We start from the raw sequence: 57,671 nt of genomic DNA, 5'->3' as shown, positions 1-57,671 counted from the left end.
AGCTGATCCATACTGCCACGAGGGTTAATGTAATAAATGCTCATATTTCTCCTTATTATTGTTATTGGCGAGCCAAACGAAGATTGGCAGGAATGTGTTCAAAGTTAGAGCGGAACGGATTGATGTCTAAACCGCCACGACGAGTATAACGCGCATACACTGTCAATTTTTCCGGTTTGGCATAATGCATTAAATCGCAAAAAATACGCTCCACACACTGTTCGTGAAACTCGTTATGCTGGCGGAAAGAGATCAAATAGCGTAGCAGTTTTTCTTGATTAATCGCACGTCCAATATAGTGAATTTGAACGCTGCCCCAATCAGGCTGTTGTGTGATTAAACAGTTGGATTTCAGCAAATGGCTGACTAACGTTTGTTCTACTTTTTCGCTGTGATCATCAACGCAGTTTTGCAATAAATCGGCATTAAATTGGTAATTATCGATCACAATATCCTGCTGATCGATACAAATTCCCGTAAAATGGGCAATCTGTTGCTGTTGGTAATATTGCAAATCGTGCAGTGTCACTTTAACTTTACCGTTGGCACATTGCTGTAAATCCTGCTGAATTGTGGTTTCAACCTGTTGTTTTTCGGCAAAATGTGTCTGATTGAAGCTGTTGAGATAGAGTTTAAAACTTTTTGACTCAATCAAATTTTCGCTGTTGCAATCCAATACCACATCAGCAATCGCCACTTGCGGCACGCCATTTTTATTCAGCCACGAAATTTCATAAAGTGTCCAAATATCAGCACCTTGCGTAAAAGGTTGCTGTGACAAAATACCGAGCTGCTCACGGTTTAATTTACGTGGCACAGCTTGCAGCAGTGCTGGCTGGTAATGTGTAGCGTATGCTATTTTTTTCCCTAAAGTCAGTTGAGTCAGACTTTCGTCCTGATAATCTATCATATGTAATCCTTTGATTTTGTTATTATTGTATGTTCCAAGATAAATTGGAGACCAAGCGACAATGATCGCATTTGAATTGGAAAATGTTGATTGCCTCAGTTAACAACCATTCTCTGCCACAACAAGGGCAACGTCTTGCCAATTCTTGTTGTTTATTCTTTTCACCTACACGATAAAGATAGTAATAAACCGGGCGTTGCATATGATTTTCCAATTGTTGCCGTAAAGCATAACCTTGGCGCGAGAGCAGACTGTTAAAATCACTGATTTGATAAGTTGCCTCATTAACCAGAATATTGCCGTTCATTTGCAGTTGATCGCAAGCCTGCCAATCCTCTTGCCAACGAATACAATTCATACCGAGTTGCGCGTTATTGTAACAAAAATGATAAAGCGGAACAGGCAATAATTGTTGCAGCGTACAAATCGGTGAACTGCTTTTCAGATAATTGGTGTAAAGCACCAATTGATCATCGTCTGTTAACTGCGTACAGGTTTCATCTGAATTGAGATCAATCGCCTGTAATTCTTCATTTGCCGGGGAAATGCCGGCTTGTGCTAATTTATCTAACGCCATTGTAACAAACTCACTGTTATGACGAGCGTGCAGCGAATCTTGCTCCGGACAATTGGCATCAATTTCAAAGGTGAGCAAGTTTTCGTCAGAAAAATAATAGGTAAGCGGAATTTCGCGGCCAATAATTTGTCCGTTATAACGCCAAGCATCAATCAGTTGATTGCAGAGAATCACGCTTTCGTTGATGTGGTAGGCAGTATGATTTTTCGCGACAAGGTTAATTTTGGTTAAAAACATAAATTCACTCTTATACAAAATAACAAAATGGATATACTATGGCGTTTTAAAAAACGCTATTGTAATCAAAAAAAGAGAGCAGTGATGAAAAAAGAAAATTTATTAGCGGAATACTTATCTGAATTACAACACATTATGCAGCAACATCAATTGTGGCAACTACAACCACCACCAGCTTCAGCGTTTGAAAGTCAACAGCCGTTTGCGCTGGATACGATGGAGGCGACAGAATGGTTACAATGGATTTTTATTCCGCGGATGTCAGCGTTAATTGAAGCAGAAGCGCCTTTACCGACAGCCATTGCGATTTCGCCTTATCTGGAAGAGGCATTAAAAGAACATCCGCATTTGCCTCATTTGCTAGTGCCGATTCAAAAAATTGAGGTGTTGTTGACCAATGTCTGATCAGCAAGCATTACCAATTTTATATCAAGATCAAGCGTTAATTGCGGTTAATAAGCCAGCAGGAATGTTGGTACATCGCAGCTGGCTAGATAAACACGAAACGGAGTTTGTGATGCAGAAATTGCGCGATCAAATCGGGCAATATGTATTCCCGATTCATCGTTTAGATCGCCCGACTTCCGGGGTGCTGCTGTTTGCGTTAAACAGTGAAATCGCCAATGCGGTTTGTCGCCAGTTTGAACAAAAACAGGTGAAAAAACAGTATCTTGCCGTTGTACGAGGCTATCTTACAGGACAGGAAAGAATAGATTATCCGTTGAAACCGAAATGGGACAAAATTGCTGATAAATTTTCGCAGCAAGATAAAACGCCACAAGAAGCAGTTACTGATTATCAAGGTTTGGCACCGCTTGAAATTCCTGTTGCGGTTGGACGTTATGCCACATCACGTTATAGTCTGGTGCGTTTAACGCCGCAAACCGGACGCAAGCACCAGTTGCGTCGGCATTTAAAGCATATTTTTCATCCGATTATTGGTGATACGCAATATGGCGATTTGCATCAAAATCGAGCATTTAGTGCCTATTTTTCTGTAAATCGATTGATGTTACACGCAGAAAGCTTGGAATTATTGCATCCTACAACACAGCAAGTATTGCGTATTTGTGCACCGCTAGATCCATCTTTTGCAAAAATCAGACAACTTTTTGATACGGAATAACACTTTATAAGCAAATAAATCGTGAAAATTTTGTGATATTTCTTCAATTTTTCACAAAAAATTAATATTGATTATTGCAAATCGTTGAGATGTCTTGTATATCTTATGGGTCTTCGGTCAAAGACCTGAATGAGCAAACATAATATCTCGCCTTTTTACTAAAGAGGAACAACAATGAAAAAATTATTTAAATTAGGGATGGTTACCGGTTTAATGATGACTTCCGCATCCGTGATGGCGGAAGATAAGTTCGTTACTATCGGTACTGGTGGGCAAACCGGTGTTTATTACGTTGTCGGTCAATCTATTTGTCAATTAGTGAACCGTGATACTGCAAAAACCGGTTTAAAATGTAATGCACCATCAACCGGTGCTTCTGTTGCAAACCTCAATGGTATTGCCAATAAACAATTGGATATGGGAATTGCGCAGTCTGACTGGCAATATCACGCTTATAACGGCACAAGTTCATTTGAAGGCAAGAAGAATGAAAAATTAAGAGCCGTATTCTCAATTCATCCAGAACCGTTTACTGTAATGGCTCGTGATGATTCAGGTATCAAAAGTTTTGATGATTTGAAAGGTAAACGTGTCAATGTTGGTGATCCGGGTTCAGGTACGCGTGCCACAATGAACGTTATTCTTAAAGCAAAAGGTTGGGATGATTCTGTATTTAAAGTGGCATCTGAGTTAAAACCGGCAGAAATGGCTTCGGTAATGTGTGACAATAACTTAGATGCTATCACTTATAACGTCGGCCACCCGAACGGTGCATTAAAAGAAGCAGCTGCGTCTTGTGATGCACATTTGGTGCCGGTAACAGGTCCTGCGATTGATAAATTGGTTGCAGATAATCCATATTATGCGAAAGCGGTTATTCCGGGCGGACTTTATAAAGGTTCCGATCAGCCGGTCGATACTTTCGGGGTTTATGCAACTTTGGTTTCATCAACCGATGTGTCACCTGAAGTGGTTTATGATGTTGTGAAAGCGGTGTTTGATAATTTTGATCGTTTCAAACGTTTACATCCTGCATTCGCTAACTTGAAAGAACAGGATATGATCAAAAATGCATTATCCGCGCCGTTACACGAAGGTGCAGTGAAATATTATAAAGAGCGCGGTTGGATGTAAGCGCCTCTCATCAACTATTGGATTTTGAAGGCAGGAAGTTTTCCTGCCTTTTTTCGGTTTTGGGTTTTGATTTTAGGAGAGATTGAATGACCTCAACAATAAAAAAGCAAACTGTAGATATTGAAGATCTACAGGATATGGTCGCCTCAAATGATAGCGGTGGTCGCAATCCTTACGGTATCTCTAAATATGTGATTATCTGGACGGCAATCGCTTGGTCATTATTTCAAATTTATTACGCTTCACCGTTGCCGTATTGGTTACAGGAAGGCATTAAAAGTTTAGGCTGGGGATTGAATGTGGTGGTGGATGATACCAAAGCACGTTCAATTCATTTAGCATTTGCTATTTTCTTAGCTTATTTATCTTACCCGGCGTTTAAACGTTCGCCGAAGCAGCATATTCCGGTGCTTGACTGGATTTTTGCCGTTGTGGGCGCAGTGTTATGCCTTTATCCGATCATTTTTTACAATGAGTTGGTTAATCGTTTCGGCGCACCTAATCTACAAGATATTGTGGTGGGAATTATCGGTATCTTGTTATTGTTGGAAGGCACACGCCGCAGTTTAGGTTTGCCATTGGTGGTGATTGCCGTTGTATTTCTGCTTTATAACTATTTCGGTCAATTCTTCCCGAGCAGTTGGTTGGTAAGCCACAGAACCGGAACACTATCGCACATTATCAATCAACAATGGGTCACTACCGAAGGTGTATTCGGTGTAGCACTCGGAGTATCAACGAAATATGTGTTCCTGTTTGTTCTATTCGGCGCATTATTGGATAAAGCCGGAGCAGGTAACTATTTTATTAAAACCGCTTTTGCTTATTTAGGGCATTTACGTGGTGGTCCGGCGAAAGCCGCCGTTGTGGCTTCAGGGTTAACCGGCTTAATTTCCGGTTCATCAATTGCCAATGTGGTAACTACCGGAACATTTACCATTCCAATGATGAAACGTGTTGGCTTTTCGGCAGAGAAAGCCGGTGCGGTTGAAGTAGCATCTTCGGTAAATGGGCAGATTATGCCACCGGTAATGGGTGCTGCCGCATTTTTGATGATCGAATATATCAATATGCCATATAACGAGCTCATCACACACGCTTTCTTACCGGCGGTAATCTCTTATATCGCATTGGTTTATATCGTGCATTTGGAAGCGTGCAAATTGAATTTGCAAGGGTTGCCACGTCAAGATGTCGCAAAACCGTGGGTGGTTACCGTGTTAAGAGCATTGTCCACTTTCATTATTATCTGCCTACTCTATTTTGCCGTGAAATTCGGCTTAGGTTGGTTAAAAGTGGTAACGCCTGATTTTGCTTTTGCCATTGTTTGCTTGTTGTTGGCGGTTATCTATGTGTTGTTGCTATACCGTGTTTCTACCTTCCCGGATCTTGAAGTTGATGATCCGAATCAGGAAGTGGTGGTGTTACCAAAGGCGAAACCTACTGTTAATGCCGGGTTGCATTTCTTGTTACCTGTTGTGATTTTAATTTGGTGTTTGATGGTAGAACGTTTGTCACCGGGCTTATCCGCTTTCTGGGGCACAATGGCGTTAACTGTGATTTTATTAACACAGCGTCCATTATTGGCTTATTTCCGTAAACAGGGCGATTTAGCAAAAAGTTTCAAACAGGGCTGGCAAGAATTAATTAACGGTTTGGAAACCGGCGCAAGAAATATGATCGGTATCGGTATTGCTACTGCAACTGCCGGTATTATCGTTGGCGTAGTGGCATTAACCGGTTTCGGTGTGCAGTTATCCGGCATTATCGAGCTGTTATCAATGGGAAATATCCTATTGATGTTGATTTTGGTTGCCGGTTTCAGCTTGATTCTTGGAATGGGATTACCTACCACCGCCAACTATATTGTGGTTTCTTCCTTAATGGCTGGCGTTATTTTGGAAGTCGGTCGCCAAAATGGATTAATTGTGCCATTGATCGCTATCCACTTATTCGTGTTTTACTTTGGGATTATGGCGGATGTGACTCCACCGGTCGGGTTGGCATCATTTGCCGCAGCCGCAGTTTCCGGCGGTAATCCGATTAAAACCGGTATGGTGGCGTTCTTCTACAGTATGCGTACCGCATTGTTGCCGTTCCTGTTTATTTTCAATACTGATTTGTTATTGTTGAATGTCGACCTTTTCCACGGCGTGCTGATTTTCTTTGTGGCAACGATTGCAATGATGGTGTTTACTGCGGCAACAATGGGCTGGTTTATGACCAAAAATAAATGGTGGGAAACCATCGTGCTGTTGCTGATTGCCTTTATGTTGTTCAGACCGGGCTTCTTTATGGAATATGTATCACCAAGCCAACGTCATATTCAACCGGAACATTTAATTGAGGAAGTGGCACACGCACCGATTGGTGAGCCATTGACACTGAAAGTTTCCGGCGTAAATCCTTACGGTAAACCGATAGAATTCTTTGCTGAATTAAAAGTACCGGCAGGAGAGAGCGGTGAAGAACGGGTGCAGAAGATGGGTTTAACTTTATTGCCAACAGATGAACAAATTGAGGTGAACGGTGAGCAAATTAAGAAAATCTTAATTGATAACGTTGAGATCGACTCCCCGGCGGCGAAAGCTAACCTTAATTGGGATCAGGTGATTTTAGATGTATCGTTACCGTTGAAAGGTGCACTTAATAAAGAATGGATGTTTATTCCGGCGTTGTTGATTTTAACCTTGTTAGCGTGGAATCAGCGTCGTCGTAAATTTGCGGAGGGAAAATAGATGCAGTTATTTAATAAAATTTTAATCGCAGTAGATTTGAGTCATTTAGAGGGAGCAAAAAAGGCGGTGAAAACCGCCTTAGCGATGACCGAAGGCAATCCTGATGCCGTGTTGCGGATTGTCAGCATTGTGCCGCCGTTGGAAAACAGTTTTGTTTCTTCGCTGTTGCCTCGCAATTTTGACAAAGATGTGCTGGCAGAAGCCAACAAACGCTTGCACGATTTTACTCAAGAAAATTTCCCGGCGGATCGTAAAGTGCAGCATATCGTAGCGCACGGCACCGTTTACGAAGAAATAAACACGATCGCACAACAAAAAGAGATCGATTTGATTATTATGATGGCAACCAAACCGGGCAAACCGGGGTTAAGCTCTAATACGGTCAAAGTCGCACGTTTCAGTGAAAAACCGATTTTGATTTTGCGTTAGTTAATCGAAAAAAAATCTGCACCTCTGTGTGTTGGATAATAAGTTCAACTTTAGCGGTGCAGATCAATAATATTAGAGAATTTTTTAGTTCTATCAGGCATTCCGTTCATAGCGCAAACGTAATGACACCGAATCGGCATAACGCAACGCAAAAGGTTTTGCAATTTCCACTTCCGCCCATTCTACCGCTTACGGTTCAGCAATAATTTCCAACACTTCACGCACCATTCGTTCCAACAAGGAGAATTTATGCGTTTCGACATAATGAATCACTTTTTTGGTGATAGTACGATAATTCAACGCATCTTCCACATTGTCGCTTAAACTGGCTTTTTCGCAGTTATAACCGAGCTGAATTTGCAGCACAACATCCTGTTTATTGTTAATTTCTTCCTCTTTAATTCCAATAAATGTGCGTAAACGTAGATCGCGGATTGTAATCACGGCTGAATTAATAATTGGCATTATACCTCCTTATAGCATTGCTTTTTTGCTATTATAGCCCAGTTTGAAATTAAGATTGAACAGGAAATTCTATGGAAACCAATGTTGCCAAGAGCAATGTTAAAAATGTCATTATTATACTGGCTTGTCTGGTTATTATTTTAGCGGGAATTAAATCTGCCGTTGAAATTATTGTGCCGTTTTTGTTGGCACTTTTCTTAGCCATTGTCTGTACGCCGTTAATCAATTTTTTAGTCAAATTAAAAGTGCCGTTGTGGTTGGCGGTTATTGCTTTGTTAGGCTTAATCGTGATTGCGTTGACGTTTTTCGCCGGTTTGGTCGGTACTGCGGTAAATGAATTTTCCGCTTCCATTCCGACTTATAAACAACTGCTGGCACAACGTATTGCCGGTTTGGCAGCAATTATGGATCGTTTTGATTTATATCGTTTTTTACCTAAAACCATTGTTGAGGAACATCTTGATCCGAATATTATTATGGGACTGATCCGCCGTCTTTTAACCGGCATTTCCGGTGTGATTACCAATGGTTTTGTGTTGTTGTTAATTGTGGTGTTTATGCTGTTTGAAGCACCGAGTATGAAACAAAAACTGACAATTTTTTTCCAAAATAAGCAGGAGAGAAAAGAGCTGGAGAATATTCAACGAGTGTTAAGCAGCGTGATCAGTTATTTGGCAATTAAGACTTTTGTCAGTTTGCTAACCGGAGTCTTGGTATGGGCGGCGTTGGCAATATTGGACATACAGTATGCGGTGCTTTGGGGAACGGTTGCCTTTTTGTTTAACTATATTCCTAATATCGGTTCCGTTTTAGCGGCAATTCCGGTTGTGGTGCAGGCATTGATTTTAAACGGTTACAGTGATGGCTTATTGGTCGCAATCGCCTTTTTAGTGATCAATATGATTATAGGCAACATTATTGAGCCACGTTTGATGGGAAGAACGTTAGGCTTGTCTACTTTGGTGGTTTTTATCTCATTGATTTTTTGGGGTTGGCTTCTCGGTTCAGTGGGAATGTTACTCTCAGTGCCACTGACAATGGCAGTGAAAATTGCGTTGGAATCGAGCGAAAATACTAAAAAATATGCCTATTTATTAGGTGATGGACGAGAGTAAACTTGCTTTAAATTTAGAAAAAATCTGCCGTTAGTGGCAGATTTTTTGTTGGTGTAAAAAGTATGATGAACAGCATTAAAGCGGAATACTAATAAAAAAGACCAATAGCACCGGGACGACAAGATTAATAATAAATCCGAAACTGATGGCAAGCGGTACCGCTTCAATGCCGCCGGCACGTTGAATAATCGGTAGAGTGCAGTCCAGTGCAGTTGCACCGGCAAGCCCGACAGCAGTGGCGCGGAAATGGTGCATAAATAACGGAATCAAAAACAGACTTGCGATTTCTCGTGATAAATCGTTGAAGAAAGCGATACTTCCCCAAATCGGTCCCCAAGTATCATTTAATAAAACGCTTGATAATGAATACCAGCCCATTCCGGAAGAGACTGCCAAACCTTGTGACATAGGCAGTTGTAACAATAATGCCGATAAGATACCGCCACATAAAGAACTCAGTGTCAGTAAAATGGAAATCGCAATACCGTGTTTATTAAAGAACACTTGTCGCAAATTAATGCCACTGTTGCGTAGTTGAATGCCGACCAAGAAAATCAAAACGATGAGAACATAGGTGCTGGAACCGTGCGGCACAGTGAAATAGGCTTTGCCGAAAAAACCGACCACAAAACCGAAAACGACCATACTGCACATTTTTGCTGAGTCTAAAATCATCTTCAAACGGGAAGGCATTTGCTTTTGTGAGTTTAAAGTTGATACAGGATAGCGTTTATCGTATAGCATTAAACAGAGAATATTTAAACCGTGGATAACAAGGCTGAATACGGCGGCTTTGAACGCTATATTAGGCAAGGTTCTCGCTAAATCATCTAATTGACCTAACGAGCACCCCATCACAAACAGAATTAAAAACAGCAGCCACATAATGGCTTTATTCACCCAATGAATAAATGTGACGTTGTGACTTTTAATTAAATAGCCTAAGAACAGAGGCACTAATACAATGGATAAACTTTCTAACATAAAAATGATAATTCAGTCTTGATATTAAATAAAAGTCGATAATTATCAGGGATTAATGGGGAATGTCAAATAAAAGGCGATGGAATGTGCTAAGATACATTGCATATTTATCAGGATGTAGGATCAGTTATGTATCTTAAACAGATTGAAATTGTCGGCTTTCGCGGTATTCATCGGCTCTCTTTTCAGCTGCGTTCCAATATGGTGTTGATTGGCGAGAATGCGTGGGGGAAATCAAGTCTGTTGGATTTATTGAGTTTGGTTTTTAATAAAGAGGCTCAACCCTATCAATTTCAAGCAGAAGATTTTTTTCGATCAAGTCAGACTGAAATGAAATCTGCCACTTCCATCAATTTGCTCTTTACCTTCAGTGAATCACAGCCGCAAGAGTTAAAACAACAAATGCACCATTTTTTGCATCCGGTAGCGATATCGAACGATGACGGTTATTACCGAATTTATTTGCGCGTTTTTGCCGAAGCACAAGAAAATGGCGAAATTAGCACGAGCTACACCTTTATTGATGGGCAGGGCAATATTTTGCCGCTGGAAGCGGCGCAACAACAAAAATTGGTTTGTCGTTTAATTCAACGGCATACGATTTACCGTTTCCGCGATGCGCGTTTGCAACAACATCCATTGCAATTACAGGCGGTAAAAGTAAGCAAAAAATTAGCGCCGGAAATTTTGGATCAATTTGCGGCAGTGATGTCCTTGTTGCGTTATTACTTTATTCCCGAAAATGAACGGCTGGCAGTGGTTGGAGATACCAGCATTTTATGGCAAAAGGCAAAAAAATTGGCGGAACAGTTGCGAGTTGGCGATGAGAACTTAAAACGTTATTTTTTTGTCTATCTTGTGAAACATTTTTTGCCGGATGACAAAAGTCTGTTTTCGCAAGTGAGCAATCCGATCATTCTGTTTGAAGATCCGGAATCACGCTTGCATCCGCGCTTAATGTCAATTATGTGGGAGTTAGTCAACTATATTCCATTGCAACGTTTAATGACGACCAATTCAGTGGAATTATTGGCACACGTTCCTTTGCACTCTATTTGTCGATTAGAGCGAGGCGTTGAGCGTATTCAGGCGTATCAACTGGATCGGCACGATCTTGGTAAAGTGGATATTCGCCGCTTGACTTTTCATATTCACTATAATCGCTGTTTGGCGTTGTTTTCGCGTGTTTGGATTTTTGTTGAAGGCGAAACTGAAGTGTGGATCTTAAATGAGTTGGCACGAATTTTGGATCTTAATCTTGAAAATGAGGGTGTACGGATTGTTGAATTTGCGCAATGCGGCATTCGTCCGCTGATAAAATATGCCAATTTAATGGGGATTGAGTGGCATATGCTGACAGACGGTGACGATGCCGGGCATAAATATGCGGCGATTGCGACCGAGTTATTGCGCGAAAATGAGCATTATTTGGACAAAATAACGCTGTTGCCACGAAAAGATATTGAGCATTATTTTTTCGATAATGGCTTTGATAATGTTTTTAAGCGTTTGGCTCGGCTGCCGCGACATCATAAATTTAATAAATCACAGATTATTCAGCGTGCGATCCAAAATACTTCCAAACCGGATCTGGCACTGGCGATTGTAAGAGAAGTGGAAAAACACGGAACACAATTTATCCCGTTGTTATTCCGCCGTTTATTTTCAAAGGTGTTATTGATTGCAAAAGAACAGGGCGTGTAAAAAATTTCAATTTTTCTCAAAAACTGTCAGTCATTTTTTGCTAGAATTAAAAGGAAAAGCCTGTTACTCGCTTTTCCTTTCTTTTTTTGTTTATCATACAGGTATTTTTTTATGCAAAATCAATGCTTTTTAGCGAAGTTTTTCCATTTGGAACAGCATAATACAGATGTTAAAACTGAAATTATCGCTGGGATTACCACCTTTCTGACAATGGTCTATATTGTGTTCGTTAATCCGTCTATTCTCGGTGTGGCTGGGATGGATACGCAAGTCGTGTTTGTTACGACTTGTCTGATTGCGGCGTTCGGTAGTATTTTTATGGGATTATTTGCCAATTTACCGGTTGCTTTAGCACCGGCAATGGGGTTAAACGCCTTTTTTGCTTATGTTGTCGTGAGCAAAATCGGTTTATCTTGGCAGGTCGGAATGGGAACGATCTTTTGGGGTGCAGTCGGGTTATTGACTTTAACCTTGTTTCAAATCCGTTATTGGCTCATCGCTTCGATTCCACTCAGCTTACGTGTCGGAATTACTGCCGGAATCGGCTTATTCATTGCTTTAATGGGCTTCCATAACGCCGGCATTATCGTGCCGAATGAAGCGACGTTAATGTCTTTGGGCGATCTTCATTCATCGACTGTTTTGCTTGGCATTTTAGGCTTTTTCATTATTGTCATTCTCTCATCTAAGAATATTCACGCCTCGGTGTTGGTTTCAATTATTGTAACCACTGTGCTTTCATTGCTTTTGGGTAAAACTGAATTCCACGGTATTTTCTCTATGCCGCCAAGCATTACTTCCGTTGTCGGTCAGGTAGATATCGGCGGTGCATTACAAGGCGATTTATTGGGCATTATTTTCTCTTTTATGTTAGTGAATTTGTTTGACTCTTCAGGCACCTTGTTGGGGGTAACCGATAAAGCCGGCATCAGCAATGCTCAAGGCACTTTTCCGAAGATGAAACAGGCACTTTATGTTGATAGTATCAGTTCTGTAACCGGTGCCTATTTGGGAACCTCTTCCGTTACCGCTTATATCGAAAGCAGTGCCGGCGTGTCGGTTGGCGGCCGTACCGGTTTAACTGCGGTGGTTGTCGGTATTTTGTTCTTAATCGTAATGTTTATTTCGCCGTTGGCGTCTATTGTGCCGCCATATGCGACTGCCGGCGCATTGATTTATGTCGGTATTTTGATGTCATCCAGTTTAATCAAAGTCCGTTGGGATGATTTAACCGAAGCAACACCGGCGTTTATTACAGCGGCGATGATGCCATTTACCTACTCAATTACCGAAGGCATTTCACTTGGCTTTATCAGTTACTGCGTGATGAAGCTCTTTACTGGAAAGGCAAAAGAGGTTTCAATGCCGGTCTGGTTAATTGCGGTGTTATTTTTACTTAAAATTATCTTTTTAAATTAAGGATTTACTATGCAGAAACTACTTTATATTTTAAATGATTCACCTTATGGCGGTGAAAAAACTTTCAATGCGTTGCGTTTTGCATTGGCATTAAAAGAAGAACACAACCAAGATGTAGAAATGAAAATTTTCTGTTTTTCTGATGCCGTATTGTCCGGTTTAAAAGGACAAAATCCGAAAGAAGGCGCAAATGTTCAGGAAGTATTAGCCATTTTGACCGGTTTAGGGGTAGAGGTAAAATTGTGTACCACTTGCACAAATGCGCGAGCAATCTCTAAACAGCCGCTGATTGATGGGGTGTCATTAGGCACATTAGCTGATGTCGCTGAATGGACTTTATGGGCGGATAAAGTATTAACTTTCTAATATTATTAAGGTTGTCGCAGCAGCTGCTCGGCAACCTTGTCATTTAAACCAACCGATCTTTTAATTTCTACTAAAGTAAATTTGAACAGAATGAATACGCCACTGAATGTGATTACATTGCCTTTAGCACAAAATAATATTATTGAGGCTTCTGCCGGCACCGGCAAAACGTATACGATGGTGACGCTCTATTTGCGTTTATTGCTACAGGCAGGCGAGAATAATTTTCCTACGCCGTTGGATATTGAGCAGATTTTGGTGGTCACTTTCACGCGGGACGCGACACGGGAATTGCGTCAACGCATTCGTGAAAGAACCCAATCGTGGTTAAAGTTATTGGAGAGTTATCAGCAAAATCGTGATAAAAGTGAAATTAAGGATAATGAGCTGTTGGCATTATTACCTTATTTGGAAGATCACTTAGCGCTTGCGATTCAACGTTTATCTTTTGCTTGTGAATATATTGATAAAGCTGCGATTTTTACTATTCACGGCTTTTGCCAGCGTATTTTGCGCCAATATGCTTTTGATTCAGGTTTAGGCTTCAAATTTGAGTTGTCGGAACAGAATCAGGAGCAGTTACGACAGGTCAATTATCAGTTGTGGCGAGATAAATTTTATTCCATTTCGGCAGAACAGGCACAAATTGTGCGTCAGGTTTTTGTTTCTCCGGACAAACTATTTAAACAGAATGAACGCCTGCTGACAGGCGAGCTGCCTAAAGTCAAGCAAGCGTTGCCGTTTACTGATATCAGTGCCGGATTGGATTATTATCAACAGCAACTGCAACAGTTTCAACGGCTTGAGCAGCAATATTTAGCAGAATTTATCGATTGGTTTAAACAGTATGAAGCCAATTTGAACCAGCAACGCTCAAAATCAAAAAAATTTACCGATTATTTCGATGCGGTGATCTCGGCAACGACAACGATTGAACAGAGAATTGCCCTAGCGGAAAAATTGTTGCCGATCTATTTTAAGAAAAATAAAGAGGTTGAACTGCCGACTTTTGTGGTTGAGATGGAACATTTTTTGCAACAGTTTTTGCAAAATGATTTTTGCCAAAAAATGCACTATCTTTATGTGGCGGAATTACGGCAACGCATTTTTGACTATCAAGATAGCCATAATGAAAAGCAATTTGATGATTTGCTGCGGATGTTGCGCGATGTTCTGCAAAAACCGTCAGCCCATCAATTAATCGCCTTGATTCGTCAACAATATCCGTTTGCGATGATTGATGAGTTTCAGGATACCGACCCGGTGCAGTTAGCTATTTTTTCAAAAATTTATCTACAAGCCGCAACAAATGAAACCACCACCGGATTTACCGTAATCGGCGATCCTAAACAGGCGATTTATCGCTTCCGTGGTGCGGATATTTTCACCTACTTATCGATCAAAGACAGCAGTGAACAGCACCAAGCGATTGAACATATTTATACGTTACAACGTAATTATCGCTCAAGTGCCAAATTGATTGAAAGCATTAACAATTTGTTTTTAAACGCAAAAAATCCGTTTTATTTGGATGAAATTGAATTTATTCCTGTTGAAGCGGCGCAGCAAACGAGTGCTTTTTATATTCAGGGGCAGGCGCAAAAAGCGTGGCAACTGTTGCAATTAGCACAGGATGAAAACAAAAGTGTGACAATGGAGATAATGGCACAGGCGTTTGCTTCACATTTGCAGCAGCTATTGACCGCTTCGCAACAGGGCAACGCTTATTTTTGTGCTGACGGACAAGAGGAGCAAGCGGTTAGTGCAAAGGATATTGCGATTTTGGTGCGTAATGGTAAAGAGAGCGACATTATCAGACGCGCTTTGACACAAAAAGGCATTGCTTCGGTTTATTTATCGGAACGTTCCAATGTATTTACCAGTGTGGCGGCAAAAGATCTTTATCGTATTTTACGTGCCTGTTTAACACCGTTTAACGAAAGGGCAGTGTTGGCAGCTGTAGGTTGTACCTTATGGGGGCTGACAGCGGATCAAATTTATCAGTTAAAACAGAATGAAACAGAGTGGGCAGCGTTGATTGAGCGTTTGCTGCATTATCAAACGGTGTGGCAGACACAAGGCGTGTTACCAATGCTGTACCAACTTTTCCAAGCGGAACAGATTCCGTTACGGTTGCAACAATTTGATTTCAGTGAGCGTTATTTGGTTGATTTATTGCATTTAAGCGAATTATTGCAACAAGCGATGAACCAACAACAGAACGAAGAGGCGTTGCTTAACTGGTTTGAATTACAGTTAAGCGGCAACAGTGATAACGAAGAGAACCGCTTGCGTTTGGAGCGAGAGCAAAATGTTGTCAGCATTATTACGATTCATAAATCAAAAGGCTTGGAATATCCGCTTGTTTGTTTGCCGTTTATTCTCAATTCAGCGTCAAACCGCAAAGAGACTTTCGGTTTTTATCACGATGAACAGAAACAATTAGTTTGGGATTTGCATCATCAGCAGACGGAAAAGGTGGAGCAGGAAGCGAAAGCGGAAGAGATGCGTCTGCTTTATGTGGCGTTGACACGGGCGAAATATCAATTAATTGTGGGCGTGCCGGCAACCTTTAATGCGATCAATAATAAATCGAGAAAATGGGATAGCAAAAAGTTAACTGCGCTGGATTATCTGCTATTGGGCGGACAACAGCACGCCGCTGAGCAAAAAGAGGTGAGTTATACCACATTATTAACAAAAACATTGGCAGATAATTATGAAATACAAGTGATAACAGAAGCGGATGAGATCAACTGCCCAATGCAGTCAGCAACACCAAGTAAGTTATCGGCACAGCAATTTCATCAAAACATTGAAAAAAATTGGCGAGTAACCAGTTTTTCTGCTTTGCAGGCGAAATTGCAAGCATTGTATGGTGAACATTTAAGCGATAATGCGCAGGATTATAGCGATAATGCGATTGAAATAGATGACGAAGAAACAGCGCTTTCGGTAATGCCGCTTTCTATTTATCCGCCACATTTTACTCCGTTTGATCTGCCGAAAGGGGCAGGTGTCGGTTCGGTGTTGCACGCTTTTTTAGAAAAATTGGATTTTACACAACCGCTAAAAACGCCATCGTTACAAACCTTATGTCAATATCTCGGTTTGGATGAACAGTGGCTTGAGCCATTGCGTATTTGGTTTAGCAATATTTTGCAACAGCCATTGCCGGAAATGGGCTGTTTGGCAAATGTTGCTTCGGCAGATAAATTAACGGAAATGCAGTTCTATCTCAAATTGGGTAATTTATTTAATCAACAACAGTTCAACCAAATATTAAGACAATACCATCCTTTGTATGATCAACAACATCCGGTGCAGATTGAAGAGATTCAAGGTGTTATTCGAGGGTTTGTTGATCTGGTTGTCAGACAGAATGGAAAATATTATCTAATTGATTATAAAAGTAATTTTTTAGGAGATGGTATCGAATATTATCAGCCGGAGAAATTGGCAAAAGCGATCTCATCGCAACGTTACGATTTGCAATATCTGATCTACAGTTTGGCATTGCATCGTTATCTGAAGTGGCGTGATCCGAATTATCGCTATGAAACCGATTTCGGTGGCGTGTTTTATCTGTTTTTACGCGGAATGGCAGTGCAGAATAATGCGCAAACAGGGGTTTATTTTACAAAGCCGTCCGTTGAATTGATTGAAAAATTGGATCAATTATGGGGTGAATGATGTTGGCATTATTACAACAATTACGCGATCAAAAATTGATTGAAAATATTGATTACTATTTTGCCGATTACATCGCACGGCAAGGGCAGTTGCAAACAGAAGCGATTAACGATCTGGCAGCATTGTTTGCCGCATTATTGAGTTTTGCCAATCAGCAAGGGCATAGCTGCCTGTTTTTGACAAAAAACGTATTAGAAAATCCGTTCGAGTTGAAATATCAGCCGGAACAGCAGGCATTATTGCAACAAATTGAGGATCTGCTTGCGCCTTATGATGTGAAAGCATTATTGGCAAATTTAGTACAACATCCGGCATTTTCGATGGATGATCAACAAAATACACCGATTGTGTGCAAAAAAATAGGTGAAATTGATGCGCTCTATTTTCATCGGATTTGGCAAGATGAACATTATATTGCGGCGCGCCTAAGCGAAAGTCATTCAATTCATTATCAGCAGAATGAACTGACGGATTTGAAGCAAATTTTGCAAGCATTATTCCCACATTCTCAGCACTTACCGGATTGGCAGAAAATTGCGGTAGCGACAGCATTTTCATCGACAATCAGCTTTATTTCCGGTGGGCCGGGTACAGGGAAAACGACAACGGTTGCTAAATTATTGCTTGGCTTGCAATGGTTGCAACAGATACGTAAGCAACCTTGGCTCAATATTCGATTAGCCGCACCGACCGGAAAAGCAGCGACACGGTTGACGGAATCATTGCATCAAGCCATTCAAAACATTCATTTGCCGCTTGATTTATCATCAACGTTGCCACAGGAAGCCGCGACCATTCACCGTTTATTGGGGATGCGTCCCAACAGCCAACCACGTTATCATCAGCAACAGCCGCTCAATATTGATGTGTTGGTGATTGATGAAGCCTCAATGATTAATTTAGCGTTGATGGCAACACTGTTGCGTGGCATAAAACCGAGTACGAAATTGATCTTTTTAGGTGATAAAGATCAGTTGGCTTCGGTGGAAAGTGGTGCAATTATGGCGGAATTGGGGCAATTTTTATCGTTTGATTACAGCCGGCAGCAAGCGACTTTTTTAGCAACAGTTTGTGAACAGCAGGTTGCTTTTAGTAATGAACTGAACTTTATTCGTGATAGCCTTTGTCATCTGCAACACAGCTATCGTTTTAATCAAAATACCGGAATTGGGCAGTTGGCAAAAGCGGTTAATCAACGTCAAGCTGAAGAGAGCTGGCAACTTTTTGCTGAATATGACGATATTCGTGTGTTGCCGTTATTTCGACCAGGTGAAGCAAACAATCAACAGGTAGTGGATTTTGCGGTTGAACTTTATTCCGATTATTTTAAATTTGTACAAAGTGAAAAAAATTGGCAGCCGGCGGCGATTGCAAAAGCGTTTATGTTATTTAAACAAGCGCGTTTGTTAAGCGCATTGCGTAACGGACAATTCGGTGTAGAGCAGTTAAATCAACGTATTGCAGAACAGTTACGGCGTAAGAAATATATCCGTTTTCAACACGTACACGAATGGTATCTCGGCAAGCCGGTGATTATTTTGCAAAATGATAACAACAGCCGCTTGTTTAATGGTGATATAGGTTTAGTATTACCTGATAAAAACGGTGATTTAAAAGTTTGGTTTGAGGCGGAACAAGGTTTTCGTGAAGTGTTATCAAGCCGTGTGCCGAGTGTTGAACCGGCTTATGTGATGACTGTGCATAAATCGCAAGGTTCTGAATTTACCCGCACCGTGCTGGTATTGCCGGCGGAGTATAATCCACTGTTGAGCAAAGAGCTTATCTATACCGCCATTACCCGAGCAAAACAGACGTTTACGGTATTTAGTCGGGAAGCGATTTGGAAAGCGGCAGTGCGAACACAAACCCAGCGTTACAGCGGCTTGGCACAACAAATCAAACAGATTTTTAAGGAAAAGGAGTCAGAGGATGTTATTAAAGGCAATTCCGGCATTGAGTGATAACTATATTTGGTGTTACAGCAGAGATAATCAGCACGCATTAATTGTTGATCCGTCGGAAGCGGAGGTGGTTGAGGATTTTTTGCAGCAACATCAACTTAAAATCGAAGCCATTTTGATTACCCATAATCATAGTGATCATATCGGCGGTGTGGCAGAGTTGCGCAAATATTATCCGTTTGTCCCGATTTATGCGCCGGCGGAAGTCGGTCATTTAGCCACGCATATCGTCAGTGCCGGTATGCAACATACGCCTTATTATTCCATTCGTATTTTGGAAACCGGAGGACATACAGCAGGTCATTTAAGTTATCTGGTGGATAATCATCTCTTTTGTGGTGATACCTTATTTTCTTTGGGTTGTGGCAGGGTTTTTACAGGGGATTATCAGCAAATGTTTGCTTCCTTACAGAAAATTAAACAGCTGCCGGATGATACGATAATTTGTGCCGCCCACGAATACACGTTGAGTAATTTACGCTTCGCGCAAACGGTAGAACATAGCGATGCTCTTCAAGATTATGCACAACAGATAGAGAAATTACGCAGAGAACAAAAGCCGACACTACCGACAACATTAGCTTTAGAAAAAGCGTTAAATCCTTTTTTACGTTGTAAAAATGTCGAAGAATTTATTGCATTACGTGAAGCAAAAGATAAGTTTTAGCGGTATGGCGGAATTAAAATTCCGCCATTGTTTTTTGAATAAATAAATTGCATTGATTCTGATCGAGTAACTCTTATAATAACCAACGCAAACGTTTTCGTTTGCTTGTTTTGGTTTTCTTTTTTATTTAGGAGTAACTATGTCGGCTGATAATTTTAGCTTAAAACCTGTACCCGTTTCAGAGCGAAAAGGCATAATAGCCCTAACATTTGTAATGTTGGGGCTTACTTTTTTCTCCGCCAGTATGTGGACAGGCGGTACATTGGGAACATCGTTGACTTATGATGATTTTTTTCTTGCTGTATTGATCGGTAATTTAATGCTTGGAGTTTATACCTCCTTTTTAGGATACATTGGGGCAAAAACCGGATTAACCACGCACATTCTTGCTCGTTACTCTTTTGGGATAAAAGGTTCTTGGCTACCTTCAGCTTTATTAGGCGGCACACAAGTGGGGTGGTTTGGTGTCGGTGTGGCAATGTTCGCAATACCGGTTAATAAATTTACCGGTATCGATGTCAATATTTTGATTTTGGCTTCCGGAGCATTAATGACTGTTACCGTATTTTTCGGAATTTCTGCCTTAACCGCACTTTCTGTGATCGCCGTGCCGTCAATCGCACTGTTAGGTGGTTACTCCGTTTACTTGGCAATTAATGATGTTGGCGGGTTGGATACTTTAAGAGCATTAATGCCAAAAGAACCATTATCGCTTTCTGTTGCCATCACACTTGTTGTCGGTTCATTCATCAGTGCCGGGACATTAACTGCTGATTTTGTACGTTTCGGTAAGCACGCCAAATATACTGTTTTCGTTACGATGATCGCATTTTTCTTAGGTAATTCATTAATGTTTATTTTCGGTGCTGCCGGTGCTGCAGTAAAAGGAATGGCGGATATTTCTGACGTTATGGTAGCACAAGGCTTATTATTACCTGCCATTATCGTGCTTGGCTTGAATATTTGGACAACCAATGATAATGCACTTTATGCTTCAGGGTTAGGCTTTGCTAATATTACCGGCGTCAGCAGTCGCATTTTGTCAGTGATAAACGGTATTGTCGGTACATTATGTGCATTGTGGTTATATAACAATTTTGTTGGTTGGTTAACCTTCCTTTCCGCAGCTATCCCTCCGATTGGCGGTATCATTATTGCTGATTATTTGACACGTCGCCACGCTTACCAAAATTTTGATCAGGCACATTTTGTCAATATCAACTGGGCAGCCGTTGTTTCCGTTGGTATTGGCGTTGCTTGCGGTAAATTTTTGCCGGGCATTATTCCGGTCAATGCTGTGATTAGTGGTGCGATCGCCTACTTAATTTTAAATCCGTTATTACGAAAGAAATTTGCATAAAGGAGAACCGAAATGTTAATTAAAAATACGCATTTAGCGCAAAGAGAAGGGTTGTGGCAACTATTAATCGAGAATGGCAAAATTGCGAAAATTTTACCCAATGATGTTGAAATTAAAACCGATAAAAAAATATTAGATGCGGAACAAGGCATTGTTTATCCGCCGTTTATTGAACCACATATTCATTTGGATGCAACACAAACTGCAGGGCAGCCGAATTGGAATCGATCCGGAACGCTTTTTGAAGGCATTGAGCGTTGGGCAGAGCGTAAATCGCTATTAAGCCACGATGATGTTAAACAGCGTGCTTGGAAAACGCTAAAATGGCAAATTGCTAATGGCGTACAATTTGTGCGTACCCACGTAGATGTTTCCGATCCGACTTTAACCGCATTAAAAGCAATGTTGGAAGTCAAACAAGAAGTTGCTCCGTGGGTTGATTTGCAAATTGTTGCCTTTCCTCAGGAAGGCATTTTATCTTATCCGAATGGGGTAAACCTGTTAGAACAGGCAATGGAAATGGGTGCTGATGTTGTTGGCGGTATTCCTCATTTTGAATTTACACGTGAATATGGCGTGGAATCTATGCATATTGCATTTGAAATCGCCAGACGTTATGGGAAACAGATAGATATTCATTGCGATGAAATTGATGATGAGCAGTCCCGTTTTGTCGAAACTGTGGCGGCATTAGCACTAAAATATGAAATGGGTGATCAAGTAACTGCAAGCCATACTACCGCGATGCACTCCTACAATGGCGCATATACCTCTCGCCTATTCCGATTATTGAAATTATCAGGCATTAATTTTGTTGCAAATCCATTGGTGAATATTCATCTTCAAGGCCGCTTTGATACCTATCCAAAACGGCGCGGCATTACACGTGTCAAAGAGATGTTAGAAAACAATATTAATGTCTGTTTTGGGCACGATGATGTCTTTGATCCTTGGTATCCATTAGGAACTGCCAGCACACTGCAAGTATTGCATATGGGATTACACGTTTGTCAGTTAATGGGTTACGATCAAATCAATGACGGTATTAAACTGATTACGGAAAATAGTGCCAAAACATTAGCAATTCAGGATTACGGCATCAGTGAAGGTAACAGCGCAAATTTAGTGATTTTACCGGCAGAAAATGGATTCGATGCCGTTCGCCGTCAAGTTCCGGTGCGTTATTCTATTCGCGCCGGCAATATCATTGCAGAAACCCAACCGGCACAAAGTTACATTCACTTAGCAACCACAGAAAAAGTGGATTATCGTTAATCGAAAAAGTGGGGCAAATGCCCCACTGAAATTAAGAGATCAGAGATACTGTTTGAATTGATCTTGGATGTTGAGTAGCTGTTGTTTCGTCAGCATAAATACGCCGTCACCACCGTGTTTGAATTTAATCCACTCAAACGGTACGGTTGGAAATTGCTCAATTAAATGCACCATACTGTTGCCCACCTCACAAACCAGCACGCCGTTATCATTTAAATATTCCGGTGCGGCAGCAATAATCCTTTTCGCTAAAATTAAACCATCATTGCCGGCTTCAAGTGCTAATACAGGTTCGTGTGAAAACTCTTCCGGCATATCGGCAAGATCTTCAGCATCAACATAAGGTGGATTGCTGACAATCAGATCATAGCCCTCTTTCGGCAAATTATTGAATAAATCGGATTGTAATGGGAACACTTGATGCTCAAGATGATGATTGGCGATGTTTATTTCAGTAACATTCAACGCATCCAATGAAATATCAACTGCATCAATTTCCGCATTCGGGAATTTATCGGCACAAGCGATAGCGATACAACCACTGCCGGTGCACATATCTAATATACGTTTCGGTTCACTGCGCAATACACCGGTAAAACCGTCCTGAATTAATTCACCGATTGGTGAACGAGGAATAATCACACGCTCATCAACATAAAATTGCAAACCGCAAAACCAAGCACTGTGAGTGAGATAAGCCACCGGTTTTCTGTTTTCGATGCGTTCAATAACAAGCGACAATAATTTCTGTTTTTCAATATCCGTTAAACGTGATTGATACAGTTCCGCCGGCACATCCAGTGGCAAGTGAAGCGTAGAAAGCACAAGTTGTAATGCTTCATCCCACGCATTATCAAAACCGTGACCATAAAAAATATCAGAAGCATTAAAATAACTATACGTCCAACGCAAAAAATCCTGAATGGTATGCAAACTGGATAAAGGTGAATAAAGTTGAATTTCTTCAATAATATCTTGATTAAAAAGAGGTTGTTCAGTCATAAAAAGCCATTGTATTGCTTGAAAAAAGATGGTGCATTTATACCACATTTTCACGCTAAAGTGTATGTGTGTTAGAATAGCCGCCCTGTCTAAAGGAGGTCGTTATGGATAGTGAAGACAAAACGTTGTTTCGCGAGTTTGTGAAAGGCATCAAACCATTAAAGCAGAATACGGTGACTTTTGCGCCACGTCGTAAACAGATGCAACAACAGCAGCAACAAATTAAAGATATTCGCGAAAAAGAGGATGCGCTATTTTATTTTTCTGATGAGTATGAGCCGCTACTGGATACGCAAACAATGCGCTATTTGCGAGAGGGTGAAGATAGCTATATTTTAAAACGCTTGCGCCGCGGTGATTTTATTCCGGATCTTTTTCTAGATTTACACGGATTAACCAAAGAACAGGCAAAACAGGAATTGGCAGCATTGATATTGGCTTGTGAAAAAGAGCATTTACCCTGCGCCTGTATTATGACCGGTTACGGCAGTTATACCCTAAAAAACCAGATTCCGCGCTGGTTGGTACAGCATCCAAAAGTTATTGCCCTGCATCAGGCAACAAAAGAGTGGGGTGGGGATGCCGCCATTTTAGTGTTAGTTGATGTCGGCATCGATTTGATGATTTAACTGTCTTTTTTTTAGCTATTTTCAAGGGAAATATCCGCTTGGGCGGTATCCACCATATTTAAGGAGCAAAGCCGATTATTGCTTAATTGGCAAGGAAAGACAAAAAATTGCTTATTATCTCTTTCAAGAGATTTTGATAATATTAAAATATTATTATTGGTAGATAGAACATAATAAGGTTGTCCTTCAAATAAAATAGTTGCATATTCTGAAATTAAAATTGGGCTAACATATCCAACCAAAAAGACAGAAAGAATAAAATAAATATAGACAGCTGACATTACAAGCATAGCATTTATTTTTTGCCTATTGATTATCTGTATAAGATCTTGCAGTCGAAAAGTAGAAACAGTTTTATTAAAAACGATAGAAGTTGGGATAGACAATAATAGATAAATAATAATTGGGGTGTAGTCTATCTCTTTCATAAAGAGAAACAACACAACTGCAATTGGGGATAATACGGTTGTTAGAACAATAAATAACCTTATTGATCGTATAATATCCTGTGGACAATATTTTTTAACTAAATGCAAAACATACATACCACAAGAGTAGAAAATAGTGATGATAATTGAAAAAAAGACAACATATCCCAAACTTCGAGCAATATTTGAAGTGCCAACTTCTACCAACTCCCAAGAATAACCATAATAATATGCTCTAGCCCAACCACAGACATAAGCAATAGACCAACCTAAACAAATTAAATATGCCATTAAAATGGAAGAATTAATAAGATGATTTAGACTTTTCAAGTTTATTTCTCTTCTTTTATAGTAAATAAAAGTTAGTATTTTAATGGAAAATAGCGGAGAGTCTAGTCAGAGTTGTCTATTTTTTGTATAAAAACACTATAGTATTGAAGTTGAAACACTTATACTAAAACGCGTTTTATCAAAACAGATTAGGAGAACCTCTATGCAAATAGCACCGGCACTATTATTAATTGACTTGCAACAAGGCTTTGATATTCCGAATTATTGGGGAGATGAAAGAAATAACCCGGATGCGGAACAGAAAGCAAGGGAATTATTAATACTTTGGCGTGAGAGAGGTTACCCGATTTTTCATATACAACACTGTTCTCAAATTGCAACTTCTTGTTTAGCGCCTAATCATCCAGGAAATCAATTTAAGGCAATTACTGCGCCGATAAAGGGTGAAACCATCATTCAAAAGCAGGTAAACAGTGCATTTATCGGCACAGATTTAAAACAACAATTAGATCAACGGAAAATTAAACAACTTGTGATTGTTGGATTAACTACCGATCATTGCGTGTCAACCACGACCAGAATGGCAGGTAATTATGGTTATGAAGTCTTTCTTATTTCTGATGCAACCGCCACTTTCAATCGCAGAGGCATTAATGGAGAAAATTTCCCCGCTCAATTAATGCACGACACCGCACTTGCCAGTTTAAACGGTGAATTTGCAACGGTGTTGACGGCAGAGCAGGCAATAAAAAAACTCCTTTCCTGATGAAATTCCATTCATTATTCCTTGAAAAGAAGTGAGTTTATATTCTCACTTCTTTTCAACCCCTTTCATAAAAAATAAGCAAAAAATCAAAAATATTGTGGGCGAGATCATAACTTTGACATATTGCAGTAGGTTTTATACTAAAAAGAGAGTATAAAATACTTATTCGTTTTATCATATTTACTACAGAGCAAACGATTGCTTGTGCTTGATAGGAACGATGCTTGTAGCAGTATGATGAAGTATGTCGTGGAGATACTGTTGTATTTTGTGGAGAATCTCGTGGAATTATCGACTTCTGGTTCCTCTAATGGACTCATTTCAAGAAGATCTCAACTGGAACAGCAAGCTCGTGCTGTTGGTGTTTCGCCTTTCTATTATACGTTGGAAGGACAGAAAATTGATGTTGATGATGCTGTCTTATCTCAATTAATTTCGTGGTTGAAACCTGAGCAAAATAGTGTAGGACAGTTTAAAAATATCTTTGTGTTAAATGCAGAAACAGTAGAATATTTGGACTGGCAAAAGCTTAATTTTGCAGATGATGAAATACCATACCAGCTTTTAAATGAAAATAATGAAAAAATTGAAAATAGCTGGGACTTTCAGAGCAGAGAATATATTAAGTTTATGCCGTTATCGATGGGTTATTACTATTTGATAACAAATTATGCTCGCTACTGTTTATTGGTTGCACCAGCGAAAATTTATCAGCCAACATTATTAAGTAATGGTAATAAAGTCAGTGGCTTAAATGTTCAGCTTTATAGTTTACGTTCATCGCGAAATTGGGGAATTGGTGATTTAGCCGATTTAGAGGCAATTGCGGTAGAGTATGCAAAGGATGGCATTGATTTTATTGGGATTAACCCGTTGCATGCACTGTTTCCGGCGCATCCTGAATGGGCGAGTCCTTATAGCCCGTCATCTCGTCGATGGTTAAATCCGATTTATTTAGCAGTAGATCTTTTGCCTGAAGCAACTTCAAGCGCGTTTATTACGTGGTTTAATGATAATTCTGTTCAACAACAATTAGCTCAATTACAGGATTGTGCGTGGGTGGATTATTCCGGTGTTTGGCAGTTGAAATTGGCAGCTTTGCGTGTTGCCTATCAAGCATTTAAACGTGAAGGGCAGTTTGCGGCACGTCGTCAAGCATTTTCGCAGTTTGTTGCGCAACAGGGCGAACCGCTATATTTGCACGGTCTTTTTGAAACGTTGGATCGCGCGTTTTCTCAACAGCAAAAAGAGGAAGATGATGATCAACTTTTAGGTTGGTTTGCTTGGGATAAAGCTTATCAAAATCCGAACAGTGAAACAATGAAGCAGTTCGCCGCAGAGCATAAAACACAGATTGAATTTTATATGTGGCTACAGTGGCTAATGCACGATCAGCTTTCAGCCGTGCGGAAATCAGTAGCGCAATCCGGTGTCAAATTGGGGCTTTATGGTGATCTGGCTGTTGGTGTAGCCCGTGGCGGTTCGGACACTTGGTGTGATCGTCAATTATTCTGCTTGCAGGCTTCTGTCGGTGCACCGCCGGATGAACTCGGCCCAGCAGGACAGAACTGGCAATTGCCTCCGTTACAACCGCAACAATTACGTGCGTTGGGCTATCAACCGTTGATTAAATTGTGGCGAGCCAATATGTTAAATTATGGTATTTTGCGTATTGATCATGTAATGGCGCTGTATCGTTTATGGTGGATTACTTCGGGCAATAATGCAGCAAATGGTGCTTATGTTCATTATCCAATTGATGAAATGATGGCAGTGTTGGCAATTGAAAGCCATCGTTGTCATTGTTTGATTGTTGGCGAAGATTTGGGAATTGTGCCACCAGAAGTGCGTCAATGGTTGGATCGTTATGGTGTTTATTCTTATGCAGTGATGTATTTTAATCGTGGCTACGATGGTTATTTATTGCCGGAACAATATAAAAAAAATGCATTAGCGGTAGTCAGTACTCACGATTTACCTCCATTAAGTGGTTTTTGGCAATCAACAGACATTGAAACGATGTATCAGCTCGGCGTGTTGCAACAGGATAAATATGAAAAAGCACTGCAACAACGATCTGATGATAAATTACGCTTTATCCAAACATTAAAACAGGCAAAATTATTGCCAACATTCCCACGGGACTTTTCTTTGACGAATGAACTGAACTTGGCGATACATCAGTTAGGTGCAGTAAGTGAAAGTCAATTATTTGCCTTGCAGCCAGAAAATTTATTAGGAGTTACTTCATCATTCAATATTCCGGGAGTAGCAAAAGCGTATCCGAATTGGCGTTATCGTTTGCCGAATTCATTACTTGATCCGAAAATTATTCAAGAATTGCATCGTAATTTACGTCAAATTATTGCTACAAGACAAACCTTGCCGACAGAGGTGGCGGCAGAATGTTATCAAGATAGTCTCAAATTTATTTTATTAGGAAAAAATAGTATGGTTACCCTTGATTATAACCAAATCGAACAGTTATTTAATGCGGTACACGCTGATCCGTTCTCTTTCTTAGGCCTACATATGACAGAGCAAGGGCTGATTATTCGTGCCTTATTGCCGAATGCAAAACAGGTAGAAATTTATAATCGTGATAGAAATCATTGTTTAGCCACAATGAAAGCTGTCGATGAACGTGGATTTTTTGTAGCATTATTGCCACATTCTGAGGTCAATCTGCATTATGTATTTAAAATTCAATATGAAAACAGTGCAGAAGCGATCTATCAGGAAGATCCTTATCGTTTCCCATCTTGCCTGTTTGAACTGGATAATTGGCTGTTAAAAGAGGGAACACATCATCGTCCATATGAAGCGATGGGCGCACATTTAACAGAAAACAGCTATGTTGCGGGCGTAAATTTCAGTGTTTGGGCGCCAAATGCTCGCCGAGTTTCTGTGGTCGGTGATTTTAACCAATGGGATGGTCGTCGTCACGTGATGCGTTTCCACCAAGAGAGTGGTATTTGGGAAATTTTTATTCCTGAAGTGAATGAAGGCAGCTTGTATAAATTTGAAATTTTGGATGCCAACGGTGATTTACGTTTGAAATCAGACCCTTATGCTTTTGCTGCGCAATTACGTCCGGAAACCGCTTCTGTTGTCACAAAATTGCCACCTAAACAACCGTATAATGCAGAACGAGCGAAAGCGAATGCGATTGATGCACCGATCAGTATTTATGAAGTGCATTTGGGCTCTTGGCGGCGCAATTTAGAAAATAATTATTGGCTAAGTTATGAGCAAATTGCGGATGAATTGATCGCTTATGTCAAAGAGATGGGCTTCACGCATATTGAATTATTACCGTTATCAGAATTTCCGTTTGACGGTTCGTGGGGTTATCAGCCATTGGGATTATATGCGCCGACCAGTCGTTTCGGTGATGCGAAAGGCTTGTGTCATTTCCTCGAAAAAGCGCACGAAGCCGGTATTTATGTGCTGTTGGATTGGGTGGTTGGTCACTTCCCGACAGATGATTACGGCTTACGCAAATTCGATGGCACAGCACTATATGAACACGCCGATCCGCGCGAAGGTTATCATCAGGATTGGAATACCTTGATTTACAACTTTGGACGTAATGAAGTGCGTAACTATTTGACCGGTAATGCTTTGTATTGGGTGGAACGTTATGGCTTTGACGGTTTGCGGGTTGATGCGGTTGCCTCAATGATTTATCGAGATTACAGCCGCGCAAATGGCGAGTGGATTCCAAATCAATATGGCGGACGTGAAAATTTGGAAGCGATCAATTTCTTACAGCGCACCAATGCGTTATTGCAGGATGAACAGCGCGGTGTATTGGCGATTGCGGAAGAGAGTACCGCATTCCCGGGTGTTAGTCACGATACCCAAAGCGGCGGTTTAGGTTTCCAATTTAAGTGGAATATGGGCTGGATGAATGATACGTTGCGTTATATGAAATTAGATCCGATTTATCGTAAGTATCACCATAATTTATTGACATTCGGAATGATGTATCAATACAGCGAACATTTTGTATTGCCATTATCGCATGATGAGGTGGTCCACGGCAAAGGCTCTTTGTTAAGCAAAATGCCGGGTGATTGCTGGAAACAATTTGCTAATTTACGTGTTTATTACGGTTATATGTGGGGCTTTCCGGGTAAAAAACTGCTCTTTATGGGGAATGAGTTTGCTCAAGGCAGAGAATGGAATTATCAAGAAAGTTTGGATTGGTTCTTGCTCAATGAAGAATACGATGGTTGGCATAATGGTGTTCAAAAATGGGTGCGAGATTTAAATCATCTTTATCAGCGTCATCCGGCATTGTGGCAGCAAGATCAACATCCTAATGGTTTTGAATGGTTAGTTGTGGATGATGCGGAACAATCGGTTTTAGTATTTGCTCGTTATGCGAAAAACGGTGATACCGTAGTTGTCGTGTGTAATTTTACTCCTGAAGTTCGTCATAATTACCGTTTTGGTGTGCGTAAAGCCGGATTTTATCGTGAGGTGCTGAATTCCGATGATGTGTCCTATAAAGGTAGCGGTGTGAATAACGGTGAAGGCGTTTGGAGTGAAAAAATCGAAAGCCACGGTAAAGCTAACTCAATCAGCATTGATGTGCCGCCACTAGGTGCAAGCTATTTTGTATTGGAAAATGCAGAGGAGGATGAAACTGATGATGCGGAACTGGCAGAAGCAACAAAAGCAGAGCAAGCGGTTACCGTAGCACCCAAAGGAAAAGAAAGCCTTTCAGATACGAATAACAGCAAAGTGAGCAAAACGGCTTCCAAAAGAAAACCGGCTAAAAAAGCAAGATCAGTGAAACGAAAAACCAGTAAATAATGATTATGTAGCATAGGGATTAAGTGGTTATGGCTCATCATCTTAAACGGCTGAAATCAGGTTCAATCAGAGAATTTGAGATAAAGAAAAAGCAAACGTTTATCGGTTATCGTTATCCGATTGGCTGTCATCGCGCCGAATTTGCCGGCAAACAAGGCTTTAATTTTGTGTTGGTTGCACCTCACGCTAGTGAAGCTTGGCTTTGCCTGTTTGATGAACATAGCCACGAAACCCGTTATTCAATGTTCAGACAACAGGATTGTTTCACTCTCTTTGTCGCTAATATTGAAGTCGGGCAGAAATACGGTTTTCGTTTGAACGGTAACTCGGAATTCCCTTATTGTTACAATGTCACCAATTTATTGATCGATCCTTACAGCCGTGCGGTAGACGATTTGCCTGCATTAGCAACCTTTGAACAGTTACAACCGTTTCATTGGGATAATCCGGACGACAACGCTTGGCTTGCGCCGAAAAGTGTGATTACAGAAGATGATTTTGATTGGCTGGACGATAAAGCACCACGAACACCTTGGTCTGAAACCATTATCTATGAATTGCACGTTAAAGGTTTTTCCAAATTAAATGAGGCGGTTCCTGTAGCATTAAGAGGAACATTTGCCGGTTTGGCTGATCCAGTAAATCTAGCATATTTGCAAAATTTAGGTGTTACTGCGTTAGAACTTTTACCGATAACGTTGCATTTGGATGAACCTCATTTGCAGAGAAATCATAAAAAGAACTATTGGGGCTACAATGTGTTAGCACATTTTGCCCCAGATCAAAAGTTATCATCAATAAAAGCAGTATCATTAGAACTGAAATCTGTAGTAAGAGCCTTGCACCGAATGGGGATTGAAGTGATTTTGGATGTAGTTTTTAACCATACGGCGGAAAATGATATTTCCGGACCAACGCTTTGTCAGCGAGGCATTGATAATTGTCTTTATTATTGGCATCACCAACAGCAATATGAAAATTGGACCGGTTGCGGTAACAGTTTGAATTTATCAGAACCGCGAGTGTTGCAATGGGTAATGGATTGTTTGCGTTACTGGGTCAATGAATTTCATATTGATGGCTTCCGTTTCGATTTGGCTTCTGTGTTGGGCAGAACGCCGCAATTCAGTTCAAAATCCGCATTTTTTACCGCACTACAACAAGATCCGGTTTTAGCAAACTGTAAATTGATTGCTGAACCTTGGGACGTTGGTGACGGCGGTTATCAGCTAGGTTCATTCCCTGCCTTTTTTGCAGAATGGAATGACCGTTTCCGTGGCGATATTCGCCGTTTTTGGTTAAATGACAGCCAACAATTAGGTGTATTGGCACAACGTTTTGCCGGCAGTGCCGATACTTTTCAACATCAAAATCGCTCTGCTTACAGTTCAATTAATTTTATTACAGCACACGACGGTTTTAATTTACAGGATTTAGTCAGTTATAACGAAAAACATAACTGGGATAACGGTGAAGAGAATCGTGACGGTGATAATCATAATTTTTCGTTTAATCACGGAGAAGAGGGAGAAACCGAGAATATTGAAATTAGACAACAACGCATATTCAGTAAAAAAGCGTTGTTGGCAACGGCGTTACTGGCATTAGGAACGCCAATGTTATTGGCAGGAGATGAAATTGGTCATAGCCAACAGGGCAATAATAACTGTTATTGTCAGGATAATGAGTTGACGTGGTTAAATTGGCAAGATGCCGATACAGAATTGCAACAATATGTGGCGGATCTCATTGCCTTACGCAAAGAGATGGCAACCGCCGGTATTTATGAAAATTGGTGGAGTAGCGACAACGCACAATGGTTTAATCCGCAAGGTAAACCGATGCAGACGCAGGATTGGCAACAGGGAAGAGCCTTAACGTTATTATTACAAGGGAAGTATTTATTACTTTTTAATGCTAATCGTGGTGAGCAAATTTTTCAGCTTCCAGCCGGAATTTGGCAGAAACGGTTTGGCGAGGGTCTCAGGATCGAACAATCTCAAGCGATTGTGGCGCATCTGGGAGTTGTTATTTTAATGCAGTCACTTATTGAAAAGCGATAACCACAGGAGAATATTATGAACGCAGCAGCAACCACTACAACAAAAAACGCGATTCCAACGCGTGAAAGTATTGCTAACGATACATTAGTGCTTATTTTAGCAGGAGGAAGAGGATCTCGTTTGCACGAGATGACCGATCGTCGTGCTAAACCTGCCGTCTATTTTGGAGGTGCTCATCGTATCATCGATTTTGCTTTATCCAATTGTCTTAATTCAGGTTTATTGAAAATTGGGGTAATTACGCAATATGAGGCGCACTCATTATTACGTCACTTACAACACGGCTGGTCGTTCTTACCGCGCGAGCGTGGACATTTCGTGGATATGTTGCCGGCGCGTCAACAATTAAATGATTCTACTTGGTATCGTGGTACTGCGGATGCGGTATGGCAAAACGTTCCTATTATGAAAGAGCATTATCGCCCTAAATATGTACTTATCCTTGCCGGTGACCACATTTATAAAATGGACTATATGCGTATGATCGAAGATCATATCGAATTCGGCGGTAAAGCAACCGTTGGTTGTATTGAAGTGCCGAAAGAAGATGCGAAAGCATTCGGTGTGATGGCAGTTAATGAAAAATTAAAAGTAGAACAATTTGTGGAAAAACCGGCAAATCCGCCAACATTACCGCATAAACCGGATTCATCATTAGCCTCAATGGGTATTTATGTTTTCGATGCCGACTATTTATATGATATTTTGGCGCGTGAAGCCAGCTACGAAAATACATCTCACGATTTCGGTAAAGATATTATCCCGGCAATGGTGAAAGAAGGCTTGCTTTATGCGCATCCGTTTGAACGCTCAAGTAAAGGTAGAAATACGCAAGGTTTAATTTACTGGCGTGATGTCGGTACGTTAGAAAGTTACTGGGCGGCAAATATCGATTTAGTCAGTGAAAAACCGCAGTTGGATATGTTTGACAGCAGCTGGCCGATTCGTACCGTGCCAAAACAGACTTTACCAACAAAATTTTTCTATAAACATCCACATAAACAGACAATTGATAACTCGCTTATCGGTGGTAGTGGGGTGATTACTGATGCAGAAATCAGTAATTCAGTGCTGTTTGACCACGTGAGAGTGGATGAGGGATCAAAAATTGAATATGCGGTTGTTTTGCCTCAAGTGAAAATTGGTAAAAACTGTGTATTACATCGTTGTATTATTGATCGTAATTGCCGTATTCCGGATGGAATGAAAATCGGTGTGGATCTTGAATTGGATCGTCAACGTTTCAGAATCAGCAGTAAAGGTGATATTGTATTGGTTACCGAACCAATGTTGGAAAAATTATTCGCTAATGATGAAACTGCGATAGACGCAACTAAAACAGATAAAGAAGAGTAATCTGTTATTCCTGTCTTAATAAACATCCGCTTTTTATTGATAGCATCCTCTAAAAAGCGGATATTTTTGCTCAATAAAATTAAGGTTAAATGTTTCAATTCAGCGTTTCCAATACCTAACACGTTGCGCTATGAATTGTCCTGATTTGTAAGAGGTTATCTCTCTCAAATGAAAAACATTCTACCGCTGGAAACGGCGGGGTTTTAACCATTTAGGAGTTTTTGATGAAAGTACTTCATATTTGTTCTGAATTGTATCCATTAATTAAAACCGGCGGCTTAGCCGATGTAATGGGTGCATTACCGTTTGCACAACAAGCGGAAGGTATGGATGTTCGAGTCGTTCTACCAATGTATCCGGCAGTAGCAGAAAAACTTCCGCAACATCAACATTCATTACATCTGTTCAGTTTTGCTGGTCATATTGAAATTCGTTTTGCCGAATATAAAGGAATTGGCATTTATCTAATTAATGCACCGCATCTGTTTGATCGTGGTGGCAATCCATATCATAATGAATATTATCAGGATTATGCCGATAATTATTTACGTTTTGCCACACTCGGCTGGGTAGGTGCTTCCTTAGCTGCCGGCGCAGATCAGTGGTGGGGTGAAGCGGACGTAATGCATATGCACGATTGGCAAGCCGGTTTGGCAGCCGCTTATGCCACCGCTTGGCAATTACCGTTAAAGAAAATTTTTACTATCCATAACTTGGCTTATGCCGGTCTGTTTGATGCTCGTCATATGGCTGAACTGCAGCTGCCGTATCACTTTTTCCACGTTGACGGCTTAGAATTTTACGGGCAAATTTCTTATCTTAAATCCGGGTTGTATTATGCTGATGAAATTACTGCGGTAAGCCCGACTTATGCCAAAGAGATTACCGATCCTAGTATGGCATACGGTTTTGACGGTTTATTGCAAACGCGAGCTGCTCAAAACCGTTTACACGGGATTTTGAACGGTGTTGATGATCAGGTTTGGAATCCGGCAACTGACAACTATATCGCTAAGACCTATAAACACGGCAAAATGCACGGCAAGAAAAAAGATAAACAGGCATTGCAGGCAGAATTCGGTTTAACTGAAACCGAGTCAGCACCACTATTAGTAATGGTTACCCGATTAGTCGAACAAAAAGGTGCAGATCTGGTGATCAATGCTGCAGAAGAATTGGTGAATCGAGGTGTGCAATTAGCAGTGTTGGGATCAGGTGCGCCGCATTTTGAAGAGGCGTTACGCCAATTAGCCACAAAATATCCTCAACAAATTGGGGTGAAAATTGCTTATAACGAGGCGCTTTCTCATCAAATGGTGGCAGGTGGCGATGTTATCTTAGTGCCGAGCCGCTTTGAACCTTGCGGTTTAACCCAATTATATGGCTTAAAATATGGTACTTTGCCATTGGTGCGCGCAACCGGCGGCTTAGCGGATACTGTAGTAGATACCACGCCGGAAACACAAAAGCAGAAAACGGCAACCGGTTTTGTGTTCCAATTTGCGGATGTGCAAGGTTTCCTTTATGCTGTTGATCAAATGTTATCTATTTGGCAAAAACCGCGTCAATGGAGTTTAATCCGTTCTACTGCGATGAGCAAAGATTTCAGTTGGCAGAAAGCCGCAAAAAGTTATTTTGCTCTGTATAATAAATAATCATTTTCTCAGTAGAGTACAAAAAGCATTCTTAATCAGGAATGCTTTTTTTATGCCGAAAAATCAACAAAAAATAGCATTATAAAGCCAATGATCAGGATAAAATTGATTATCGAAAAATGTATTTTCGCAAGAGATTATTGCTTTTAGGAAAAGCCTTAAATATCGCTTTTATCTTAAAAATGATAGGGCAGAACAGTTTATTACGAGCAATGATTTTTCCTTATCATTGCCATATATTTTAGCCAAAAAAGAAAGGTCTATTTTCTGAAAAATAGACCTTTAAAAATAGATAGTAAATATTACTTAATTTCAAAGCTTTCTAAAGTTGCGCCTTTATCTAGCTGAATTTGCATTGCTTTTGGTGTTCTACCTTGACCGGTCCAAGTTTTTCTAGAACCGTCTAAATCTGTATATTGGTATTTTGCCGGACGAGGTGCACGTTTTTTATGCTGGGAAGGGTTAAATTTCTGTAAGCTGATTACTTCCAATAATTCTTCTGGAGAGATGCCTTCTGATTTTAATAATTCTTTATATTTTTCAATTTTTTCTTGATGAGCAGCAATACTCTGTTTTTTAGACTCTTCTTCGGCTTTTCTTTCTTCAACAACTTGTTCAAATTTATTGAACATTGTCATTAGTTGTTCAACAGGTAATTCACGAGTTACAAGGCGTAATGAGCGAATATTATTTAATGTTTTTAATAACTCTTCCATTAATAATCTCCTATGGATCTTTGTTAATAGCGGTAATAAGAAAAGAATAAAGTGATTTTATAGAAAATAACGGGAAAGGTAAATATAAATTTTAATAAAAGAATAATTAAATAATAAATATAATTTAAAAGAACTTGCTTTTTTTGTTACTTGTTGTATCTTTTAGCCACCTGAAGTAGAGGTGCGATTATTATAAGTAGCTTCTTTGAGCCGACAGCTTTGAGAAGAAGGGAAAGGAATAACCGCCGAAATCAATTAAGCGTCATCTTAATTGGTTGGGATCGTTACCGAAAAGGGACGATACTGTCATAGTATTATTTTTTTGTTTAACTATGGAGCGCTACGAGTTAAGGTGGTTAATCTTTTATCCTTCCTTATTTGTGAATCCTTTTGAACACTCGCTAGACGCTTTTTCTTTTTATTAGGTTAGCGTTATGGAACTTACAGATTTTTCTTCTTCTATATGGTCGGTGGTGCCGCCATTATTAGCTTTGACTTTAGCAATGCTGACAAGGCGTGTGCTTTTATCTTTAACAACCGGGATTGTTGTCGGGGCATTAATGTTGACGGATGCCAATCCGCTTAATGCCGCAATTTATATTAAAAACAGTGTATTATCATTAGTTTATGGTGAAGACGGCATTAATCAGAATAATGTGAATATTATTATTTTCTTATTAATGTTGGGTGCATTGACCTCATTATTAACTGTTTCCGGAAGTAATCAGGCATTTGCGGCTTGGGCGCAAAAACATATTAAAAATAGACGCGGGGCAAAATTATTAACAGCGTGTTTAGTATTTTTTACCTTTATTGATGACTATTTCCATAGTTTGGCAGTGGGGGCAATTGCGCGTCCGGTAACGGATAAATTTAAAGTTTCTCGTGCAAAATTGGCCTATATTTTGGATTCAACCGCCGCACCGATGTGTGTATTGATGCCGATTTCAAGTTGGGGAGCTTATATTATGACGCTGGTTGCCGGATTATTGGCAACACATTCGATCACCGAATATTCGCCGATGGGAGCGTTTGTGGCAATGAGTGCGATGAACTATTACGCCATATTTGCTATTCTCACTGTCTTTTTCGTGGCTTATTTCTCTTTTGATATCGGTTCAATGGCGCGTCACGAAAATCAAGCTTTACAGGCGACACAAAATAGTGAACAACAAGATGAAGAAGTGGTTAAGGGACGAGTTAGTGCTTTAATTGTGCCGATTTTAGTGCTAATTGCCGGTACAGTATCAATGATGATGTATACCGGATATCAGGCATTAGCAGAAAACGGACAAGCTTTTTCGGTTTTAGGTGCATTTGAAAATACAACCGTCGGTATTTCATTGGTTGTAGGCAGTTTAATTTCATTTGCGGTGGCTTCGTTATTTGTATTTAATACCATCAGCTTTGCCGACTATATTAAAGCGATTCTTCTTGGCTTTAAATCAATGTCCGGCGCGATTACTATTCTTTTCTTTGCTTGGACAATTAATACCATTGTTGGCGATGTCAACACTGGGAAATATTTAGCGAGTCTTGTCAGCGGTAATATGATGACACAATTATTGCCGGCATTATTATTCCTACTTGCCATTATTATGGCGTTCTCAACCGGAACAAGCTGGGGAACCTTCGGTATTATGTTACCGATTGCAGCAGCAATGGCGGCAAATGCCGATCCGGCACTAATGTTACCTTGTTTGTCAGCTGTAATGGCAGGGGCAGTGTGCGGTGATCACTGTTCGCCGGTATCCGACACCACAATCTTATCTTCTACCGGTGCGGCTTGTAACCATATTGACCACGTAACTACACAATTGCCTTATGCGGCAGTGGTGGCGATTGCGTCGTTCGTTGGTTATATCTGTGTAGGTTTTACCGATTCAGCGATTTTAGGTTTTGTGATTACAGCGGTTATGTTGGCGGTTTTACTTTTCATTTTTAGATCTCGCCGGCAAAATTTAAAATAAATTAAATAAAAATTATATTTTATAAAATACGGCTTTATGCCGTATTTTTTTTGACTTTTAGTTAAATCATTTTATTTTTATCTTTAAAATGATTTTAATTCAGAATTAAATTCTGAAATTATTCTTATTTGGCGATATGTGCTGCTATAGACAAAGTTAAAAATATGCAGTAAAACTAGACTCACAACATCAATAGAACAAGAAAATGGAGAAGAGGATATGAAAAAATTATCTGGTGCGGAAATGGTCGTTCAATCATTACGAGATCAGGGAGTGGAATATTTATTTGGTTATCCCGGCGGTTCGGTGCTTGATATTTATGATGCTATTCATCAACTTGGCGGTATTGAGCACATTTTAGTCCGCCACGAACAGGGTGCCGTTCATATGGCAGACGGTTATGCACGTTCCACCGGTAAAGTCGGTTGTGTTTTAATTACATCCGGCCCCGGTGCAACCAATACCATTACTGGAATTGCTACAGCTTATATGGATTCTGTTCCATTAGTTGTGCTATCCGGCCAAGTAATGGGAAATTTAATCGGAAGCGATGCATTCCAAGAGTGTGATATGGTCGGTATTTCTCGTCCGGTGGTAAAACATAGCTTTTTAGTGAAAAAAGCGGAAGATATTCCTTATATTATGAAAAAAGCGTTTTATATCGCGTCAACCGGCAGACCGGGCCCAGTTGTCATCGACTTGCCGAAAGACGTGCTTAATCCGGCAGTAAAATATAATTATAGTTATCCGGAAGAAGTGCATTTGCGTTCCTATAATCCGACTTTACAAGGACATAAAGGACAAATTAAGAAGGCACTTAAAGCGATTCAAATTGCTAAACGTCCGGTGTTGTTTATTGGTGGTGGTGTAATTACCTCAAATTGTGCTGAGGAAGTGACCCAATTTGCGCACAATTTAAATCTTCCTGTCACTGCTTCTTTAATGGGCTTAGGCGGTTTTCCGGGAGATGATAAACAATTCCTTGGTATGCTTGGTATGCACGGCACCTATGAAGCCAATAACGCCATGCATCAGAGTGATTTAATTATTGGTATCGGCGTACGTTTTGATGACCGCACCACCAATAATTTGGCAAAATATTGCCCTTATGCACAAGTGATTCATATTGATATTGATCCAACTTCCATTTCAAAAAATGTGATTGCCAATATTCCGATTGTAGGTGATGCAAAAACGGTATTAGATGAATTTTTAACTTTGTTGACAGAAGAGGATATTGCGAAAGCACAACAATGGTTATCTGATTGGTGGCAACAAATTGAACAATGGCGAGAAAAACAGTGCTTGAATTATGAAAAGAATAGTGAAGTGATTAAACCGCAACAGGTGATTGAAACTCTTTATAAATTAACGAAAGGTGATGCCTATATTGCTTCCGATGTCGGACAACATCAAATGTTTGCCGCATTGCATTATCCTTTCGCTAAACCGCGCCATTGGATCAATTCAGGAGGATTGGGCACAATGGGCTTCGGTTTGCCGGCAGCATTAGGCGTCAAATTGGCACACCCTGAAGCAAAGGTTGTCTGCGTTACCGGTGATGGCAGTATTCAGATGAATATTCAAGAACTTTCAACGGCAAAACAGTATGGAATTCCGGTTGTGATTGTCAGTTTGAATAACCGTTTCTTAGGAATGGTAAAACAGTGGCAAGATATTATTTATGCCGGACGTCATTCACAATCCTATATGGATTCATTACCGGATTTTGTTAAATTGGCTGAGGCTTATGGGCATATCGGAATGCGAATTGAACATCCTGACGAATTGGAAACGAAATTAGCGGAAGCATTGGCAATTAAGGATAAAGTGGTCTTTGTCGATATTCGTGTTGATGAAACCGAACACGTTTATCCGATGCAAATGCGTGGTGGTGCAATGAATGAAATGTATTTAAGCAAAACGGAGAGATCATAATGCGTAGAATTTTATCAGTATTATTAGAAAATGAGTCAGGTGCGTTATCTCGTGTAGTTGGATTGTTCTCACAACGTGCTTTTAATATCGAAAGTTTAACCGTTGCGCCGACAGATGATCCGACACTTTCCCGTATGACGATTGAAGCTTATGGCGATGAACAGGTGTTGGAACAGATTGAAAAGCAATTACATAAATTAATCGATGTCTACCGTGTGATTAATCTCAGTGATGTCGAGCACGTGGAGAGAGAAGTGTTGCTGATCAAAGTGAAAGCACAAGGGCAAGTAAGGGAAGAGGTAAAACGAATGGCAGATATTTATCGTGGACAAATCGTTGACGTTACTCCGAAAACCTACACCGTGCAATTAAATGGAGATAGTGAAAAGTTGAATGCGTTTATTAAAGCATTGAAAGAAGAAACCTCTGTGATTGAGATTGTTCGTTCCGGCTTGATTAGCCTTTCGCGCGGTGAGAAAAACTGCTTATTGTCTTAATGCAATAAAATAATTATAGCCGGCTTTGAAAATAGCCGGCTTTTTTATGGGGAATTTTTTGACTCACTATCATCAGCTGTATCAGATGAAACCGATAACATATGCTGATACACTTGATCTAATACTGACTTTGGATCAAGTTCCAATGCAATACAATATTGAATAAATTCAATCACATCCAATCTCCGATCTCCAGTTTCAACTTTACCAATCAGAGAATAAATAACGCCGAGCTTATCAGATAAAGCTCGTTGAGATAAACCTAATGCTTTACGTTTTTCGATAAAAAGTTCGCGTAAAAACACCTGTTCTTGAGAATAAATAGAAGATCGTAATTTTTTCATTGCACCTATTTTAGGTTCAATCTATAATGCACCTGTTTTAGGTGCAACTTTGATAATTAGGAGGAAATATGACAGACGCACTGCCACAAAAAACGAAAACTGGTGTAACTGCCGGAATTATTGCTTGTATTTTAGCCGTTGTAGGTATTTTGTTTTTAGGAACAATTTTTGTGCCTTTAGCTGCAATTATTGCTTTAATCGGCACTATTCTTGCTATTAAAAATAAACATATCAAAGGGATATGTTTAAATGTATTAGCGTGGGTTTTAGTGTTAATCGGACTAATGACCTCACCATTCTTATTAGCATTGATAGGTTTAGGCGGAGCAGCAGGATTGAAATAATGGGAAAAATGACGATGAATAAATTCTGTATTTGTTTACCAATTTTCATATTGAGTGGTTGCGGTATGGTGGGTAATACAGTAATTTCTGATGCATCATTACAAAGTAAAGCTGCTTTTGCGCTCAATACCACCGCAGATAAAGTAGCCATCAGCAATCGGCAGCCGGGGTTAGATGACATTCGTTTTATTGCCAGTATCGGCAGAAAGCAGTATCAATGTTATATTACCACTGTCGCAGGCGTTATTTCTTCTGATGCCATTTGTGCCGGGACTGATGGCACTAAATCAAAACGTTCCTGTAATGCATTAGAAAAAGCTGCGGGACATTGTTAATTTGACAAAATGAGAAGGGAAACTTTCCAGTTTCCCTTCAATATTATCAATTAATCACAAATCACCTTAACCGCTAAACCGCCTTGGGAAGTTTCTCGATATTTGGCATTCATATCTTTGCCGGTTTCATACATTGTTTCAATCACTTTATCTAATGTGACTCGCGGTTGTGTGTTACGACGTAACGCCATTCTGCTGGCGTTGATTGCTTTTACGGAAGCAATAGCATTACGTTCAATGCAAGGCACTTGCACTTGGCCACCGACCGGATCACAGGTTAATCCAAGATTATGTTCCATCGCAATTTCTGCTGCCATACAGACCTGTTCCGGTGTACCGCCTAAAATTTCTGTTAAACCGGCAGCCGCCATTGAGCAAGCAACCCCGACTTCACCTTGACAGCCCACTTCAGCACCGGAAATCGAAGCATTCATTTTATAAAGTGAACCGATAGCACTGGTAGTTAATAAATAACAATCTCGTACTTCATCACTAATTGGTGCAATAAATTTTTGATAATAGGCAAGTACCGCCGGCACAATACCGCAAGCGCCGTTGGTCGGTGCGGTAACAACACGACCGCCGGCAGCATTCTCCTCATTTACCGCTAAAGCATACATATTAATCCAATCAATTACCTTCATTGGATCATTTGATAATGAATTATTCGCTTCCAATAATCGTCGCAATCCGGCAGCACGGCGAGGCACTTTTAATGGGCCGGGCAATAAGCCGTCTGTGTGCAACCCGTGTTGGATACACTCCTGCATTGTTTGCCAAACTTTAGCAAGATGCGCTTTCAATTCTGTTTTGCCGTGCAACGCCAATTCATTACGTAACATAATGCCGGAAATGGCTAACCCATTTTCCTGACAGTGATGAATTAAATCGGCAGCACTTTTATAAGGGAAAGGCACCTGTTGCTCGTCAGATTGCTCCTGATTGAAATGGGCTTCATCAACAATAAAACCTCCGCCGATAGAGTAATAAGTATTGCTGTAAAGACACTCATCTTGATGATAGGCACTGATTGTCATCCCATTTTCGTGTAGTGGCAGAAAAGTGGAATGGAATTGCATATCCTGATAAAAATCGAAAGCAATTTCGTGTTGTGCTAATGCCAGTGGAAACCGCTTCTGTTTTTTAATCTGATCAATGAAGAGGGGAATGTGGTCAATATCCACATTGTCGGGCAAGTATCCGGCCAAGCCGAGAATAATGGCTATATCGGTGTTGTGCCCACGTCCGGTCATTGAAAGTGAACCGTAAACATCAATATGTAATCGGGTAACTTGCTTTAATTGCTGTTGTTGTACTAAGTGATCAATAAACTCTTTACCGGCTTTCATCGGCCCGACAGTATGGGAACTGGATGGCCCTATGCCGATTTTATACATATCAAACACACTAATCATAAATACACTCTAATTATTTTTTATTATTCTGATAAATATTGCCTTAGGTTTTTAACCTAAGGCAAAGGATGCAAATTTTAATGAAAAAGCGAGAACTATGCCACGAGATTATAGACAATATTTGAAATAGCGATTAACCCCATCACCACCACAAAAACATTGCTCAACTTACCGCTGTAACGTTTCATTGCCGGAATACGTTTAATCGCATACATCGGCATAATGAACAAGATCATTGCGATAATAGGGCCGCCTAGAGATTCGATTAAACCTAAAATGCTTGGGTTGATAATCGCTACACCCCAAAGTGATAATAAGAAAAAGAGTGCTGAAACAAGGTTTAAACGGCGATGATTAATATTCGCGGAATGTTGGTTTTCGCCTTTTAATTTGAGATATAACCCCTGTAAACCCTCTCTTGCGCCCATATAATGACCAAAAAATGAACTGGTAATCGCTAAAAAGGCAACCAAAGGACCAAGATAGGAGATATAAGGATTATCAAATTTATTGGCAAGGAAAGAGAGAATAGCAATATTTTGTTCTTTGGCTAATAACAAATCTTCCGGCGTTAAGGTTAAAACGCAACTAAAAACGAAGAACATCACAAACACCAATAAAATGGTCGCTGTGCCTTTTAATGTTTTGCTGGCGTGTTGTTCGGTAGCCGTGAAAGATTTATATTGACGTTGCTGTGAAAGCACAAAGGAAGAAATAGCAGGTGAGTGATTAAATGAAAAAACCAACACCGGGATGGTAATCCATAATGTTAATAAAAATTGCTCACCGCTCGGCATTTCTTGCAACATACTGGTGTTCCATTCAGGAATAAGATAAATCGACAACGCAAAAAGAATAAATACCAGCGGATAAACCAACCATTCCGTTACTTTTAACACCACTTTTTCACCCAATAGGAAAATACCGATTAGGCTGCCGATTAAAATCAATGACAGTAAAACCCTTGATGGTGAAGCCATTCCTAATTGGTTTACCATAAATGAATCAACGGTATTGGTAATGCCGTTACCATAAATAAGAAGAATGGGGAAAATAGCAAAGAAATAGAGTAGCGTAATTAATTTACCGGCGGTTTTACCAAAATGTTCCTCCACCACTTCGGTTATATCGCTGCCCGGTTTGCTGGAAGAGAGCACAAAGCGTGCCAATCCGCGATGGGCAAAATAGGTCATAGGTCCAACTATTATGGTCATAATAACTAATGGCCAAAAACCACCTTTGCCGGCATTAATTGGTAAAAATAAAACACCTGCGCCTACGGCAGTGCCGAATAAATTCAGCACCCACGCCAGATCAAATTTATTCCAAATATGCGTTTTTGGACAAGATTGTTCCATTGCAGAACTTAGAGTTTGCTCATTTAACATACACACACCTTAGTTTATTAATTGATTAATAATAATTTTTTCAGCGTTATGATAGATAAGGTGTTTTTTGAATTCAAAACTTAATAAAAAGAAATGTTCAAGAATGTGATCCGCTTCGAAAAAAACGTTTCGATGAATTACATTTTTGAAACATTGTGTTGATAAATCAAACAGATAATGCTTAAAAATTACTCTTTAATAAATTGCTGATATGCAGATAAAAAGTGTTTAAAATCTTCCAATCCACAAATTGCCATATTTTCTTCATCATAAAATTGAAGATCATCTTCTAAAATTTCATCAGAATTTTCTTCTGAAAAGAGAATATTAGCTTTAACCATCACTTCATCGTGATTAATATGGACGGAAAATTCCTTGCCCGGAATAATTTTGTCGATGCCATAAGGGGCGGAATGACACGCCTTTATTACTGCCATTAATTCAGCAATTTTGTTCAAATCACCACGAATTTCACTGTTTGCCCAACGTGCAACTGCTTCATGTTCCATTGAACAACTGACATTAATTGTATTGCGATCAATGCGATAGAATTGAAATTCCATTTTATGCCCCCTTAAGATAAGAAAAGAAGGCTATGCTCGGATAGCCTTTTTAAATTAGATGCTGAAAGATGAACCGCAACCACAGGTTGTTGTCGCATTCGGATTATCAACGACAAAACGTGAACCTTCCAATCCTTCAGTATAATCTACGGTTCCGCCGATTAAGTATTGTAAACTCATCGGATCAACCACCAAAGTCACGCCTGAATTTTCAATGGTCAGATCACCTTCATTCACATTTTCATCAAAAGTAAACCCATATTGGAATCCGCTACAACCACCACCGGTAATATAAACACGCAATTTTAGATTCGGATTATCTTCGCCTTCAATTAAAAATTTTACTTTACGCGCTGCCGCATCAGTAAATGTTAGCGGAATAGAAACATCATCACTCATTCTTAAACTCCTCATTGTTCTTTCATCATATAGTTACAAACTAAATAGTTATGATGAAGTGAAAATTATCTTAATAGTATCGCTATTATCTAATAACCTAGTAAATCGTTCAACAATTTCATTGAAAGGTTATCGGCAACGTTGAAATAATGGTATGATAGCCACCGAAAATTAAGTATTTCAAATTGGAGAAAAAAATGACAATTCCATTAAGGACAGCAGAAGAAATTGAAAAATTACGTGTCGCCTGTAAGTTGGCTTCAGATGTGTTGGTGATGATTGAACCTTATGTTAAAGCAGGTGTGACTACCGGCGAATTGGATCGCATTTGTCACGATTATATGGTCAACGAACAAAAAGTGATTCCGGCTTGTTTAAATTATCACGGTTTCCCTAAATCAGTTTGTATTTCAATTAATGAAGTAGTGTGCCACGGCATTCCAAATGATGAAAAAAAATTAAAAGATGGCGATATTCTCAATATTGATGTTACGGTGATTAAAGACGGTTATTTCGGTGATAATTCGAAAATGTATATGGTTGGTGAACCGCCGATTCGCAGTAAAAAGTTATGCGAAGTAACACAACAATCGCTTTATCTTGCATTGCGTACGGTAAAACCGGGCATTCGTTTAAATGAAATCGGGCGCGTTATTCAACAGTATGTGGAAAAACAAGGCTTTTCTGTAGTGCGTGAATATTGCGGTCATGGTATTGGCACTGAGTTTCACAGTGATCCGCAAGTTTTACACTATTATGCCGATGACGGTGGAGTGATTTTACAACCTGGAATGGTGTTTACGATTGAACCGATGGTCAATGCTGGTAGAAAAGAGATTCGCTTAATGGGCGATGGCTGGACAGTTAAAACTAAAGATCGTAGCCATTCCGCACAGTATGAACATCAAATCGTTGTTACCGAAAATGGTTGTGAAGTGATGACAATTCGTGATGAAGAACTGAATGATATCCAACGAATAATGGTAAATAATTAAAAAATTCTAAAAAAAGCGACCTTTTTTAAGAGAAATGGTCGCTTTTTTATTGAAAAAATAATATTGTTATCAACATAACAACCAAATTTATACAGGAATTCTATGCAAACACCACTATTCACCCAAGATTTAAGCCAAATTCCGTTTACCCCTGCCAATGTGCGTCAATTTTTTGCCGATTTAAAAGCAACTGAAACGGAAAATTTTAGTCAGAATATTGATATTTACTATCTGATTAAACAGCGTAGTGATCTTTGTGATCAACTGTTATTGATGCTATGGCACCATTTCCGATTGGACAGTTATCCGCATTTAGCATTAATAGCAGTGGGTGGTTATGGGCGTGGCGAAATTTTTCCGCTGTCGGATTTAGATTTCTTGATTTTATCCTCCCAAAACTTAGATGAAGAGCAAGAACAGCAGATCGCCAATTTCGTGCAATTTTTATGGGATTGTCATTTTGAAGTCGGGCATAGTATTCGCACCTTGCCGCAATGTCTGGAAGAGGGGCGGAATGATATTAGTATCGCAACCAATTTACTGGAATCTCGTTTTCTAACCGGAAATAAACCGTTATTTGAAAAGTTGACACAGCATATTTATCAAGATGATTTTTGGTCAATGCGTGACTTCTTTACGGCAAAAGTGGCAGAAAAAAATGAACGTTATCAACGTTATCACAATACAGCCTATAATTTAGAACCCGATCTTAAATATAGCCCCGGCGGATTGCGTGATTTGCACTTACTTTATTGGATTGCGTGGCGCCATTTCAAAGCGAAAAATCTAGATGATTTGCTTCATTTCGGCTTTATTTATCCGGAAGAGTATCAAGCATTATTTGAGTGCCAAACATTCCTGTTTAAACTTCGTTACGCCTTACACCTTGTGATTAAACATTATGACAACCGCCTGTTATTTGAGCGTCAGTTAAAAATTAGTGGGATGCTAGGCTATCAGGGCGTTGGTAATCAAGCAGTGGAAACAATGATGAAAGCCTATTTTCGCAATTCACAACAGATTATGCAGTTAAGTGAAGTGTTGATGCAGGATTATCAAGAACAGTTTTTGTGTCCGAGTTGTGCAAAATCTGCTGAAAGAGTGGCTATCAGTCCGGCATTTTGCTTGGTGAATAACAGCATTCAGTTACAATGTCACGATATTTTCCAAACCAAGCCGGAAACGATGATTGAGCTGTTTTTACAACTCTGTCATTATCCGCAAAGTTATATCCATTCCAGCACATTGCGACAATTACGCCTTGCATTACTGAATCAACAAGGTTATTTAAGTGAATTGCCACAGGCGAGAAGTTATTTTATTCAGATTCTGCAACAACCGCATTGTATTACCAGAGCATTCGCGCCAATGCATCGTTATGGTGTGCTGAAAGCCTATTTACGGGAATGGAAGCATATTGTCGGTTTAATGCAATTTGATCTGTTTCACGCCTATACGGTTGATGAGCATACCATCCGTTTATTGCTTAAATTGGAGAATTTTGCTAGTGAAACCAGTGCTGAAGCCTATCCTTTATGTCATAAAATCTTCTTAACATTGACTAAGCGTCCTCAACTTTATCTTGCCGCTTTATTTCACGATATCGCTAAAGGTCACTCCGGTGATCACGCTGAATTGGGGGCGATTGATATGTATGATTTTGCAATCAAACATCATTTCAGTGAACAGGATGCGGAATTTATGGCTTGGTTGGTGTTATCGCACCTACAAATGTCAATTGTTGCACAAAGACGAGATATTCACGATCCGGCGGAAATCAGCCATTTTGCCAAAATTGTGAATAATAAAACGCGGTTGGATTATTTGCTTTGTTTAACGGTGGCGGATATTTGCGCAACCAATGAAACCTTATGGAATAGCTGGAAAAAAACATTATTAACCACGCTTTATCGCTATACGAAACAGCAGCTGGATCAAGGCATTTCAGTACCGCTTGATTACAGCATTCAGATTTTACAGAACCGAATTAAAGCACTTGATATGATGCAACCAATGTTGGAAAAATATCAAATCAAAGTGAATGATGTAAATCAGTTATGGCAACGCTGTCCGCAAGAATATTTCTTACGCAATACCTCAAAACAGCTGGCGTGGCACGCTGAATATCTGTGCCAAATTGACGATTTAAGTAATGAAATTGTGGTTTTGGTGAGTAGCCGATTTTCACGTGGCGCAACAGAAATTTTCATTTATTGTGCTGATCAACCGCAACTGTTTAATAAAGTAGTGAGAACATTGGATGCAAAAAATTTGAGCATTCACGATGCCCAGATTATCACCGCCGAGAGTGGAGAGGTGTTCGACAGTTTTATTGTGACTGAAAATGACGGCAGTGCATTACGTAAACCGAGAAGAGATGAAATTGCTCAAGTTTTGAAAGCAGTGTTAAAAGGAGAAAAACGTGTGCTGACCGCTACCGCTCGCCGAAGCAGCAAACTGCAACATTTTAATGTGCCGCTTGAAGTCCGTTTCTTAAATATTGAGAAAACAGAACAGACAGAATTAGAATTAATTACTAAAGACAGAGCAGGATTATTGGCGATAATCAGTGATATTTTTACGCAGCAGCGATTAACATTGTCTAATGCGAAAATCACAACCAACGGTGAGAAAGCGGAGGACTTCTTTATCCTTACCAATGAAAAAGGCACCGCTTTGTCTGTGGAAGAGCGACGCTTGTTACAACTAAAACTGGAAGCAGGGCTTAACTAATAGAAATGATGGGTGATCAGCCCATCATTTTTGCTTAAATATCCGGCTGTTTAATTTGTAATAGCGTTCCTTTCCCGTTAGTGTAGTTGATCTCAACTAAGGTGGCGGTATGAAAAGCAATTGCTTGGGTCACCCCTAAAGCCTGTACAATGTCATCGACTAACGGCAAATGCGAAATAAGCAACACATTTTTTATGCCGTCTTTAGCTAACGTATCCAAATAATCTGCAACTAGATAAGCATTACCGTAAGGCGTTAAGTTATCCCAGTTTTCCCCATTTTCTGCAATGTTTAATGCTTTACAAACCTGTTGGTATGTTTGCTGCGCACGAAGATAGGGACTGACCAACATAGAATCCGGCTGCCACCCTTGTTGTTGTAACCATTCGCCTTGTTGTTGCGCCTGTTCTTGACCGCGAGCGGTTAAAGGGCGCTCTCGATCGCTCGCCGCATAAAAAGCAGCTTCGCCGTGACGCATAATAAAGATATGCATAAATTCTCTACCTATATCAAGTGATTAAGAAAAATTTACTTAGCTCGATCTCGCATTACACAAAAAATCAGCGTATAATGCACGACCGTTTTATTATAGGTGCTTGACAGAAAAAGCACCATTCCTCAATAAATTAATTTCTTACATTTTTTTAAGTAATGTTGTTATCTTATGGAGCAATTCATGTCTAGAAGACTAAGAAGAACGAAAATTGTTACAACCTTAGGTCCGGCGACCGATAAAGGCAATAATTTAGAAAAAATTATTGCTGCCGGAGCAAATGTGGTGCGAATGAACTTTTCTCATGGTACTGCAGAAGATCATATTAACCGTGCCGCAAAAGTGCGTGAAGTTGCGAAAAAATTGGGTAAACAAGTTGCCATCCTTGGTGATTTGCAAGGGCCTAAAATTCGAGTTTCTACTTTTAAAGATGGCAAAATCTTTTTGAATATTGGTGATAAATTTGTGCTTGATGCCGAATTGCCGAAAGGTGAAGGTACTCAAGAATCTGTAGGTTTAGATTATAAAAATCTACCAAAAGATGTTGTTCCGGGCGATATTTTATTATTGGATGATGGTCGTGTTCAATTGAAAGTCTTATCAACCGAAGGTGAAAAAGTATTCACAGAAGTGACCGTCGGTGGCCCACTTTCTAATAATAAAGGTATCAATAAATTAGGTGGCGGATTATCCGCAGATGCATTAACTGAGAAAGATAAAGCAGATATTTTAACTGCTGCAAAAATCGGTGTAGATTATTTAGCAGTTTCATTCCCTCGTACCGGTGCAGATATTGAATATGCACGTAAATTAGCAATGGAAGCTGGCTTAAATGCGAAAATTGTTGCGAAAGTAGAACGTGCGGAAACTGTGGCAACTGCGGAAGCGATTGATGACATCATTAAAGCGTCTGATGTTATTATGGTTGCGCGTGGCGACTTAGGGGTTGAAATTGGTGACCCTGAATTAGTAGGCGTACAGAAAAAATTAATTCGCCGTTCTCGCCAATTAAATAAAGTTGTGATTACTGCAACTCAAATGATGGAATCAATGATTAGCAATCCAATGCCGACTCGTGCGGAAGTAATGGACGTTGCTAATGCTGTATTGGACGGAACAGACGCGGTAATGTTATCGGCAGAAACTGCAGCAGGGCAGTACCCGTCAGAAACTGTTGCTGCAATGGCGAAAGTTTGTTTAGGTGCAGAAAAAATGCCTAGCATCAATGTTTCTCGTCACCGTATGGATGTTGAATTCAACTCAATTGAAGAAGCAGTTGCAATGTCAGCAATGTATGCCGCAAACCATATGAAAGGAACAGCTGCAATTATTGCAATGACCAGCACCGGTCGTACTGCACGTTTAATGTCACGTATCAGTTCCGGTTTGCCAATTTTTGCACTATCCCGTAACCAAAGTGCATTAAATCTTTGTGCATTATATCGTGGTGTAGTCCCAGTTTATTTTGAAGAGATGAGCCGCACTGTTGAAGGTGCTCAAACTGCGATTAAATTATTGAAAGAGAAAGGATATTTAGTAGCCGGAGATTTAGTATTATTAACGCAAGGCGATGAATTCGTTTCCGGCGGCACCAACACTTGCCGTACTTTGGTTGTTGAGTAATAAGTTCATTAATGAATTAATCCAGTCAAAAACGAAACTTAGTTAATTAAAAGCCGAGTTCTGTATTACACAGAATTCGGCTTTTTGCGTTAATGGTCGGTATTTAATAATTTTTAACTGTTAGTTTGAGATAGTTGCTCTCTTAACCATTTTAAAAACAACATCTTGCGTTCATCGTTTTCAATAAGATTTTCTGAAAGTAAATAATATGCTGAACCATCCTTTCTGAAACCATATGGTGCGGTGAGAATACCTTGTTCGATTTCATCTTGCACCATCCATTTTGAAGCAATAGCCACACCTAAACCAGCAATAGCTGCTTGAATTGAAAGATAAAAATGCTCAAAAAATTGATGATGTGTACAAGGAAATGATTTTGAACTTATTCGTTGCCAATCTTGCCACGCCTGTGGACGAGTATGCGTATGAATCTGTACTGGTGGGATATTTTTGTTAGTGCAATAGACCATTCCTATTTTTTCATCACAAAGCCATTCTGCTTGTAGCTGTTTACTCCAAGTAAAATCATTGCGTCGAATAGCTACATCTATATTTTGTTTTGAGAAATCAACAGCACCTCCGGCTGCCAAAATAATAATGTTGAAATTTAAGTGTTGTGGGAAATGTGTAATACGCGGAATAAGCCACTTCATAGCTAAAGTAGGCTCACAAGAAACAATTAAATCAGACTTGGAATGTGATTTCAGTTTTATCGTAGTTTGTTGTAATTCATTAAAAATAGAATGGCAAGTTTCGTAAAGAATAACGCCCTCTGATGTGAGTTTTAAATGTCTACCCTCTTTTAAAAAAAGTGGTTTTCCAAAATATTCTTCTAATAATTTAAGCTGTTTGCTTACTGCGCTATGTGTAACGTAGAGTTGTTGCGCAGCCATAGTTAAACTGCCATATTTCCCTACAAAATAGAAAAATTTTAAAGCATTTAAAGGCAATCGTTTTATTTGTTCCATTTTTTCACAAAATATCCAAAAAAGTTTCACTTGTTGCGTCACTTCATATAATGCCAGAATATGACTAAAAATCTAGTAGCCAAAATGACATTAATGGGAGGAAATATATGTATTATCAAATAGTTAGCTATGCTATTGAGAAGTGGCAAAATCGATAACGCCATTTTTATTAAGGAGTTAAATTATGCAAGAAATTATTGCTGTTTCTATTATTACTATTCTGGCAGTGATTAGTCCGGGTGGCGATTTTGCAATGGTAACAAGAAACAGTTATCTATATGGCTTGTGGGCAGGGATTTTTACTGCAATAGGTATTGCATCAGCGGTGTGGGTTCACGTTGCTTACACCTTATTGGGTGTGAGTGTTTTATTGCTACAATTTCCTTCACTATTTTATTTGATTAAAGCTTTGGGAGCATGCTATCTCATTGTTATTGGCTATCAAACTTTTCGTCATCAAGCTATAAGTGTTGATGAAGGAAATAAACAACTTACCTTGATGTCAGGCGTAGCGTTTCGCAATGGTTTTGTCAGTAATGCATTAAATCCGAAAACCACACTGTTTATATTGAGTACCTTCACGCAAATAGTGCAGACAAATACACCGATAACCGTACAAATAGGATATTGCGCATTTATTTCTTTGTCGCATTTGATTTGGTTTATTTTTGTGGCAAAAGTGCTTTCCAATCCAATAATTCGTGATCGCCTTTTGTGGCGGCAAATCACTGTGAATCGTATTATTGGCGCAATTTTGATTTTTCTTGGGATGGTTTTGTTGTTCTCAATACTAAATCCTTAATACGAAACATTTTTTAAAATGATTTAATTCGGAAGAGGTGTATCTCTTCCGAATTAAACTGATGATATATCGTAGTAACTAATAGCAACAAGAAAGCGTTTTTATAACTTTGCTAGTTGAGCGTTAATTTTTTGCTCAATGCCATTCGCATCTAATTGTAATAATTCACGGATTTCTTGTTGAGTGCCTTGAGGAATGAAAATGTCCGGTAAACCTAATTGCAATACCTGCGGTCTATTTCCACCTAATTCAGCTAAGGTTTCCAGAACAGCCGATCCGGCGCCACCTTGTATCGCATTTTCTTCCAAAGTCACGATTAATGTATATTGATCTTTGATTTTGGCTAAACATTCTTTATCAATAGGTTTTACAAAGCGCATATCAATCACGGCATAATCATATTTTTCAGCAACTTGTAATGCCTCCGGCAATAATGTACCGAAATTCAAAATAGCTACTTTTTCACCACTTCTGACTTGATTTGCTTTACCTATTTCTAAAGCGTGTAACGGTTGCAACTCCACACCGATACCGTTGCCACGTGGATAACGCACAGCGGCAGGTTGTCCGCAGTGATAGCCGGTGTAGAGCATTTGGCGACATTCATTTTCATCGCTTGGTGTCATTACAATTAAATTTGGAATGCAACGTAAATAGCTTAAATCAAATGCACCTTGATGGGTTTGCCCATCTGCGCCGACAATTCCGGCACGGTCGATAGCAAATAAAACAGGTAAATTTTGAATAGCCACATCGTGTATGACTTGGTCATAAGCACGTTGCAAGAAAGTGGAATAAATCGCAACTACCGGTTTATAGCCACCGATGGCTAAACCGGCGGCAAAGGTAACGGCGTGTTGTTCGGCAATAGCAACGTCAAAATATTGATCCGGAAAACGTTGCGAAAATTGCACCATTCCAGATCCCTCGCGCATTGCCGGAGTGATGCCGATTAATTTAGGGTCGTTTTCAGCCATTTCACAAAGCCATTGACCGAAAATAGCAGAATAAGTTGGATGAGCAGCCTTACTTTTAGGCAATTCTCCACTTAACGGGTTAAATTTAGGCACGCCGTGAAAACCGATAGGATCCTTTTCTGCCGGAGCATAACCCTTACCTTTTTTAGTGATAACGTGTAAAAACTGAGGGCCTTTCAGAGTACGCATATTTTTTAATGTTGAAATCAATTCATCAACATTATGCCCATCAATCGGCCCAATATAATTAAAGCCAAGTTCTTCAAATAATGTTCCACCCGGTGAAACAAATCCTTTGACGTGCTCTTCCGTTTTTTTCACAAATTCTTTAATTGGTGGCAAACCGGAGAGAATTTTTTTACCGCCTTCGCGCAAAGAAGAGTAGAAAGAGCCGGAGAGCAGGCGAGCAAGATGATTGTTCAACGCGCCGACATTCTCAGAAATAGACATATCGTTGTCATTTAGAATCACAAGCATATCAGTATGCAATGCGCCGGCGTGGTTCATTGCCTCAAACGCCATTCCGGCGGTAATGGCGCCATCTCCAATCACACAAATTGTTTTTCTTCCGGCATTTTCTCGCTGGGCAGCGATCGCAACCCCTAATCCGGCGCTAATCGAAGTAGAGGAGTGGCCAACACTTAACACATCAAAAGGGCTTTCGCCACGCCAAGGAAAAGGATGAAGACCGTCTTTTTGACGGATAGTTTTCATTTGATCTCTTCGTCCTGTTAAGATTTTATGCGGATATGCTTGGTGTCCCACATCCCAAATTAACTGATCAAACGGCGTATTAAAAACATAATGTAATGCCACGGTGAGTTCGACAGTTCCCAAGCCGGAAGCAAGATGTCCGCTGCTTTGGCTAACACTTTCTAAAAGATACTGACGAAGTTGCTCACAAAGTTCAGGCAACTGTTCTTTCGGTAATAGACGTAAATCGTCCGGAGAATTAATCTGTGATAAAAGTGGATAACTTGACATATTATATTGATCCATAAATTTAATTTCGCCGTTTTACAATGAACTCTGCTAATGCCGCTAGCGCTGAAGTATCAAATTCCAATTCGGATAAAATTGATTTTGCAGAGTGATAAAGTGCTGAGGCTTTTTCTTTTGCCTGCGCTAAACCAAGCAATTGTGGATAAGTGCTTTTATGTGCTTTTAAATCTGAACCGGCATTTTTCCCGAGCTCTTCATTACTTGAAGTGATATCCAAGATATCGTCCTGTACTTGAAATGCTAAACCAATTGCGGCAGAAAATGAAATAAGTTTTTGTTTAATTTGCTCATTTTGATAATAGGAAGAGCAGTAGAAACCCAATAAAACAGCAGCCGTAATCAATGCGCCTGTCTTATTTTTATGAATTCGCTCTAACTCTACTAAACCAATCTGTTTATTTTCTGAGATTAAATCTAAACTCTGTCCTAAACACATTCCTTCCGCGCCGGATGCATTAGCCAACAATTGAAATTGCAAAATTTTTTGTTGATCCGCGATGGGAGATTTAGCTAACAACTCAAAAGCATAACTTTGTAGTGCATCACCGGCAAGAATTGCGGTTGCTTCGTCAAAAGCAATATGGCAAGTCGGTTTGTTACGACGTAACGTGTCATTATCCATTGCCGGCAAATCATCGTGGATAAGAGAGTAGCAATGAATGCATTCAATCGCACCGGCAATATGATCCAATTTCGCTAAATCAACACCCAACATTCTACCGGTGGCATACACAAGAAAAGGACGAATTCGCTTACCGCCTAATAATAGGCTATAACGCATTGCATCAGCTAAAGGTGCAGGTGAACTGTCTAATTGCGCCAGTTGTTGTTGTAAAAATTGATTATTGCGTTGTTGTAAAGCAATTAAATCCTCAGAAAATTGATACATAAGATCCATCCTAATCAGATTTTTTTAAAAAACATCTTGATCACTCTCTTCATCATCTTTTTTAACTTCGGAAAGCGATGATGTTGGGTAATCAGTTAATGGCGTGGAGCTATTTTTTTCCAACAAGATCTGTACTCGTTGTTCTGCATTAGCCAATTTTTCTTGCGCCTGTTTTGCCAAATTAACACCTTGTTCAAATTGCGATAATGCATCTTCTAAGGGCAAATCGCCCTGTTCTAAACGATTGACAACATTTTCCAGCTCTATCAGGGTATTTTCAAAATTTAACGGTTGTGCTTTTTTTGCCATAACGGTGATTAGTACCTAGTTTATTTAAATAGCTGTTATTGTACCTAATTTCCTTATAGATGAGGTGTATTTTTTACGCTTATTCGATTTTTCGTGTAGAATATGCGCTTATTTTTTACAATCCAATGAAAACAAGATGAAATTTATTATCAAACTTTTTCCGGAAATCATGATTAAAAGTGATTCCGTACGTAAACGCTTTATCAAAATTTTAACGGGAAATATCCGTAATGTTCTGAATAAATATGACGATCAAGTCGCTGTAATTAAGCATTGGGACTATATTGAAGTCAGAACTAAAGACGAATCTAAATATCCTTTGTTGACAGAGCTGTTGCAACGCATTCCAGGTATTCATCATTTTTTACAGGTGGAAGAAAAACCGTTTTCTACATTGCAGGATATTTTTCAAATCGTGTATGAGGATATCGGCGATAAATTGGAGAACAAAACATTCTGCGTTCGTGTAAAACGTAAAGGGAAGCACGAATTCACCTCTTTAGATGCAGAGCGTTATATCGGAGGAGGTTTGAATCAACATATTGCTTCTGCCAAAGTGCAGCTTACACATCCGGATGTAACGGTAAGAATTGAAATTGATAATGATCACGTTATGTTGGTCAAAGGGCGTGTAGAGGGCATCGGAGGTTACCCGATAGGAACGCAGGAAGATGTTTTATCATTAATTTCCGGTGGTTTTGATTCTGGTGTTTCCAGCTATATGTTATTACGACGTGGCTGTCGTGTGCATTACTGTTTCTTTAATTTAGGCGGTGCCGCTCACGAAATTGGTGTGAAACAGATGGCATATCATATTTGGAATCGTTATGGAAGTTCACACAAAGTTCGTTTTGTTGCTATTAATTTTGAAAAAGTTGTGGCTGAAATCTTAGAAAAAATTGATAACGGTCAGATGGGCGTGGTGCTGAAAAGAATGATGGTCAGGGCAGCAAGCAAAGTTGCAGACCGTTTTCAAATTCAGGCAATTGTGACCGGAGAAGCCTTAGGTCAGGTTTCCAGTCAGACATTAACCAATTTGCGATTAATTGATGAAGCGGCAGATTGTTTGGTGTTGCGCCCTTTAATTTCTAGCGATAAAGAACAAATCATTGCAATGGCAAAACAGATCGGTACGGATGATATTGCAAAATCGATGCCGGAATTTTGTGGTGTAATTTCTAAAAATCCTACCGTAAAAGCAATTAAAGAGAAAATTGAACACGAAGAAGCTAATTTTGATTTTTCTTTGTTGGAAGATGCTGTTTGGAACGCACAATATTTGGATATTAGACAGATCGCTGAACAAACAGAAAGAGAAGTTCCAGAGGTTGAAATGGTATCTGTGTTACAGGGTAATGACGTCATTATTGATATTAGAAGCCCTGAAGAACACGAAGAGGAGCCATTACAGCTGGATAATCAGACCATTCTTCATATCCCATTTTATAAATTGTCAACTCAATTTCCATCGTTAGATCAAAATAAACAGTATCTTTTATATTGTGAGCGAGGCGTGATGAGTCGGCTACAAGCATTGTATTTAAAAGATCAGGGGTTCAACAATATCAGCGTGTTTAGAAAAAAACATCAATCATCATAAAAATGATTTATCAAAAATCAAAATAGAAAAAGTCGATAGCAATATCGACTCAGACTGCTGACAAACCTCTAGACATACCTCTAGAGGTTTGATCTAATAGGCATATCGAAAAAAGGAAATGCCTATGCTCAAAAATACACCCTCACTCCAATATGAAATCGAGATGATAAGTCTCGAACAACTCGTTCCAAAAGACC

48 protein-coding genes and 1 riboswitch (1 of these 49 running past the window's edge) are annotated in these 57,671 nt (G+C 39.8%); of the genes, 30 read left to right on the top strand and 18 right to left on the bottom strand.

The window, feature by feature from the left end:
* The 3 genes in view from ppnN to A3EO_RS0103675 are tightly spaced (at most 25 nt apart) and all read right to left on the bottom strand, a layout consistent with a single transcriptional unit that may run on beyond the window.
* Positions 1-44 carry the 5' portion of a nucleotide 5'-monophosphate nucleosidase PpnN gene (gene ppnN / locus A3EO_RS0103685; RefSeq protein WP_018346059.1) on the bottom strand. Its footprint begins 1,327 nt before the window's first position, so the window shows 44 of its 1,371 coding nt (coding positions 1-44); it begins with the start codon at positions 42-44; its stop codon lies off the left edge, out of view.
* A gap of 17 nt (positions 45-61) precedes the next feature.
* Positions 62-907, bottom strand: a complete 846-nt coding sequence (queF, locus tag A3EO_RS0103680) for an NADPH-dependent 7-cyano-7-deazaguanine reductase QueF (protein ID WP_026210987.1) — start codon at positions 905-907, stop codon at positions 62-64.
* Positions 908-932: 25 nt separating this feature from the next.
* Complete coding sequence (locus A3EO_RS0103675; RefSeq protein WP_018346057.1) at positions 933-1,724, bottom strand: Zn-ribbon-containing protein; 792 nt, start codon at positions 1,722-1,724, stop codon at positions 933-935.
* 84 nt (positions 1,725-1,808) lie between these two features.
* Here A3EO_RS0103675 and A3EO_RS0103670 point away from each other — a divergent pair, with 84 nt between their 5' ends.
* The 5 genes from A3EO_RS0103670 (at position 1,809) to A3EO_RS0103650 (ending at position 7,151) form a co-directional block, all read left to right on the top strand.
* Positions 1,809-2,129, top strand: coding sequence for a YqcC family protein (locus A3EO_RS0103670; protein WP_018346056.1), 321 nt, complete (start codon positions 1,809-1,811; stop codon positions 2,127-2,129).
* The gene (truC, locus tag A3EO_RS0103665; RefSeq protein WP_018346055.1) at positions 2,122-2,850 is read left to right on the top strand and encodes a tRNA pseudouridine(65) synthase TruC; all 729 of its coding nucleotides are present in this window, start codon (positions 2,122-2,124) and stop codon (positions 2,848-2,850) included. The genes A3EO_RS0103670 and truC overlap by 8 nt, the downstream gene beginning before the upstream one ends.
* A 174-nt stretch (positions 2,851-3,024) precedes the next feature.
* Positions 3,025-3,984: a TAXI family TRAP transporter solute-binding subunit gene (locus tag A3EO_RS0103660; RefSeq protein ID WP_018346054.1), complete on the top strand. Its 960-nt coding sequence runs from the start codon at positions 3,025-3,027 to the stop codon at positions 3,982-3,984.
* A gap of 86 nt (positions 3,985-4,070) precedes the next feature.
* Complete coding sequence (locus tag A3EO_RS0103655) at positions 4,071-6,722, top strand: TRAP transporter permease (protein ID WP_018346053.1); 2,652 nt, start codon at positions 4,071-4,073, stop codon at positions 6,720-6,722.
* The gene (locus A3EO_RS0103650) at positions 6,723-7,151 is read left to right on the top strand and encodes a universal stress protein (RefSeq protein ID WP_018346052.1); all 429 of its coding nucleotides are present in this window, start codon (positions 6,723-6,725) and stop codon (positions 7,149-7,151) included.
* Between the two features lie 189 nt (positions 7,152-7,340).
* On the opposite strand, the gene A3EO_RS0103645 is transcribed toward A3EO_RS0103650, so the two are convergent.
* The gene (locus tag A3EO_RS0103645) at positions 7,341-7,616 is read right to left on the bottom strand and encodes a FolB domain-containing protein (RefSeq protein ID WP_018346051.1); all 276 of its coding nucleotides are present in this window, start codon (positions 7,614-7,616) and stop codon (positions 7,341-7,343) included.
* 71 nt (positions 7,617-7,687) lie between these two features.
* On the opposite strand from A3EO_RS0103645, the gene A3EO_RS0103640 reads away from it, so the two are divergent.
* The gene (locus tag A3EO_RS0103640; RefSeq protein WP_018346050.1) at positions 7,688-8,731 is read left to right on the top strand and encodes an AI-2E family transporter; all 1,044 of its coding nucleotides are present in this window, start codon (positions 7,688-7,690) and stop codon (positions 8,729-8,731) included.
* 75 nt (positions 8,732-8,806) lie between these two features.
* Here A3EO_RS0103640 and A3EO_RS0103635 read toward each other — a convergent pair whose 3' ends face one another.
* Positions 8,807-9,715: a LysO family transporter gene (locus A3EO_RS0103635; protein ID WP_018346049.1), complete on the bottom strand. Its 909-nt coding sequence runs from the start codon at positions 9,713-9,715 to the stop codon at positions 8,807-8,809.
* Between the two features lie 129 nt (positions 9,716-9,844).
* On the opposite strand from A3EO_RS0103635, the gene A3EO_RS0103630 reads away from it, so the two are divergent.
* The 8 genes from A3EO_RS0103630 to A3EO_RS0103595 all read left to right on the top strand — a co-directional run bounded on the left by A3EO_RS0103630 (position 9,845) and on the right by A3EO_RS0103595 (position 22,160).
* A complete protein-coding gene (locus A3EO_RS0103630; RefSeq protein WP_018346048.1) occupies positions 9,845-11,419 on the top strand; it encodes a DUF2813 domain-containing protein in 1,575 nt (524 codons plus the stop codon).
* A 111-nt stretch (positions 11,420-11,530) separates the two neighbouring features.
* On the top strand, positions 11,531-12,838 hold the full coding sequence (locus A3EO_RS0103625) for an NCS2 family permease (RefSeq protein ID WP_018346047.1): 1,308 nt from the start codon (positions 11,531-11,533) through the stop codon (positions 12,836-12,838).
* 9 nt (positions 12,839-12,847) lie between these two features.
* Positions 12,848-13,204, top strand: a complete 357-nt coding sequence (locus A3EO_RS0103620) for a DsrE/DsrF/TusD sulfur relay family protein (protein ID WP_018346046.1) — start codon at positions 12,848-12,850, stop codon at positions 13,202-13,204.
* Between the two features lie 90 nt (positions 13,205-13,294).
* Positions 13,295-16,897 carry an exodeoxyribonuclease V subunit beta gene (gene recB, locus A3EO_RS0103615; RefSeq protein ID WP_018346045.1) on the top strand — a complete coding sequence of 1,201 codons (3,603 nt, stop codon included), beginning with the start codon at positions 13,295-13,297 and terminating at the stop codon, positions 16,895-16,897.
* A complete protein-coding gene (recD, locus tag A3EO_RS0103610) occupies positions 16,894-18,858 on the top strand; it encodes an exodeoxyribonuclease V subunit alpha (RefSeq protein WP_231113188.1) in 1,965 nt (654 codons plus the stop codon). The genes recB and recD overlap by 4 nt, the downstream gene beginning before the upstream one ends.
* The gene (gloB, locus tag A3EO_RS0103605) at positions 18,827-19,525 is read left to right on the top strand and encodes a hydroxyacylglutathione hydrolase (protein WP_018346043.1); all 699 of its coding nucleotides are present in this window, start codon (positions 18,827-18,829) and stop codon (positions 19,523-19,525) included. Before recD ends, gloB begins: the two co-directional genes overlap by 32 nt.
* Before the next feature lie 139 nt (positions 19,526-19,664).
* Positions 19,665-20,885, top strand: coding sequence for a cytosine permease (gene codB, locus A3EO_RS0103600; protein WP_018346042.1), 1,221 nt, complete (start codon positions 19,665-19,667; stop codon positions 20,883-20,885).
* Between the two features lie 12 nt (positions 20,886-20,897).
* A complete protein-coding gene (locus tag A3EO_RS0103595; RefSeq protein ID WP_018346041.1) occupies positions 20,898-22,160 on the top strand; it encodes a cytosine deaminase in 1,263 nt (420 codons plus the stop codon).
* Positions 22,161-22,199: 39 nt separating this feature from the next.
* On the opposite strand, the gene prmB is transcribed toward A3EO_RS0103595, so the two are convergent.
* Positions 22,200-23,162 (bottom strand): 50S ribosomal protein L3 N(5)-glutamine methyltransferase, encoded by a 963-nt coding sequence (gene prmB / locus A3EO_RS0103590; RefSeq protein ID WP_018346040.1) that lies wholly within the window; start codon positions 23,160-23,162, stop codon positions 22,200-22,202.
* Positions 23,163-23,266: 104 nt separating this feature from the next.
* Between prmB and smrB the strand changes: the two genes are divergently transcribed.
* Positions 23,267-23,791, top strand: a complete 525-nt coding sequence (gene smrB / locus A3EO_RS0103585) for an endonuclease SmrB (protein WP_018346039.1) — start codon at positions 23,267-23,269, stop codon at positions 23,789-23,791.
* An 11-nt stretch (positions 23,792-23,802) separates the two neighbouring features.
* Here the strand turns inward: smrB and A3EO_RS0103580 are convergent, their stop codons facing one another.
* On the bottom strand, positions 23,803-24,549 hold the full coding sequence (locus tag A3EO_RS0103580; RefSeq protein ID WP_018346038.1) for a hypothetical protein: 747 nt from the start codon (positions 24,547-24,549) through the stop codon (positions 23,803-23,805).
* Between the two features lie 163 nt (positions 24,550-24,712).
* Between A3EO_RS0103580 and A3EO_RS0103575 the strand changes: the two genes are divergently transcribed.
* The 5 genes from A3EO_RS0103575 (at position 24,713) to glgA (ending at position 35,174) form a co-directional block, all read left to right on the top strand.
* Positions 24,713-25,276, top strand: coding sequence for a cysteine hydrolase family protein (locus A3EO_RS0103575; RefSeq protein ID WP_018346037.1), 564 nt, complete (start codon positions 24,713-24,715; stop codon positions 25,274-25,276).
* 282 nt (positions 25,277-25,558) lie between these two features.
* A complete protein-coding gene (gene glgB / locus A3EO_RS13890) occupies positions 25,559-30,100 on the top strand; it encodes a 1,4-alpha-glucan branching protein GlgB (RefSeq protein WP_018346036.1) in 4,542 nt (1,513 codons plus the stop codon).
* A 29-nt stretch (positions 30,101-30,129) separates the two neighbouring features.
* Positions 30,130-32,163, top strand: coding sequence for a glycogen debranching protein GlgX (gene glgX / locus A3EO_RS0103565; protein WP_018346035.1), 2,034 nt, complete (start codon positions 30,130-30,132; stop codon positions 32,161-32,163).
* A gap of 15 nt (positions 32,164-32,178) precedes the next feature.
* Positions 32,179-33,519, top strand: a complete 1,341-nt coding sequence (glgC, locus tag A3EO_RS0103560) for a glucose-1-phosphate adenylyltransferase (RefSeq protein ID WP_018346034.1) — start codon at positions 32,179-32,181, stop codon at positions 33,517-33,519.
* Positions 33,520-33,743: 224 nt separating this feature from the next.
* The gene (gene glgA / locus A3EO_RS0103555) at positions 33,744-35,174 is read left to right on the top strand and encodes a glycogen synthase GlgA (protein WP_018346033.1); all 1,431 of its coding nucleotides are present in this window, start codon (positions 33,744-33,746) and stop codon (positions 35,172-35,174) included.
* Positions 35,175-35,476: 302 nt separating this feature from the next.
* Here the strand turns inward: glgA and A3EO_RS0103550 are convergent, their stop codons facing one another.
* The gene (locus tag A3EO_RS0103550; protein WP_018346032.1) at positions 35,477-35,890 is read right to left on the bottom strand and encodes an H-NS family histone-like protein; all 414 of its coding nucleotides are present in this window, start codon (positions 35,888-35,890) and stop codon (positions 35,477-35,479) included.
* 168 nt (positions 35,891-36,058) lie between these two features.
* Positions 36,059-36,241: riboswitch (Lysine riboswitch) on the top strand.
* 83 nt (positions 36,242-36,324) lie between these two features.
* Between A3EO_RS0103550 and A3EO_RS0103545 the strand changes: the two genes are divergently transcribed.
* The 3 genes from A3EO_RS0103545 (at position 36,325) to ilvN (ending at position 40,295) form a co-directional block, all read left to right on the top strand.
* Positions 36,325-37,860 carry a Na+/H+ antiporter NhaC family protein gene (locus A3EO_RS0103545; RefSeq protein WP_018346031.1) on the top strand — a complete coding sequence of 512 codons (1,536 nt, stop codon included), beginning with the start codon at positions 36,325-36,327 and terminating at the stop codon, positions 37,858-37,860.
* A 219-nt stretch (positions 37,861-38,079) separates the two neighbouring features.
* Positions 38,080-39,798, top strand: coding sequence for an acetolactate synthase 3 large subunit (locus tag A3EO_RS0103540; RefSeq protein ID WP_018346030.1), 1,719 nt, complete (start codon positions 38,080-38,082; stop codon positions 39,796-39,798).
* Complete coding sequence (gene ilvN / locus A3EO_RS0103535; protein ID WP_013744861.1) at positions 39,798-40,295, top strand: acetolactate synthase small subunit; 498 nt, start codon at positions 39,798-39,800, stop codon at positions 40,293-40,295. The genes A3EO_RS0103540 and ilvN overlap by 1 nt, the downstream gene beginning before the upstream one ends.
* A gap of 44 nt (positions 40,296-40,339) precedes the next feature.
* On the opposite strand, the gene A3EO_RS0103530 is transcribed toward ilvN, so the two are convergent.
* Positions 40,340-40,639 (bottom strand): helix-turn-helix domain-containing protein, encoded by a 300-nt coding sequence (locus A3EO_RS0103530; protein ID WP_018346029.1) that lies wholly within the window; start codon positions 40,637-40,639, stop codon positions 40,340-40,342.
* 68 nt (positions 40,640-40,707) lie between these two features.
* Between A3EO_RS0103530 and A3EO_RS0103525 the strand changes: the two genes are divergently transcribed.
* Complete coding sequence (locus tag A3EO_RS0103525) at positions 40,708-40,983, top strand: hypothetical protein (RefSeq protein ID WP_018346028.1); 276 nt, start codon at positions 40,708-40,710, stop codon at positions 40,981-40,983.
* Positions 40,983-41,318, top strand: coding sequence for a hypothetical protein (locus A3EO_RS0103520; RefSeq protein ID WP_018346027.1), 336 nt, complete (start codon positions 40,983-40,985; stop codon positions 41,316-41,318). Before A3EO_RS0103525 ends, A3EO_RS0103520 begins: the two co-directional genes overlap by 1 nt.
* 50 nt (positions 41,319-41,368) lie before the next feature.
* Here the strand turns inward: A3EO_RS0103520 and A3EO_RS0103515 are convergent, their stop codons facing one another.
* The 4 genes from A3EO_RS0103515 to erpA all read right to left on the bottom strand — a co-directional run bounded on the left by A3EO_RS0103515 (position 41,369) and on the right by erpA (position 45,083).
* Positions 41,369-42,733, bottom strand: coding sequence for an L-serine ammonia-lyase (locus A3EO_RS0103515; protein ID WP_018346026.1), 1,365 nt, complete (start codon positions 42,731-42,733; stop codon positions 41,369-41,371).
* 95 nt (positions 42,734-42,828) lie between these two features.
* The gene (locus A3EO_RS0103510; protein ID WP_018346025.1) at positions 42,829-44,121 is read right to left on the bottom strand and encodes an HAAAP family serine/threonine permease; all 1,293 of its coding nucleotides are present in this window, start codon (positions 44,119-44,121) and stop codon (positions 42,829-42,831) included.
* Between the two features lie 188 nt (positions 44,122-44,309).
* A complete protein-coding gene (locus A3EO_RS0103505; RefSeq protein ID WP_018346024.1) occupies positions 44,310-44,684 on the bottom strand; it encodes a YacL family protein in 375 nt (124 codons plus the stop codon).
* A gap of 54 nt (positions 44,685-44,738) precedes the next feature.
* Positions 44,739-45,083 carry an iron-sulfur cluster insertion protein ErpA gene (gene erpA / locus A3EO_RS0103500; RefSeq protein ID WP_013744856.1) on the bottom strand — a complete coding sequence of 115 codons (345 nt, stop codon included), beginning with the start codon at positions 45,081-45,083 and terminating at the stop codon, positions 44,739-44,741.
* A 197-nt stretch (positions 45,084-45,280) separates the two neighbouring features.
* Between erpA and map the strand changes: the two genes are divergently transcribed.
* Positions 45,281-46,078 (top strand): type I methionyl aminopeptidase, encoded by a 798-nt coding sequence (map, locus tag A3EO_RS0103495; RefSeq protein WP_018346023.1) that lies wholly within the window; start codon positions 45,281-45,283, stop codon positions 46,076-46,078.
* A gap of 102 nt (positions 46,079-46,180) precedes the next feature.
* Entirely contained in the window at positions 46,181-48,811 is a 2,631-nt protein-coding gene (gene glnD / locus A3EO_RS0103490; RefSeq protein WP_018346022.1) for a bifunctional uridylyltransferase/uridylyl-removing protein GlnD, read from the top strand.
* Between the two features lie 34 nt (positions 48,812-48,845).
* On the opposite strand, the gene sixA is transcribed toward glnD, so the two are convergent.
* On the bottom strand, positions 48,846-49,304 hold the full coding sequence (gene sixA / locus A3EO_RS0103485; protein WP_018346021.1) for a phosphohistidine phosphatase SixA: 459 nt from the start codon (positions 49,302-49,304) through the stop codon (positions 48,846-48,848).
* A gap of 183 nt (positions 49,305-49,487) precedes the next feature.
* Here sixA and pyk point away from each other — a divergent pair, with 183 nt between their 5' ends.
* Positions 49,488-50,927 carry a pyruvate kinase gene (gene pyk / locus A3EO_RS0103480; protein WP_013744852.1) on the top strand — a complete coding sequence of 480 codons (1,440 nt, stop codon included), beginning with the start codon at positions 49,488-49,490 and terminating at the stop codon, positions 50,925-50,927.
* 113 nt (positions 50,928-51,040) lie between these two features.
* On the opposite strand, the gene A3EO_RS0103475 is transcribed toward pyk, so the two are convergent.
* On the bottom strand, positions 51,041-51,937 hold the full coding sequence (locus A3EO_RS0103475) for a LysR family transcriptional regulator (RefSeq protein ID WP_233432268.1): 897 nt from the start codon (positions 51,935-51,937) through the stop codon (positions 51,041-51,043).
* 142 nt (positions 51,938-52,079) lie between these two features.
* On the opposite strand from A3EO_RS0103475, the gene A3EO_RS0103470 reads away from it, so the two are divergent.
* The gene (locus tag A3EO_RS0103470; protein WP_018346019.1) at positions 52,080-52,697 is read left to right on the top strand and encodes a LysE family translocator; all 618 of its coding nucleotides are present in this window, start codon (positions 52,080-52,082) and stop codon (positions 52,695-52,697) included.
* Between the two features lie 101 nt (positions 52,698-52,798).
* On the opposite strand, the gene dxs is transcribed toward A3EO_RS0103470, so the two are convergent.
* The 3 genes from dxs to xseB are packed head-to-tail and all read right to left on the bottom strand — an operon-like array spanning position 52,799 to position 55,874.
* On the bottom strand, positions 52,799-54,658 hold the full coding sequence (gene dxs / locus A3EO_RS0103465; protein WP_026210981.1) for a 1-deoxy-D-xylulose-5-phosphate synthase: 1,860 nt from the start codon (positions 54,656-54,658) through the stop codon (positions 52,799-52,801).
* A gap of 19 nt (positions 54,659-54,677) precedes the next feature.
* A complete protein-coding gene (gene ispA, locus A3EO_RS0103460; protein ID WP_018346017.1) occupies positions 54,678-55,565 on the bottom strand; it encodes a (2E,6E)-farnesyl diphosphate synthase in 888 nt (295 codons plus the stop codon).
* A 24-nt stretch (positions 55,566-55,589) separates the two neighbouring features.
* The gene (gene xseB, locus A3EO_RS0103455; RefSeq protein ID WP_018346016.1) at positions 55,590-55,874 is read right to left on the bottom strand and encodes an exodeoxyribonuclease VII small subunit; all 285 of its coding nucleotides are present in this window, start codon (positions 55,872-55,874) and stop codon (positions 55,590-55,592) included.
* A gap of 136 nt (positions 55,875-56,010) precedes the next feature.
* Between xseB and thiI the strand changes: the two genes are divergently transcribed.
* Positions 56,011-57,474 (top strand): tRNA uracil 4-sulfurtransferase ThiI, encoded by a 1,464-nt coding sequence (gene thiI / locus A3EO_RS0103450; protein ID WP_018346015.1) that lies wholly within the window; start codon positions 56,011-56,013, stop codon positions 57,472-57,474.
* The last annotated feature ends 197 nt before the right edge of the window (positions 57,475-57,671 follow it).

This window comes from Gallibacterium anatis DSM 16844 = F 149, from assembly GCF_000379785.1.
Taxonomy (GTDB): domain Bacteria; phylum Pseudomonadota; class Gammaproteobacteria; order Enterobacterales; family Pasteurellaceae; genus Gallibacterium; species Gallibacterium anatis.
The sequence above is the reverse complement of the archived record's forward strand: the minus strand, read 5'-3'. Positions and strand labels throughout refer to the sequence as shown.

Excerpts from the sequence above, each read along its gene's own strand:
- A3EO_RS0103675 (WP_018346057.1), bottom strand. The coding sequence starts at position 1,724 with ATGTTTTTAACCAAAATTAACCTTGTCGCGAAAAATCATACTGCCTAC.
- A3EO_RS0103670 (WP_018346056.1), top strand. The coding sequence starts at position 1,809 with ATGAAAAAAGAAAATTTATTAGCGGAATACTTATCTGAATTACAACAC.
- truC (WP_018346055.1), top strand. The coding sequence starts at position 2,122 with ATGTCTGATCAGCAAGCATTACCAATTTTATATCAAGATCAAGCGTTA.
- A3EO_RS0103660 (WP_018346054.1), top strand. The coding sequence starts at position 3,025 with ATGAAAAAATTATTTAAATTAGGGATGGTTACCGGTTTAATGATGACT.
- A3EO_RS0103655 (WP_018346053.1), top strand. The coding sequence starts at position 4,071 with ATGACCTCAACAATAAAAAAGCAAACTGTAGATATTGAAGATCTACAG.
- A3EO_RS0103650 (WP_018346052.1), top strand. The coding sequence starts at position 6,723 with ATGCAGTTATTTAATAAAATTTTAATCGCAGTAGATTTGAGTCATTTA.
- A3EO_RS0103645 (WP_018346051.1), bottom strand. The coding sequence starts at position 7,616 with ATGCCAATTATTAATTCAGCCGTGATTACAATCCGCGATCTACGTTTA.
- A3EO_RS0103640 (WP_018346050.1), top strand. The coding sequence starts at position 7,688 with ATGGAAACCAATGTTGCCAAGAGCAATGTTAAAAATGTCATTATTATA.
- A3EO_RS0103635 (WP_018346049.1), bottom strand. The coding sequence starts at position 9,715 with ATGTTAGAAAGTTTATCCATTGTATTAGTGCCTCTGTTCTTAGGCTAT.
- A3EO_RS0103630 (WP_018346048.1), top strand. The coding sequence starts at position 9,845 with ATGTATCTTAAACAGATTGAAATTGTCGGCTTTCGCGGTATTCATCGG.
- A3EO_RS0103625 (WP_018346047.1), top strand. The coding sequence starts at position 11,531 with ATGCAAAATCAATGCTTTTTAGCGAAGTTTTTCCATTTGGAACAGCAT.
- A3EO_RS0103620 (WP_018346046.1), top strand. The coding sequence starts at position 12,848 with ATGCAGAAACTACTTTATATTTTAAATGATTCACCTTATGGCGGTGAA.
- recB (WP_018346045.1), top strand. The coding sequence starts at position 13,295 with ATGAATACGCCACTGAATGTGATTACATTGCCTTTAGCACAAAATAAT.
- recD (WP_231113188.1), top strand. The coding sequence starts at position 16,894 with ATGATGTTGGCATTATTACAACAATTACGCGATCAAAAATTGATTGAA.
- gloB (WP_018346043.1), top strand. The coding sequence starts at position 18,827 with ATGTTATTAAAGGCAATTCCGGCATTGAGTGATAACTATATTTGGTGT.
- codB (WP_018346042.1), top strand. The coding sequence starts at position 19,665 with ATGTCGGCTGATAATTTTAGCTTAAAACCTGTACCCGTTTCAGAGCGA.
- A3EO_RS0103595 (WP_018346041.1), top strand. The coding sequence starts at position 20,898 with ATGTTAATTAAAAATACGCATTTAGCGCAAAGAGAAGGGTTGTGGCAA.
- prmB (WP_018346040.1), bottom strand. The coding sequence starts at position 23,162 with ATGACTGAACAACCTCTTTTTAATCAAGATATTATTGAAGAAATTCAA.
- smrB (WP_018346039.1), top strand. The coding sequence starts at position 23,267 with ATGGATAGTGAAGACAAAACGTTGTTTCGCGAGTTTGTGAAAGGCATC.
- A3EO_RS0103575 (WP_018346037.1), top strand. The coding sequence starts at position 24,713 with ATGCAAATAGCACCGGCACTATTATTAATTGACTTGCAACAAGGCTTT.
- glgX (WP_018346035.1), top strand. The coding sequence starts at position 30,130 with ATGGCTCATCATCTTAAACGGCTGAAATCAGGTTCAATCAGAGAATTT.
- glgC (WP_018346034.1), top strand. The coding sequence starts at position 32,179 with ATGAACGCAGCAGCAACCACTACAACAAAAAACGCGATTCCAACGCGT.
- glgA (WP_018346033.1), top strand. The coding sequence starts at position 33,744 with ATGAAAGTACTTCATATTTGTTCTGAATTGTATCCATTAATTAAAACC.
- A3EO_RS0103550 (WP_018346032.1), bottom strand. The coding sequence starts at position 35,890 with ATGGAAGAGTTATTAAAAACATTAAATAATATTCGCTCATTACGCCTT.
- A3EO_RS0103545 (WP_018346031.1), top strand. The coding sequence starts at position 36,325 with ATGGAACTTACAGATTTTTCTTCTTCTATATGGTCGGTGGTGCCGCCA.
- A3EO_RS0103540 (WP_018346030.1), top strand. The coding sequence starts at position 38,080 with ATGAAAAAATTATCTGGTGCGGAAATGGTCGTTCAATCATTACGAGAT.
- ilvN (WP_013744861.1), top strand. The coding sequence starts at position 39,798 with ATGCGTAGAATTTTATCAGTATTATTAGAAAATGAGTCAGGTGCGTTA.
- A3EO_RS0103530 (WP_018346029.1), bottom strand. The coding sequence starts at position 40,639 with ATGAAAAAATTACGATCTTCTATTTATTCTCAAGAACAGGTGTTTTTA.
- A3EO_RS0103525 (WP_018346028.1), top strand. The coding sequence starts at position 40,708 with ATGACAGACGCACTGCCACAAAAAACGAAAACTGGTGTAACTGCCGGA.
- A3EO_RS0103520 (WP_018346027.1), top strand. The coding sequence starts at position 40,983 with ATGGGAAAAATGACGATGAATAAATTCTGTATTTGTTTACCAATTTTC.
- A3EO_RS0103515 (WP_018346026.1), bottom strand. The coding sequence starts at position 42,733 with ATGATTAGTGTGTTTGATATGTATAAAATCGGCATAGGGCCATCCAGT.
- A3EO_RS0103510 (WP_018346025.1), bottom strand. The coding sequence starts at position 44,121 with ATGTTAAATGAGCAAACTCTAAGTTCTGCAATGGAACAATCTTGTCCA.
- A3EO_RS0103505 (WP_018346024.1), bottom strand. The coding sequence starts at position 44,684 with ATGGAATTTCAATTCTATCGCATTGATCGCAATACAATTAATGTCAGT.
- erpA (WP_013744856.1), bottom strand. The coding sequence starts at position 45,083 with ATGAGTGATGATGTTTCTATTCCGCTAACATTTACTGATGCGGCAGCG.
- map (WP_018346023.1), top strand. The coding sequence starts at position 45,281 with ATGACAATTCCATTAAGGACAGCAGAAGAAATTGAAAAATTACGTGTC.
- glnD (WP_018346022.1), top strand. The coding sequence starts at position 46,181 with ATGCAAACACCACTATTCACCCAAGATTTAAGCCAAATTCCGTTTACC.
- sixA (WP_018346021.1), bottom strand. The coding sequence starts at position 49,304 with ATGCATATCTTTATTATGCGTCACGGCGAAGCTGCTTTTTATGCGGCG.
- pyk (WP_013744852.1), top strand. The coding sequence starts at position 49,488 with ATGTCTAGAAGACTAAGAAGAACGAAAATTGTTACAACCTTAGGTCCG.
- A3EO_RS0103470 (WP_018346019.1), top strand. The coding sequence starts at position 52,080 with ATGCAAGAAATTATTGCTGTTTCTATTATTACTATTCTGGCAGTGATT.
- dxs (WP_026210981.1), bottom strand. The coding sequence starts at position 54,658 with ATGTCAAGTTATCCACTTTTATCACAGATTAATTCTCCGGACGATTTA.
- ispA (WP_018346017.1), bottom strand. The coding sequence starts at position 55,565 with ATGTATCAATTTTCTGAGGATTTAATTGCTTTACAACAACGCAATAAT.
- xseB (WP_018346016.1), bottom strand. The coding sequence starts at position 55,874 with ATGGCAAAAAAAGCACAACCGTTAAATTTTGAAAATACCCTGATAGAG.
- thiI (WP_018346015.1), top strand. The coding sequence starts at position 56,011 with ATGAAATTTATTATCAAACTTTTTCCGGAAATCATGATTAAAAGTGAT.